The 56641-nt window shown below is 66.4% G+C and carries 54 protein-coding genes (1 of these 54 cut by a window edge); 14 read left to right on the plus strand and 40 right to left on the minus strand.

Features of this window, described 5'->3' with window-relative positions:
• Positions 1–116: 116 nt before the first annotated feature.
• From ACIPUB_RS10910 to ACIPUB_RS10920, 3 genes are all read right to left on the minus strand, one after another.
• The gene (locus ACIPUB_RS10910; RefSeq protein ID WP_407607395.1) at positions 117–1385 is read right to left on the minus strand and encodes an MFS transporter; all 1269 of its coding nucleotides are present in this window, start codon (positions 1383–1385) and stop codon (positions 117–119) included.
• Positions 1386–1492: 107 nt separating this feature from the next.
• Positions 1493–4633, minus strand: coding sequence for an AAA family ATPase (locus tag ACIPUB_RS10915; RefSeq protein WP_407607396.1), 3141 nt, complete (start codon positions 4631–4633; stop codon positions 1493–1495).
• Positions 4630–5796 carry an exonuclease SbcCD subunit D gene (locus ACIPUB_RS10920; protein ID WP_407607397.1) on the minus strand — a complete coding sequence of 389 codons (1167 nt, stop codon included), beginning with the start codon at positions 5794–5796 and terminating at the stop codon, positions 4630–4632. Before ACIPUB_RS10920 ends, ACIPUB_RS10915 begins: the two co-directional genes overlap by 4 nt.
• A gap of 77 nt (positions 5797–5873) precedes the next feature.
• Between ACIPUB_RS10920 and ACIPUB_RS10925 the strand changes: the two genes are divergently transcribed.
• Positions 5874–6815 carry an ADP-ribosylglycohydrolase family protein gene (locus tag ACIPUB_RS10925; protein WP_407607398.1) on the plus strand — a complete coding sequence of 314 codons (942 nt, stop codon included), beginning with the start codon at positions 5874–5876 and terminating at the stop codon, positions 6813–6815.
• A 75-nt stretch (positions 6816–6890) separates the two neighbouring features.
• Here ACIPUB_RS10925 and ACIPUB_RS10930 read toward each other — a convergent pair whose 3' ends face one another.
• From ACIPUB_RS10930 to ACIPUB_RS10970, 9 genes are all read right to left on the minus strand, one after another.
• Positions 6891–7889: an exonuclease domain-containing protein gene (locus ACIPUB_RS10930; protein ID WP_407607457.1), complete on the minus strand. Its 999-nt coding sequence runs from the start codon at positions 7887–7889 to the stop codon at positions 6891–6893.
• Positions 7890–8055: 166 nt separating this feature from the next.
• Entirely contained in the window at positions 8056–8751 is a 696-nt protein-coding gene (locus ACIPUB_RS10935; RefSeq protein WP_407607399.1) for a hypothetical protein, read from the minus strand.
• Positions 8748–9671: an ABC transporter ATP-binding protein gene (locus ACIPUB_RS10940; RefSeq protein ID WP_407607400.1), complete on the minus strand. Its 924-nt coding sequence runs from the start codon at positions 9669–9671 to the stop codon at positions 8748–8750. Before ACIPUB_RS10940 ends, ACIPUB_RS10935 begins: the two co-directional genes overlap by 4 nt.
• Positions 9668–10060 carry a GntR family transcriptional regulator gene (locus ACIPUB_RS10945; RefSeq protein ID WP_407607401.1) on the minus strand — a complete coding sequence of 131 codons (393 nt, stop codon included), beginning with the start codon at positions 10058–10060 and terminating at the stop codon, positions 9668–9670. Before ACIPUB_RS10945 ends, ACIPUB_RS10940 begins: the two co-directional genes overlap by 4 nt.
• Positions 10061–10307: 247 nt before the next feature.
• Positions 10308–11009, minus strand: coding sequence for a DedA family protein (locus tag ACIPUB_RS10950; RefSeq protein WP_407607402.1), 702 nt, complete (start codon positions 11007–11009; stop codon positions 10308–10310).
• A 66-nt stretch (positions 11010–11075) separates the two neighbouring features.
• Entirely contained in the window at positions 11076–12230 is a 1155-nt protein-coding gene (locus tag ACIPUB_RS10955; RefSeq protein WP_407607403.1) for a Gfo/Idh/MocA family protein, read from the minus strand.
• 56 nt (positions 12231–12286) lie between these two features.
• Positions 12287–13348: a substrate-binding domain-containing protein gene (locus tag ACIPUB_RS10960; protein ID WP_302265711.1), complete on the minus strand. Its 1062-nt coding sequence runs from the start codon at positions 13346–13348 to the stop codon at positions 12287–12289.
• A 46-nt stretch (positions 13349–13394) separates the two neighbouring features.
• Positions 13395–14423 (minus strand): ABC transporter permease, encoded by a 1029-nt coding sequence (locus tag ACIPUB_RS10965; protein WP_407607404.1) that lies wholly within the window; start codon positions 14421–14423, stop codon positions 13395–13397.
• Positions 14420–15958: a sugar ABC transporter ATP-binding protein gene (locus ACIPUB_RS10970; RefSeq protein WP_407607405.1), complete on the minus strand. Its 1539-nt coding sequence runs from the start codon at positions 15956–15958 to the stop codon at positions 14420–14422. The genes ACIPUB_RS10965 and ACIPUB_RS10970 overlap by 4 nt, the downstream gene beginning before the upstream one ends.
• A 111-nt stretch (positions 15959–16069) precedes the next feature.
• Here ACIPUB_RS10970 and ACIPUB_RS10975 point away from each other — a divergent pair, with 111 nt between their 5' ends.
• Entirely contained in the window at positions 16070–17296 is a 1227-nt protein-coding gene (locus ACIPUB_RS10975) for an ROK family protein (RefSeq protein ID WP_407607406.1), read from the plus strand.
• Positions 17297–17371: 75 nt separating this feature from the next.
• Positions 17372–18394 carry a sugar phosphate isomerase/epimerase family protein gene (locus ACIPUB_RS10980; protein WP_407607407.1) on the plus strand — a complete coding sequence of 341 codons (1023 nt, stop codon included), beginning with the start codon at positions 17372–17374 and terminating at the stop codon, positions 18392–18394.
• Between the two features lie 8 nt (positions 18395–18402).
• On the opposite strand, the gene ACIPUB_RS10985 is transcribed toward ACIPUB_RS10980, so the two are convergent.
• On the minus strand, positions 18403–18738 hold the full coding sequence (locus ACIPUB_RS10985; protein WP_407607408.1) for a cupin domain-containing protein: 336 nt from the start codon (positions 18736–18738) through the stop codon (positions 18403–18405).
• A 420-nt stretch (positions 18739–19158) separates the two neighbouring features.
• On the opposite strand from ACIPUB_RS10985, the gene ACIPUB_RS10990 reads away from it, so the two are divergent.
• From ACIPUB_RS10990 to ACIPUB_RS11005, 4 genes are all read left to right on the plus strand, one after another.
• Entirely contained in the window at positions 19159–21963 is a 2805-nt protein-coding gene (locus ACIPUB_RS10990; RefSeq protein WP_407607409.1) for an aconitate hydratase, read from the plus strand.
• A gap of 163 nt (positions 21964–22126) precedes the next feature.
• The gene (locus ACIPUB_RS10995) at positions 22127–22384 is read left to right on the plus strand and encodes a DUF6458 family protein (protein WP_407607410.1); all 258 of its coding nucleotides are present in this window, start codon (positions 22127–22129) and stop codon (positions 22382–22384) included.
• A 61-nt stretch (positions 22385–22445) separates the two neighbouring features.
• Positions 22446–23204: a metallophosphoesterase family protein gene (locus ACIPUB_RS11000; RefSeq protein WP_407607411.1), complete on the plus strand. Its 759-nt coding sequence runs from the start codon at positions 22446–22448 to the stop codon at positions 23202–23204.
• A 136-nt stretch (positions 23205–23340) separates the two neighbouring features.
• Positions 23341–25206: an HNH endonuclease signature motif containing protein gene (locus tag ACIPUB_RS11005; protein WP_407607412.1), complete on the plus strand. Its 1866-nt coding sequence runs from the start codon at positions 23341–23343 to the stop codon at positions 25204–25206.
• A gap of 131 nt (positions 25207–25337) precedes the next feature.
• Here ACIPUB_RS11005 and rdgB read toward each other — a convergent pair whose 3' ends face one another.
• The 6 genes from rdgB to clpS form a co-directional block, all read right to left on the minus strand.
• The gene (gene rdgB, locus ACIPUB_RS11010) at positions 25338–25973 is read right to left on the minus strand and encodes an RdgB/HAM1 family non-canonical purine NTP pyrophosphatase (RefSeq protein WP_407607413.1); all 636 of its coding nucleotides are present in this window, start codon (positions 25971–25973) and stop codon (positions 25338–25340) included.
• Between the two features lie 2 nt (positions 25974–25975).
• Positions 25976–26725 (minus strand): ribonuclease PH, encoded by a 750-nt coding sequence (gene rph / locus ACIPUB_RS11015; protein ID WP_302265697.1) that lies wholly within the window; start codon positions 26723–26725, stop codon positions 25976–25978.
• Positions 26726–26846: 121 nt separating this feature from the next.
• Positions 26847–27746, minus strand: a complete 900-nt coding sequence (locus tag ACIPUB_RS11020) for an MBL fold metallo-hydrolase (protein WP_407607414.1) — start codon at positions 27744–27746, stop codon at positions 26847–26849.
• Positions 27743–28672, minus strand: coding sequence for a glutamate racemase (murI, locus tag ACIPUB_RS11025; protein ID WP_407607415.1), 930 nt, complete (start codon positions 28670–28672; stop codon positions 27743–27745). Before murI ends, ACIPUB_RS11020 begins: the two co-directional genes overlap by 4 nt.
• 65 nt (positions 28673–28737) lie before the next feature.
• A complete protein-coding gene (locus ACIPUB_RS11030; RefSeq protein WP_264269289.1) occupies positions 28738–29307 on the minus strand; it encodes a DUF2017 domain-containing protein in 570 nt (189 codons plus the stop codon).
• 2 nt (positions 29308–29309) lie between these two features.
• Positions 29310–29606 (minus strand): ATP-dependent Clp protease adapter ClpS, encoded by a 297-nt coding sequence (gene clpS, locus ACIPUB_RS11035; protein WP_264269433.1) that lies wholly within the window; start codon positions 29604–29606, stop codon positions 29310–29312.
• 285 nt (positions 29607–29891) lie between these two features.
• Between clpS and ACIPUB_RS11040 the strand changes: the two genes are divergently transcribed.
• Both ACIPUB_RS11040 and ACIPUB_RS11045 read left to right on the plus strand, forming a co-directional pair.
• Positions 29892–31205, plus strand: coding sequence for a nicotinate phosphoribosyltransferase (locus ACIPUB_RS11040; RefSeq protein WP_407607416.1), 1314 nt, complete (start codon positions 29892–29894; stop codon positions 31203–31205).
• A 21-nt stretch (positions 31206–31226) separates the two neighbouring features.
• Entirely contained in the window at positions 31227–31862 is a 636-nt protein-coding gene (locus ACIPUB_RS11045; protein ID WP_407607417.1) for an isochorismatase family protein, read from the plus strand.
• A 115-nt stretch (positions 31863–31977) separates the two neighbouring features.
• Here the strand turns inward: ACIPUB_RS11045 and ACIPUB_RS11050 are convergent, their stop codons facing one another.
• The 4 genes from ACIPUB_RS11050 to ACIPUB_RS11065 form a co-directional block, all read right to left on the minus strand.
• On the minus strand, positions 31978–33774 hold the full coding sequence (locus ACIPUB_RS11050) for a DEAD/DEAH box helicase (protein WP_407607418.1): 1797 nt from the start codon (positions 33772–33774) through the stop codon (positions 31978–31980).
• A gap of 96 nt (positions 33775–33870) precedes the next feature.
• A complete protein-coding gene (locus ACIPUB_RS11055) occupies positions 33871–34167 on the minus strand; it encodes a DUF3039 domain-containing protein (RefSeq protein ID WP_407607419.1) in 297 nt (98 codons plus the stop codon).
• A gap of 71 nt (positions 34168–34238) precedes the next feature.
• Positions 34239–35807 (minus strand): transporter, encoded by a 1569-nt coding sequence (locus ACIPUB_RS11060; protein ID WP_407607420.1) that lies wholly within the window; start codon positions 35805–35807, stop codon positions 34239–34241.
• Positions 35789–36568 (minus strand): ABC transporter ATP-binding protein, encoded by a 780-nt coding sequence (locus tag ACIPUB_RS11065; RefSeq protein WP_407607421.1) that lies wholly within the window; start codon positions 36566–36568, stop codon positions 35789–35791. Before ACIPUB_RS11065 ends, ACIPUB_RS11060 begins: the two co-directional genes overlap by 19 nt.
• Positions 36569–37441: 873 nt before the next feature.
• Here ACIPUB_RS11065 and ACIPUB_RS11070 point away from each other — a divergent pair.
• Positions 37442–37918, plus strand: a complete 477-nt coding sequence (locus tag ACIPUB_RS11070; RefSeq protein ID WP_407607422.1) for a hypothetical protein — start codon at positions 37442–37444, stop codon at positions 37916–37918.
• A gap of 122 nt (positions 37919–38040) precedes the next feature.
• Here the strand turns inward: ACIPUB_RS11070 and ACIPUB_RS11075 are convergent, their stop codons facing one another.
• Both ACIPUB_RS11075 and ACIPUB_RS11080 read right to left on the minus strand, forming a co-directional pair.
• Positions 38041–38958: a co-chaperone YbbN gene (locus tag ACIPUB_RS11075; RefSeq protein WP_407607423.1), complete on the minus strand. Its 918-nt coding sequence runs from the start codon at positions 38956–38958 to the stop codon at positions 38041–38043.
• A 206-nt stretch (positions 38959–39164) separates the two neighbouring features.
• Entirely contained in the window at positions 39165–40871 is a 1707-nt protein-coding gene (locus tag ACIPUB_RS11080) for a hypothetical protein (protein ID WP_407607424.1), read from the minus strand.
• Between the two features lie 225 nt (positions 40872–41096).
• Here ACIPUB_RS11080 and ACIPUB_RS11085 point away from each other — a divergent pair, with 225 nt between their 5' ends.
• Entirely contained in the window at positions 41097–42398 is a 1302-nt protein-coding gene (locus ACIPUB_RS11085; RefSeq protein WP_407607425.1) for an AI-2E family transporter, read from the plus strand.
• A gap of 54 nt (positions 42399–42452) precedes the next feature.
• On the opposite strand, the gene ACIPUB_RS11090 is transcribed toward ACIPUB_RS11085, so the two are convergent.
• A complete protein-coding gene (locus ACIPUB_RS11090; RefSeq protein ID WP_407607426.1) occupies positions 42453–42803 on the minus strand; it encodes a hypothetical protein in 351 nt (116 codons plus the stop codon).
• Positions 42804–42908: 105 nt separating this feature from the next.
• Here ACIPUB_RS11090 and nucS point away from each other — a divergent pair, with 105 nt between their 5' ends.
• The 3 genes from nucS (at position 42909) to ACIPUB_RS11105 (ending at position 45360) form a co-directional block, all read left to right on the plus strand.
• Positions 42909–43604 carry an endonuclease NucS gene (gene nucS / locus ACIPUB_RS11095; RefSeq protein WP_407607427.1) on the plus strand — a complete coding sequence of 232 codons (696 nt, stop codon included), beginning with the start codon at positions 42909–42911 and terminating at the stop codon, positions 43602–43604.
• Positions 43605–43705: 101 nt separating this feature from the next.
• Complete coding sequence (nagA, locus tag ACIPUB_RS11100; protein ID WP_407607428.1) at positions 43706–44929, plus strand: N-acetylglucosamine-6-phosphate deacetylase; 1224 nt, start codon at positions 43706–43708, stop codon at positions 44927–44929.
• Positions 44930–45156: 227 nt separating this feature from the next.
• Positions 45157–45360: a cold-shock protein gene (locus ACIPUB_RS11105; RefSeq protein ID WP_068735141.1), complete on the plus strand. Its 204-nt coding sequence runs from the start codon at positions 45157–45159 to the stop codon at positions 45358–45360.
• A gap of 148 nt (positions 45361–45508) precedes the next feature.
• On the opposite strand, the gene ACIPUB_RS11110 is transcribed toward ACIPUB_RS11105, so the two are convergent.
• The 14 genes from ACIPUB_RS11110 to prmC form a co-directional block, all read right to left on the minus strand.
• On the minus strand, positions 45509–45946 hold the full coding sequence (locus ACIPUB_RS11110) for a DUF2550 domain-containing protein (RefSeq protein WP_264269274.1): 438 nt from the start codon (positions 45944–45946) through the stop codon (positions 45509–45511).
• Between the two features lie 7 nt (positions 45947–45953).
• Complete coding sequence (locus ACIPUB_RS11115) at positions 45954–46238, minus strand: F0F1 ATP synthase subunit epsilon (protein ID WP_264269273.1); 285 nt, start codon at positions 46236–46238, stop codon at positions 45954–45956.
• 2 nt (positions 46239–46240) lie between these two features.
• A complete protein-coding gene (atpD, locus tag ACIPUB_RS11120) occupies positions 46241–47698 on the minus strand; it encodes a F0F1 ATP synthase subunit beta (protein WP_407607429.1) in 1458 nt (485 codons plus the stop codon).
• Between the two features lie 59 nt (positions 47699–47757).
• Positions 47758–48651, minus strand: coding sequence for a F0F1 ATP synthase subunit gamma (locus tag ACIPUB_RS11125; RefSeq protein WP_407607430.1), 894 nt, complete (start codon positions 48649–48651; stop codon positions 47758–47760).
• Positions 48652–48729: 78 nt separating this feature from the next.
• Positions 48730–50367 carry a F0F1 ATP synthase subunit alpha gene (gene atpA, locus ACIPUB_RS11130; RefSeq protein ID WP_264269271.1) on the minus strand — a complete coding sequence of 546 codons (1638 nt, stop codon included), beginning with the start codon at positions 50365–50367 and terminating at the stop codon, positions 48730–48732.
• 122 nt (positions 50368–50489) lie between these two features.
• Positions 50490–51302, minus strand: coding sequence for a F0F1 ATP synthase subunit delta (locus ACIPUB_RS11135; protein ID WP_407607431.1), 813 nt, complete (start codon positions 51300–51302; stop codon positions 50490–50492).
• Positions 51302–51856, minus strand: coding sequence for a F0F1 ATP synthase subunit B (locus ACIPUB_RS11140; protein WP_407607432.1), 555 nt, complete (start codon positions 51854–51856; stop codon positions 51302–51304). Before ACIPUB_RS11140 ends, ACIPUB_RS11135 begins: the two co-directional genes overlap by 1 nt.
• A gap of 74 nt (positions 51857–51930) precedes the next feature.
• On the minus strand, positions 51931–52146 hold the full coding sequence (locus ACIPUB_RS11145) for a F0F1 ATP synthase subunit C (protein WP_071213157.1): 216 nt from the start codon (positions 52144–52146) through the stop codon (positions 51931–51933).
• Positions 52147–52240: 94 nt separating this feature from the next.
• Positions 52241–53047 (minus strand): F0F1 ATP synthase subunit A, encoded by an 807-nt coding sequence (gene atpB / locus ACIPUB_RS11150; protein ID WP_217389141.1) that lies wholly within the window; start codon positions 53045–53047, stop codon positions 52241–52243.
• A gap of 78 nt (positions 53048–53125) precedes the next feature.
• Positions 53126–53374, minus strand: coding sequence for a hypothetical protein (locus ACIPUB_RS11155; RefSeq protein WP_407607433.1), 249 nt, complete (start codon positions 53372–53374; stop codon positions 53126–53128).
• Positions 53361–53906: a hypothetical protein gene (locus tag ACIPUB_RS11160; RefSeq protein ID WP_407607434.1), complete on the minus strand. Its 546-nt coding sequence runs from the start codon at positions 53904–53906 to the stop codon at positions 53361–53363. The genes ACIPUB_RS11155 and ACIPUB_RS11160 overlap by 14 nt, the downstream gene beginning before the upstream one ends.
• 116 nt (positions 53907–54022) lie before the next feature.
• On the minus strand, positions 54023–55141 hold the full coding sequence (locus tag ACIPUB_RS11165; RefSeq protein WP_407607435.1) for an MraY family glycosyltransferase: 1119 nt from the start codon (positions 55139–55141) through the stop codon (positions 54023–54025).
• Positions 55138–56142, minus strand: a complete 1005-nt coding sequence (locus ACIPUB_RS11170; RefSeq protein WP_407607436.1) for an L-threonylcarbamoyladenylate synthase — start codon at positions 56140–56142, stop codon at positions 55138–55140. Before ACIPUB_RS11170 ends, ACIPUB_RS11165 begins: the two co-directional genes overlap by 4 nt.
• 30 nt (positions 56143–56172) lie before the next feature.
• Positions 56173–56641: the 3' portion of a peptide chain release factor N(5)-glutamine methyltransferase gene (prmC, locus tag ACIPUB_RS11175; protein ID WP_407607437.1), read on the minus strand. 401 nt of this gene lie beyond the right edge of the window; the window shows 469 of its 870 coding nt (coding positions 402–870); its start codon lies beyond the right edge, outside the window — the gene reads right to left on this strand; it ends in the stop codon at positions 56173–56175.

A 56641-nucleotide genomic window follows, 5' to 3' on the forward strand; every position in this document is an offset into this window, starting at 1 on the left:
CCCCCCCCGCCCCCCCCCCCCCCCCCCCCCCCCCCCCCCCCCCCCGGGGGGGGGGGGGGCCCCCCCCCCCCCCCCCCCCCCCCCCACCGCCCTCTTTTTCGTTTTCCGCTCCGGTCCTAGGAACGCGGGCCGGTGCCGCGCATCATCGACCGGCGTTGGGCCGCGCGCAGGATCGCCATGGCGACGCCGGCGAACAGGAGCAGTCCGGCCGCGCCGGCAGCCACTGCATAGGCGCCTGCATAGCCGTGCGAATCGGCCAGCAGTCCGGCCAGGGAGTTGCCGATCGCGGTGCCCACCACGATGCCGGAGGACAGCAGGGTCATGACCGTGGAGAGGCGTGCCCGCGGCGCGATTTCCCCACCGAGGGTGAAGATGGTGACCAGGACCGGGCCAACCGGGATGCCCACCACCAGCAGTGCGGCGATCATCGGGCCCAGTTCCCCGGGCAGTTGCAGCGCCAGGGCTGCCGGGACCATGAAGATCGACGCCGCAAGCCAGCGGCTGGCCTGCGGCCACCCGCTGGGCCAGAACGCCACCGAAAGCGCGGCAATGGCGGAGGTGAACCCGACCGCCGCGTACAGCAGTCCGCCGATGTTCGCGTTGCCCAACGCCCCGGCGAACGCCAGGGTGCCGGCGGCGCTGGAACCGAAGAAGGTGCCCATACCGATCATCCCGATGACCGCGAACGAGATTCCGGTCACCTGGTGCGCGGTGAGCCTGACTTTCACGGCGTTCTTCACCGCCGGCACGACGGCCTTTTCGGTGCGGTGCACCGCAAAGAGCGGCACCAGCACCAGGGTGAGCACCGCGGCGATGGCCAGCGGGAGCCAGGGGGCGACCAGTGCAGCGAAGAGTCCCACGGCTGCCGGGCCGAGCACGAAGCCCAGCTCGTCGACCATCGACTCGTAGCTCAGCGCTGCCGAGAGTTCGCGTCCACCGGTGTCACGCTTCCGGGTCAGCGCCATCCAGCGCACGCGGGCCAGCGGGCCGATCTGCGGGCCGGTGGCCCCGGCGAGGACCGCCAGGAGCACGATGACGCCCAACGGCGCCAGATCTCCGGCACCGCCGAACCACATCAGTGCGGTGATGAGGATTGTCTGGAGCACGGCTACGGGCAGCAGCACGCGGCGCTGGCCCAGGCGGTCGGAGAGATAGCCGACGGTGGGGCCGCCCACTGCCGAGCCGAGACCGACCATGGCGGCGGCCATGCCGCCGGCGGCATAGGAGCCGGTCGAATCGATCAGCAGGGTCATCGAGCCGATGGTCAACATGGCCAGGGGCAGGCGGGCAAAGAAGCCCAGCGGGAAAAAGGCCCAGCCGACGAGTGGCGGAAGGGCCGCATATGGCGAAGGGGCAGTGGACTTGTTGGGAACAGTGTTGGTCATGGCGATGCCGGGTACTCCACTTACATGCGTGTAGCGTCCCTGCCTCCCGCTACACAGAACCCTTTGCAAACCTCGATCAGTCTATCCGAGCACCGCAAGGGCGGTGCTCACACCCCGATCTGCAGCGAGACGGTCGAGCCGTTGCGTCCCTTGTGGACGTTCAACCGGGTGGCAATGCGCTGCTTCATCTCGGCCACGTGCGAAACCACCCCAATGACCCGCCCGCCGCTGCGCAACATCTCGAGTGCGTCCATGACCTGTTCCAGGGTTTCGCCGTCCAGCGAGCCGAAGCCCTCGTCTACGAAGAGGGTCTCGATGTCGATGCCTCCGCTTTGCTGCTGGATCACATCCGCCAGGCCGAGTGCGAGCGAGAGCGAGGCCATGAAGGACTCCCCGCCCGAGAGGGTCTGGGTGTCGCGCTTGACCCCGGTCCAGGAATCCAGGATCTGCAGGCCCAGGCCCGACTTGTTGTTCCCCCTCGGGGTGTCGTCGTGGACCAGCGAGTAACGCTGGCCCGTCATCACCAGCAGGCGCGCCGTGGCCGCAAGGGCGACGGATTCCAGCCGGGCGGCGAGCACGTAGGTGCTCAGCGTCATCTTCAGCCGGTTCTCCCCCGCACCGCGGGCCAGCTCGGCGATGGACTTCAGCGTGGCGTAGCGCTCGAGCACCGGACCGGCCTCCGTCGCAAGAGTGGCGAGCTTCCCGAGCGCCGCCTCCAGCCGCGCGGCGTAGCTGGTGAGCACGGCGTCGCGGGCCAGCAACCGGTCGCGGGCCGCGGCGGAGTCGGCCACGGCCTGGTGCGCGGCGGCATGTTCGTGCTCGCCGGGCGTCTCGATGCCGTTGGCTGCCTCGGTGCGGGCAAGCTCGATGCCCGGAGCCTCGGCGAGCGTCTTGATGCGCACGGCCTCGTCGTTGTGCGAACGCACGGTTTGCTGTTCGGCCGCGCGCCGGGCATCGTCCAGCAGCAGTTCCTTCCAGGCGGCAGTGTCCGCGACGCCGATGCCTCCAAGTTTTTCCGCCCACTGCCCGGTGGAGGCCTCCAGGTTGGCGGCCGCGTTCATACTCGCCTGGAGCGCGGCGGACAAGGTTTCCAGCGCGGTGGCGGCCGAGCCCAGGACCACGTGGCGTTCTGCCAGGCTCTGGCCGTCCCTGCCCAGCTTGGCCAGGCGCGCCTCCAGTTTCAGTGCCCTGGCTTCCTCGGCTTGCTGCCGCGCTGCGGCGACCTCCAACTCCGTGGCGGTCTTCGCTTGGGCTTCCTTCAGGGTTTCCAGCTCGGTTTCGGCTTGCTGCAGCGTCCGCTGCGCGGCGGCGGCCTCGGCGCCGGAGGCCGTTGCCTTGGCATGCGCCTCGGTTGCCGCTGCGAGTTCGGCCGCTGCATCTTCCGCGCCCAGCTCGCCAATCCTGCCGCGCGAAAGGTCCAGGACCTGGTTGGCCTTCTCGAGCGCGGTCTTGTGCTTGTCCTCGGCCTTCTCGGCCTGGGCCAGCAAGCCCTGGGCCGCCTCGATGTCTTGGGCGGAAACGAACTCCCCCTCTGGCAGGGAGGCGGGTGCCGGATGGGCGGTGGACCCGCAGACCAGGCACGCTTCCCCGTCGATGAGCTCCTGGGCCAGTGCCGCGGCCGACTGTTCCAGGCGCAGTGCGACCAGCTGAGCGACACGCTCGCGGGCTTCCAGTGTTTGCGTGCGGGAAGCGTTCCAGGTGGTGTGTGCGGTTGCCTGCGCCTTTTCCGCCCGGGTTCGGGCGAGCACTGCGTCGCGGCGTTCGGTGGCGCTCCGGACCGCGGCCTCAAGCGTGCCAGCGGATTCGGCCAGGGCCGCGAGTTCCCCGTGCCGGGTGCGCAGTTCCGGAAGTTCTTCCCCGATTTCCCCGATGCGCCCGGCGCGCCCTGACTGTTTGGCGGTACCGGTGTCGATGTCGGCCTTCACCGTCAGGATGCCGCGCCGGACCTCTTCGAGTTCGGCTTCCTCCGGCAGCGCCGCCTCGATGAGGGCGGCGGCGGCACGGGAGGCCTTTGCTGCCTCGGCCGCATGGCCGCCGAGCACCGCCAGCACCTGCGGATCGGGATCGGTGGCGCGCGAGAGCTCCAGCAGGGCGTCGATTCCCGCGTCCTGGGCCATCAGGGACTCATGGGCCTCGCCGGTGTCCACCGCGGAAGCCGCGGCGGCGAGCCGGTGGTGCGCCGCGTCCGCCTTGGCCCGGGCGTCGGAAAGTTGTTGGTGGTAGGGCAGCAGTCCGACGGCGCGGGCATCGGCTTCCAACAACGCCCCGAGGTCGGCGATGTGCTCGGCGCGGGCTTCGTGGGCGGTGCGCAGGGTCCCCAGTTCCGCCAGCTGCCGGTGCCTGGTGGCCCGGTCTTCCAAGGCCGTCCGGGTTTTCTGCGCGGTGGCGAGTTCGGCATCGGCACCCGTTCGGGCCAGCTCGAGCCCGGTACGCAGCTGCGCCACGCGCCGGCGCAGCAATTCACCGAGTTCATTGCTTTCCCCCGCATCCAGATGGTCGCGGGCCTCCTGCGGCAGTCCGGTGCTGCCCTCGCCGGATTCACCGTCTGCCTCAGGGTCTTCGTCCCCGTAGAGCGTGGAAGTTGCGTCGTTGAGGAGGGTTTCGAGGGTATTGGCACGGGCGCGTTCGGCGTCCTCTGCCTCCGCGCGGGCGGCGTTGAGGCGCTCGCCCAGGATCCGCTCGGTCATGGCGTATTCGCTGGTGTCGAAGAGCGAACGCAGCAGGTCCTCGCGGTCCTTGTCCTTGGCGCGCAGGAATGCGGCGAAGGCGCCCTGGGGCAGCATCGCGACCTTGGTGAATTGTTCCTTGTCCAGGCCCAGGATCTCGGCCAGGACGTGTCCGACCTCGTCGTTGCGGGTGGATTTCTCGATCCACGCCCCGTCGATGCGCTCGCGCAGCCGGGATTGGGCCTGCGCGGTGGTGAAGCCGTTCTTGCTTCGCGTCGAGGGCCGCTCCCATGCCGGGGAGCGGGTGACCTCGAAGCGCCGGCCTCCGGTGGAGAACTCGCAGATGACTTCCGGGACGGCAGCGGGGTCCGCGTGGTCGCTGCGCAGCGACTTGCTGCCCTGGCGCACCCCGGGCAGGGAGCCGTAGAGCGCGTAGCAGATCCCGTCGAGCACGCTGGTCTTCCCCGCTCCGGTCTCCCCGTTGAGCAGGAAGATCCCCGCCTCGGAGAGCGCGTCGAAGTCGATGGACGCGCGCTTGGCGAACGGGCCGAAGGCCTCGATCTGCAGGGCATGGACCCTCATGCCTGCACCTTCTCGCTGCGCATCTGGACCAGCACGGAAGCCACCAGGTCTTTCTCTGCATCATTGAGCGGCCGCAACCTCACGTGGTCGACGAATCCGGCGCAGACCTCCACGGGGGAAGCGGCTGCCGCCAGCCGGTCGGCGTAGGAATCGTGCTCGTCCACCGGCCGGTCCACGGGTTCGAAGTTCAGCACCAGGGTGTCGGGGAAGCGCCCGCGCAGGCGTTCCATGGCGCCGGCGGGGCGGTGCGTGTCGGTCAGGGTGACCTGGCACCAGGCATCCTGCGCCGAAGCGTATTGGTCGGCGGTGAGCAGGTCGTCGATCTTGCCCTTGAGGATGCGCAGCTCCTTGGCCGCGGGCCAGTCGATGCCGCGCACCTCCCCCAGCCCCTCGGGGCCGATGTCCAGCAGCCAGGCGCCCTTGCGGTGCCCGGCTTCGGAGAAGGAATACGGGATCGGGGATCCGGAATAGCGGATGTGTTCGGCCAGTTGCTGCCGCCCGTGCAAGTGGCCCAGAGCCGCGTAGGTGAAGTCTGCGAAGAGGGAGGTGGGCACGATGTCCAGCCCGCCGATGCTCAGCTCGCGCTCCGAGTCCGAGGAGGCGCCACCGGCGGCAAAGACGTGCGCCAGCACGATGGGGTGCACCGGATGGCTTGCCGCTTCCTGCCGTGCGGCCAGGTCCGTGCGCACCTTGTCCAGTGCCGCGCGGATGACCGGAGGGTGTCCGGGTTCGGTGACGCCCAGGGGCTCGGCGACCATGCGCGGTTCCAGGTAGGGCAGGCCGTAGACTGCGACCTCGAAGCCCTCACCGTCGAAGATCGCCGGCCGGTCGATGTCGGCCAGGGAGGTGCGCAGGTGCAGCCCGGCGTGTTCGAGCAGCGCGGAGCCGAAGCCCAGGCGCAGGGCCGAGTCGTGGTTGCCGCTGGTGATGACCATCTGCACCCCGGTGGCGCGCAGCCGGACCAGGGAATCGTCGAACAATTTCACCGCGTCCACCCCAGGCAGCGCCCTGTCGTACACGTCCCCGGAGACCAGCAGCACGTCCACCTTCTCGGTCTCGATGGTGGCGATGAGCCGGTCCACGAATTCACGTTGGGCCTCAAGCAGCGAGGCCCCGTGGAAGGAGCGGCCAAGGTGCCAATCGGAGGTGTGAAGGATACGCATGGAAACCACACTAGCGATTGGGTGCCACGGGTTGGTATTCGCCTCTGGCGCCGGTGGAAAACCACTAGACTGGCACGGTGAGTGAATCAACTGATCAGTACGCGCTTCCCGCCGAATTTTCCGACCGAGTCCTGGGTGTGCTGCTGGCCGTGGCCGACGGGGCCGCCCATGCCCGCGACGGCGCCGACCCCGGTGAAACCGAGACCCTTTCCCTCTACCTGCTCGACGGGCTGATGGAAGCCCTGGAGTGGGCGCACGAGGGCGTTGCCTCCGACGAGGCCGCCTGCATGTGGCTCGCGGCCCTGCGCTGGTACAAGCTGGTCAACAACACCTTCCCCGAGGGTGCCCCGGAGCCGCAGCCGCGCTGGATCGACGAGGCCTTCGACGGCGCTCCGTCCTTCGCCCCTGGCGACAGCCAGAACCTGTTGGCGCTGGACAACCGCGACATGGCCTCGGTGGGCCGCCCCCTGTTTCCCCAGGCCGACACCACCGGGGTGCTCACCCGCGCAGCGTTCATGGCCCTGTTGCCGAGGGTCGACGAGGCCACCACCGCAAAGATCGCCACCGACGCCGCCGCGCTGACCCACGGCTCGCCCGCTGCGCACCGCGCCGCAGGAGCCGCCGCCCTGGTGCTACGTGCCGCCCTGGAATCCGGAACCGACGCCCTGGGCCGTTGGGCCGCGCTGGTTAAGGAATTCGCGGTCGAAGAACCCGCTGGCGAGGAGCTCGAGGACGGAGAGCCCGAAGGCAGTGAACGGGACGTCACGGCCGGAGCGGGACTGTTCCGCGCGGTGACCCACGTGACGAACGCGCTGGCGCACACCGAGCCGAAGGCCGCCTACGACGCGCTCTTCGAGGCGCTGGGCGAGGAGCCCGATGCCGAGACCGCCGCCTACGCCACGGCCCTGCTGGCCGCGGTGCAGGGCACCGACGCCGTGGCCCACCGTCCGGCCTCGGAGATCGACCCGATCCTGGACGCCACGCACGATCGCTGGGTCAAGCTCACCGTCGGCGAGTAGTTGCGCGGCGCCCTGGCAACGGGGCGCCGCCACTCAGCCGCGCTCAATGCGCGGCCGCCGGCGTGCGCGGGGACCTTACGCGGCGTCGAAGCCGTCGATCAGCTGCAGGAACTCGCCCTCCGCCAGGATCGCGACCGGCTGCCCGGCCTCCTGGAGGCGCAGCACCCGCTTGGCCTTGCCGGTGAGGCGTCCGGTGGACAGGTCCTCGGGCACAAAGCCGTCACCGACCACCAGCACCGTGGTGGCGCGGGTGACGCGGCTGGCGGTGTTCGCGCCGCGCTCGGCGGCCCGGTCCTTGGCGATCTGGCGGGAGATGCGCAGGTTGCCGGTGAAGACCACCATTTCGCCGTAGAGCGGGTGCGCCGGGTCCGCCTGCGGATCCCCGGTGCGGTCATCGCCCTCCTGCGGCCACGCGGCCCACTCGGGTTGCACGGGCACCGGGTTGCCGCTGGCTGCCCAGCCCTGGGCGTCCCGGGTGGCCTTGGACAGTGCATCGCCCGGCAGGTAGGCGGGCGCGAAGCCCATCTTCACCTTCAGCACCTGCGCGGCGGCCGCCACGTCGTCCGCCTCCTGGCGGCGGGCAATGTCAATCATGATGTTCGCGCAGGCCCGGGCGTCGGCCAGCGCATCGTGGTGGTTTTCCATGGGCGATCCCGCTTCCTCGGCCACGAATGGCAGCGAGTAGGAGGAGAGCTCGTAGGTGCGCCGGGACATCTTCACGGTGCAGGCGTAGTCGAATGCGGGACCGGAAAGTTCGGAGACCTCCAGGGCGGAGCGGATCACGCCGAGGTCGAAGGCGGCGTTGTGCGCCACGAGGGTGTCGGTGCCGATGAAGTTGGCCATCGGGGTGAACAGTTCGCCGAAGCGCGGTGCATCCTTGACCATGTCGGCGGTGATGCGGTGGATCATCACGTTGCGCGCATCGAAGTGGTCAAACCCCTTCGGCGGGCGCATCAGCCAAGAGGCTTCCTCCACGATCTTGCCGTTGCGGACCCGGCTGAGTCCGACGCTGCAGGCGGAGCCACGGAATCCGTTGGCGGTTTCAAAGTCGATCGATGTAAAGTCCAGGGCCACGAACCAAAGAATACCGTTGATCGCCCACGGCTTGCGCACCGAGACTCCCGCATGTGGCGTGAATGACATCGAAGAGGCGCACAAAACCCCCGGCGGACCCGCCCTGCCACGGAGGTGGCCTGGCCGACCCGCCGGGGGTCGCTTTGTTGCAATTTCGTGGTTGCGGCTAGGCCGTGGCCCGGCGCAGGGTCAGGTACGATCCCCCGGCCAGCACCACGCACACCAGTCCCAGCACGATCGACAGGCCCAGCACCTGCATCGAGGCGAACCAGTTTCCCACCTGGGGCCAGGCATCGTTGATGGCGACGAGCGCGAGCATCCCCAGCAGCAACACTGCGAAGCCGATGCCAGCGGCCAGCAGGCCGGTGGCCTTCCAGCGCAGGTACACCGTGGCGCACCAGAAGCCGATCATGAACAGCAGCACCATGGCCACGAAGTAGAACAGGATCTGGACCAGGGCGTTGTTGCCTGCAATCCAGTCCAGGGCGAAGAGCTGGCCGTTGAATCCCCACCCCCCGGTGGCGGTTTCCACCAGGCCCAGGATGTAGTAGAGGATCGAGAATCCCAGGGCAATCAGGGCGAAGAGCCCGAGCGTGCCCAGGTAGAACGTCCTGCGTGAGACGCTCATGGCCTGCGAAAACGGGAACGTGAGCGTGAGCGACTGGATGCCCAGGGCCAGGAAATACCACATGACGGCCTGGCCCGACCCGGAATACAGAGTCCCTTCCCTGGCGCTGGCGGGAAGCAGCGCCCAGATGGCGAACGTCAGAAGGGTCGAAACGACCAGGATCACCAGCGGGATCCCGAGGAAGGTCCACTTGTTGATCAGCTGCATGCGGGCAACCTTGATGACGCGGTTCATTTGAGGGCCTCCTGGTATTCCTCGCCGTTCACGTGTTTCTGTGCAGCCATGGTTGTACGCACGACCAATTGCTGAAGCGGCACCGGGGACAGCTCGAGTCCGAGTTCCGCAGCCATGGCGCGCTGGGTCTGTCCGAGCCGCCCCTTGATGGTGACCGACGCCAGGGAACCGAGGGAATCGCGGTGCAGCACCTCGTAGCCGTCGATGAAGTCGGCGACCGCTTCCTGGTTCCCCGTCACGGCGACTGCCGAACCACGCAGGGACTCGGCATCCTCGTCGAGCAGGATCCTGCCCTTGTCGATCACCACGACGTGCTCCAGCAGGTTGGCGATCTCGTCGATGAGGTGGGAGGAGAGCACAATGGTGCGCGGATGGTGCGCGTAGTCCTCGACGAGCCGGTCGTAGAAGATCTGCCGGGCCACGGCGTCAAGGCCGAGGTACGGTTCGTCGAAGACGGTGATTTCCGCCCTCGAGGCCATGCCGATGATCACGCCCACCGCCGAGAGCTGGCCGCGTGAGAGCTTCTTGATCCTCCGTTTCAGCGGCAGGGCAAAGTCAGCCACGAGACCTTCGGCCAGGTCCTGGTCCCAGTTCGCGAAGAACAGGGCGGCCGCCTTGAATGCCTGGGCGGGCGTGAAGTCGTCGGGGTACTTCTGGGATTCGCGGATGAAGCAGATTCGCGCCAAGGTCTGGTCGTTCTCGTAAGGATTGTGCCCGTGGATCAACACCTCCCCGCTACTCGGGAACCCCTGGCCGGTGAGGATCGACATCAGGGTCGTCTTGCCGGCTCCGTTGCGCCCAAGCAAGCCGTAGATGCGGTCCGCTTCCAGGCGCAAGGTCACGCCGTCCAGCGCCCTGAGTTCGCGAAATGTCTTGGACAGGTTCCTGACCTCGATGGCTGACGATGATGGCTGGTTCATCGGTTGACGCTCCCTTCGGATGTATCCGTTGTGAGAGATTGGCGGATCATGGCGCTGAGCTCGTCACCGTCGATGCCCAGTTTCCTCGCCTCGCGCGCCAGCGGCTGGATGAATTGGGCTTGGAAGGCGTTGCGCCGGACTTGAAGCAGTTTCTCGCGGGCGCCGCTGCTGACGAACATGCCGATGCCTCTCTTCTTGTACAGGATTCCACTTTCAACCAAGAGGTTCACGCCCTTGGCCGCGGTGGCCGGATTGATGCGGTAGTAGGCGGCGAACTCGTTGGTCGAGGGCACTTGGGCCTCTTCAGCCATGGTGCCGGCGACGATCTCGGACTCGATCAGCTCCGCAATCTGGATGAAGATCGGCCGTGAATCATCAATGGCGCTCACGACGGCCAACCTTTCTTGACGCGCAACGAACCCGAATGCTTGATTGGTTCAGCGGTTCATTACTCATGTAACTAACCTACGGTCGCATGAACCGGATGTCAACGGGAAAACGGGAGATTCCCGCAGGAACATCGCCGACGCGGCATACGGGCAGCAAAAAGCCCGGTCGCCCGCCACTGGTTTCGCGTATACGCGAAATCCCCTCGTGACGTGCGACCGGGCCCGGAGACTCGGTACGGCGGTACTGCTACTTGGCGGCGTCCGCGTCCTGCATGGCCGCGTTCTTCTTCGCCCTGGACTTGCGGACCTTCAGCACCACCCACAACACCAGCAGCAGGACCACGACAACGATGACGATCTTCTGGAAGACGTCGGCATAGGCCTCGACGATGTGCCAGTTCTCCCCGAGGTAGTAACCGGAGAGCACGAAGATGGAGTTCCAGATCAGCGAGCCGGCCGCGGTGAGCCCCAGGAACTTGCCCTGGTTCATCTTCGTGATGCCCGCGGGAATGGAAATCAGGGAGCGGAAAATCGGGATCATGCGGCCGAAGAACACCGCTTTGGCGCCGTTGCGTTCAAACCAGGACTCGACCTTGTCAACATCCTCGAGGTCCACCAACGGAAGCCAGCCGACAATCGCGCGGGTGCGTGTCCGCCCCAGCGCCCGGCCAACCCAGTACAGGGCGTAGGCACCGAAGATCGAGCCGATCGTGGTCCACAGCAGCGCCTCCACGAGGGAAAAGGAGCCGCGGCTGGCGGTGAAGCCGGCCAGCGGCAGGATAACCTCGGAGGGCAGCGGCGGGAAGAGGTTTTCCAGCGCGATGGCCAGCGCGGCACCGGGTGCCCCGATGACCTCCATCAGGTGCACCGCCCAGTCGGCAAATCTCGTGATCAGGCTTCCGCCGGAAGGATCGGCGGTCGCGGCCTGTAGCGCAGTCAAGGTAGTCATTGTCTTTTAGTGTCTCTTAAGCCACGCGGAATTCGCAGGGGCTGGGTCCACTATGTGTTCAATGCCTCACGTGACGGGCACCGGATCCGGCGCCACCCTGGCGCAGTTGTTCGCGGCGCTGTGCTCGATCGCCGCCAGCACCCGTTGGACCTCGAGTCCCTCGGCAAAGGAAGGCGAGGCCTGCGTATTGCCCTCGATGGCCAGCAGCAGGTCGCGGATCTCGTGGGTGAAGGTGTCCGCCCAGCCCAGCACGTGGCCGGTGGGCCACCAGCCATCCAAGTACGGGTGCTCCGGCTCGGTGACCAGGATGGTCTTGGAGCCTTGTTCCCCGGCCGGCGCCCCGGAATCGCACAACTGCAGGTGGTTGAGCGATTCCAGGTCGAAGGCCAGGGAACCGCGCGATCCGTAGGCCTCGATCCTGAAGGAGTTCTTGCGGCCCGTGGCCATGCGCGTGGCCTCCACGGTGGCCACCGCGCCGTTGTCCAGCTCCAGGGTGGACCATATCGCGTCGTCCACAGTGACTTCCTCGTTCCCCGCGGCACCGGGACGCCGGGAGACGAAGGTTTTGCTGGTGGCCGACACGGAACTCACCTTCGCCCCGGTCAGGTAGTGGACCTGGTCCACCGCGTGGGAGCCCAGATCCCCCAGGGCGCCGGACCCCGCTTCTTCCCGCCGCAGCCGCCAGCTCATCGGCGAGCGTTCGTCGACCAGCCAGTCCTGGTAATAGCGGATGTTCAGCTGGCGCAACTCCCCCAGTCGGCCGGCTGCCACCAGGTCCCTGGCCAGCGCGAGGGCCGGCACGCGGCGGTAGTTGAACCCGAGCATCGACACCACCCCGGCATCCGCCGCGGCGGCTGCCGCCTCGGCCATCGCCTGCGCCTGCGCCACGGTGTTGGCCAGCGGCTTTTCCACCAGCACGTGTTTTCCGTGCTCCAGGGCGAAGATGGCGATTTCCGCGTGCAGCGCGCCGGGGGTGCAGATGTCCACGATGTCCACGTCCTCGCGCAGGATGCTCGCGCGCCAGTCGGTGCTCGATGCCTCCCACCCGTAGCGCCGCGCGGACGCCTCGACGGTACCGGCATCCCGCCCCACGAGCACGCGCATGGCAACCTTCGGGGTGTCAAAGGTGGCGTTGACATTGCGCCAGGCCTGCGAATGGGCCTTGCCCATGAACGAGTGGCCGATCACTGCTACGCCAAGGGCCGAGCTGGTTCGGGACATCTATTGCTCCTTGCGGTGGTGCTGCCGGTGGGCGGATCGGTGTGGTGGCGCGGGGTTTAGGACTCGAAGGCCGTCGGCAGGTAGCGCTCGACGTTCTCCTTGGTCACCACGGCGGCGTACAGCACGATCTGGCGCGGGATCTCGATGTCCAGCAGGTCGCCCAGGGCCTTGTCCTGTGCCACGAGTCGGGCCACGCGCACGCCGTCGGCTGCCTGGTAGGCCGGGTAGACGGTGGTGGCCTTCACGACCGAGTCACCTGACTGGATCTCGCGCATCATGTTGGCCGAGCCGCCGTTGCCGACCATGAAGAACTCATCGCGGTCTGCGGCCTTGATGGCCGCCAGCACGCCCACGCCCTGGTCGTCGTCGTGGTTCCAGATGGCGTCGAGCTGCGGGGCAGCCTGGAGCAGGTTGGAGGCCGCCTTTTCGCCGGACTCCACGGTGAACTCCGCAGGCACCCGGTTGGAGACCTCGAGCCCGCACTTTTCCAGCGCGTCCTTGAAGCCGCGGCTGCGGTCCTGGGTCAGCGGCAGGGAGTCGATGCCGGGGATCTCGCCGATCTTCGCATCCTTCTTGCCGTCGAGCTCGTTGCAGATGAAGTCGCCGGCGGATACGCCCACGCCGTAGTTGTCGCCCAGCACGGTGACACGCGAGGACTGGGCGGTGCTGAATTCGCGGTCAACGTTGATGACCGGGATGCCGGCGTCCATCGCCTTCTGCGCCACCTGGGTCAGCGCCGCACCGTCGAAGGGCAGCAGCACGATGGCGTCGACCTTGTCGTTGATCATGGTCTCGACCTGGCTGATCTGGACGCTGACGTCGTTGGTGCCCTCGGCGACCTTCAGCTCGACGTCCGGGTACTCCTTGGCGGTTTCCACGGCCAGGTCGGTCATGGCGGCCATGAAGCCGTGGTCGGCGGCAGGCACCGAGAAGCCGATGGTGACCTTCTCGCCGGCCTCGGCGTTGGAGCCGGCGGCGGCGGGTGCGGCGGCCGCGCCGGTGGTGGGTGCGGATTCGGCCGGGGCGTTGGAGACGCAGGCGGTGAGCATGAACGCCGAGGTGGCCAGCAGGGCAGCGGCGCCGAGCATCTTCTTGGAGCGAGTGGTGGGCATGGACATTACTTCTCCTTTGAAACAGTATTTGGTGCGGTGTGGGTGGTGCGGGTCAGGTCCGGGATTGCCGGGCGGCCAGCTGGCGCTGGATCAGCACGGCGATCACGATGATGGCGCCCTTGGCGACGAGCTGCACCGAGAGCGAGAGGTTGTTCAGGGTGAAGATGTTGGTCAGCGTGGAGAAGATCAGCACGCCGAGCACGGTGCCGAAGATCGAGCCTCGGCCGCCCGTGAGCAGGGTTCCGCCGATGACCACCGCGGCGATCACGTCCAGTTCCAGCCCGGTGCCGTGGGTGGCGCTGCCGGTGGTGGTGCGGGCCATGAGCATGAACGCGCCAATGCCGGCGCAGAGCCCGGCGAGCGCGTAGATGGCCATGGTGTGGCGTTCGACCTTGATGCCCGCCAGGCGGGCGGCCTCCGGGTTCCCGCCGATGGCGAAGGTGCGCCGGCCGAAGGTGGTGCGGTTCAGCAGCACCCAGCCGCCGATGGCGACCAGGATGAAGATCAGCACGATCACCGGGAGCCCCAAGAGGTTCCCGCCCACTGCCTCAAGGAACGGATCGACGGTGATGATCTGGGTCTTCTTGTCGGAGATGATCTCCGCCAGCCCGCGCGCGGCGGCCAGCATGGCCAGGGTGGTGATGAAGGAGACGACCTTGCCGTAGGCAATCAGGATCCCGTTGACCAGACCCGCGGCAGCACCGACCCCCATGGCGGTGAGCGCCATGAAGATCCAGGAGGTCGAATCGGCAAATGCCTGCCCGGAGAGGGTTGTCGCCCAGACGGCCGAGAGCGCAAGCACCGCGCCGACCGACAGGTCGATGCCGGCGATGGTGATCACGAACGTGGCCCCGATGCTGACCACCCCGGTCACGGCGGCCAGGCGGACGATGGTCATCACGTTGTTCGAGTCGGCGAAGCGCTCCCCCGCGGTGACTGTGCCCAGCACGAAGAGCAGCGCCAGGGCCAGGATCAGCCCCATGTTCCGGCGCAGCCCGGCATCCAACAGCCATTTCATGGCGCTGCGCCGGGGAGGCAGGCTCGGTGCCTGCTTGAGCTCGGTTGCGGCCGAGGTGCTCATAGTGTGGTCCCTTCCATCACGAGGTCAAGAATCTGGTGTTCGCTTAGTTCGGCTGCGGGCGCCCGGTGCACGATCCGGTTTTCGGACACGACAAGCACCTCGTGGCAGAGCCCGAGGACCTCCTCGAGTTCGCTGGAGACCACGACGATGGCGATGCCCGCCCGGGACAACCCGGCGATGAGGTTGTAGATCTCGCTGCGCGCCCCGACGTCGACGCCGCGGGATGGCTCGTCGAGCAGCAGCACGCGGCAGCCGTGTGAGAGCCAGCGGCCCAGCACGACCTTTTGCTGGTTTCCGCCAGAGAGCGTGCGGGCCTCGCGGGCGGGGTCGGCCGGGCGCAGCTCCAGGTTCCGGATCTGCTCCATGCTCACCCGGTACTCGGCCTTCTGGCTGGTGAACCCGGCGGTGGCGTAGCGCCCGATGCTTGCCAGGGTGAAGTTGGCGGCGAGGGTGTCATCGAGCAACAGCGCCTGGCTCTTGCGCTCCTCCGGGCACAGCCCCATGCCCGCGTTCACGGCCGAGACCGTCGAACCGGGGCGCAGCCTCGTGCCGTCGATGTCGACGGTTCCGGAGACCGGCTTGGTGCTGCCGTAGATGGCACCCAGGATTTCCGAGCGGCCCGAGCCGACCAGTCCCGCCAGCCCCAGCACCTCCCCTGCCCGCACGGAGAAGGAGATCGGGTCGTGTCCGGGGGCCACGACCAGGTCGTTGACCGAGAGGATCTCGGTTGCCTCCGCTGCGAGGGCGGCAACCGGCGGGAAGACGTTGGTGATGGAGCGGCCGGTCATGAGCCGGATGAGTTCGACGTTGGGGGTTTCGGAGACCCGCAGGTTCGAGGCAACCGCCCGCCCATCCTTCAGGACGGTGATGCGGTCGCCGATGACCCGGATTTCCTCGAGCCGGTGCGAGATGTAGATGACCGCGACGCCGGCTGCCGTGAGGGTACGGACGGTGTCGAAGAGGTTGCGCACCTCCTCGGAGTCCAGGACGGCCGAGGGCTCGTCCATGATGATCAGCCGCACGTCACGGGACAGCGCCCGTGCCATGGAGACGATCTGCTGGCCCGCGGCGGAGAGTTCGCCGACTTCCATAAGCGGGGAGATCTCCGAGTGGCCGAGGCTGGCCAACAGCCGCGCGGCCTCGAGCTGCTCGGCCCGGCGGGAACTGAATCCGCCCCGGGATTTCTCGTGGCCCAGGAAGATGTTCTCGGCGACGGTGAGCGTCTCGACGAGGTCAAGCTCCTGGTACACGGTGCCGATGCCCGCCTTGATCGCGTCGTCCGGGCTGGAGAAGCCGGTTTCCTTGCCATCGAGCAGGATCTGTCCTTCGTTGGGCCGGTGGGCACCTGCCAGCACCTTGATCAGGGTGGACTTGCCGGCGCCGTTTTGGCCCAGCAGGCAGTGCACCTCGCCGGCGGAGACCTCGAACGAGACATCCTGCAGGGCGATGATGCCGGGGAACCGCTTTTCGATCCCCCGCATTTCCAGCAGATGCGCCCCGCCCGGGGTGGCGCCTGTGGCTTCGTCGTCACTCATAGTGATGGACGTTACACTGACTTATGATTATTGTCGAGCAAAAGTCGAGCGATCACTGTCATTACTTGTGATCACCACTACATCTTCTGCCCAATATGCTTCACTTGATTCATGGCCATCTCGATGATTACCCCCAAGCCACCCACCCCGGGGACGGGTGCCGGAGAGCTATTCCAGCTCCTGCGCGATGGGCGTCCCCGCACCCGTTCCGAGCTGGCTACCCACACCGGCCTCTCCCGTTCCACGATTGCCGCACGCATCGATGCGCTGCAGGACATCGGGCTCATCGGTGCCGTCGGGCCCGCGCTCTCCTCCGGGGGCCGCCCTCCCTCGACCTTCGCCTTCGCCCCCGAGTCCCGCACGGTGCTTGCCGCCGACCTCGGAGCTGCCCACGGGATCCTGGCGCTGACCGACCTGGCCGGAAACGTCATCGACCACCTGCGTGCCGATGTCGACATCGCCACCGGCCCGGTGCCGGTGCTCGACTGGGTGGTGCACGGCTTTACCGAACTGCTGGGGCGCAACGGCCGCGACGCCGCGACGCTCTCGGGCATCGCCATCGGCGTCCCGGGACCCGTCGAGCATTCCACCGGACGGCCCACCAAGCCCCCGATCATGCCCGGATGGAACGACTTCGACATCCCCGGCACCGTCCAGCGGACCTTCGACGTGCCGGTGCTGGTGGACAACGACGTGAACATCATGGCCCTGGGCGAGCAGTCCTTCAGCTGGCCCGACACCGAGAACCTGATGTTCGTGAAGGTGGCCACGGGCATCGGGGTGGGCATCATCAGCGGAGGCGAGCTGCAGCGCGGCGCCCAGGGATCGGCGGGCGACCTCGGCCACGTCCAGGTCCCGGGAGGCGCGAACACGCCGTGCTCCTGCGGGAACACCGGCTGCCTCGAGGCGCTGGCCGGCGGACCGGCCGTCGCCAGGAACCTGGCGGCCCACGGCATCGAGGTGGCCACCGCCTCCGAGGTCGGGAAGCTGGCCGAGGCAAACAACACCGCCGCGATCCAGGTGCTGCGCCAGGCCGGGCGCGACATCGGCTCGGTCCTGGCGATGTGCGTGAACCTGCTCAACCCCTCGGTGATCGTGCTGGGCGGGCGGCTGGCCAACGCCGGCGAACACGTGATCGCCGGGGTGCGCGAACTGGTCTATTTCCGCTCCACCCCGCTGGCCACCCAGCACCTGGTGATCGTCGGATCGGCCTCGCGGGAAATGGCCGGGGTGCGCGGCGCCAGCATGCTGGTGATCCAGCACGTCCTTTCCGCGGCAGCCGTCGACGGGCTGGTCCAGGAGCGGGCGGCCCCGCAGCCCGCTGCGGCGTCCCGGTAACGGGCGCCCCCCACCCAACACGATTCCCCCCGGCACACCACGGCCACGGACGGCCAGGCACAGGAGAACGACACCATGAGCACCCCCGCTTCGACCCACCCGGTCACCCTCTTCACCGGCCAATGGGCGGACATGCCTTTCGAGCAGGTCGCGGCGCACGCCGCCGAGTGGGGCTACGACGGCCTGGAAATCGCCGCCTCGGGCGACCACCTGGACCTGCGCAGGGCGGACGAGGACGACGACTACGCCCAGTCGCGCCTGGACATCCTTGAACGCCACGGATTGAAGGTCTACGCGATCTCCAACCACCTCACCGGCCAGGCGGTGTGCGACGATCCCATCGACTTCCGCCACGAGGCGCTGGTGCGCCCGTACACCTGGGGCGACGGGGAACCGGAGGGCGTGCGCCAACGCGCCTCCGAGGACATGAAGCGCGCCGCACGGGTCGCCCGCAAGCTCGGCGTGGATACCGTGGTGGGGTTCACCGGATCGAAGATCTGGCCCTATGTGGCCCAGTTCCCGCCGGTGCCCGCCTCGGTCATCGACGCAGGCTACCAGGACTTTGCCGACCGCTGGAACCCGATCCTCGATGTCTTCGACGAACAGGGCGTGCGCTTCGCCCACGAGGTGCACCCATCGGAAATCGCCTACGACTACTGGTCATCGGTGCGCGCCCTGGAGGCCATCGGGCACCGGGAGGCCTTCGGGTTCAACTGGGACCCCTCGCACATGATGTGGCAAAACATCGACCCCGTCGGTTTCATCTGGGACTTCAAGGACCGGATCTACCACGTCGACTGCAAGGACACCCGGATTCGCACCCCCAACGGCCGTGCCGGGGTGCTGGGTTCGCACCTGCCGTGGGGAGACCCGCGGCGCGGCTGGGACTTCGTCTCCACCGGACACGGGGACGTTCCGTGGGAGGACGCGTTCAGGGCATTGAAGTCCATCGGCTACTCAGGTCCGATCTCCATTGAATGGGAGGACGCCGGCATGGACCGGTTGCACGGGGCCGGCCAAGCGGTGGAGTATGTCCGCTCCTTGCTGTGGAAGCTGCCGGAGGCTTCCTTCGACGCCGCATTCAGCAACCAGGACTGACGGGCTGCCTACCTGTCGGTCTTGGCTACGCTGAGCAGCAGGCTGGATTCCTCCAGCGCGGTGATCTGCGAATATCCCGGGGGCATCACCAGCAGGTCCCCGGTCCGTGCCTCCCAGGACTCGCCGTCCGAGTCCAGGCGGATCCGGCCGCCGAGCACCATGACCGTCGCCTCGCCGGGATTGATGTGTTCCTTCAGCTCGGTGCCGGAGGCCAGGCCGATGACCGTCTGGCGCAGGGTCTGTTCGTGCCCGCCGAACACGGTGCTGGCCGCGCGCCCGCTCGACTGCGCCGCGGCGGCCTGCACCTGGGCCCGTGCAATGGCCGTCAGTGAAAACTTCTTCATGTTCTCCTCTTTCCCCGGCAAACCCTCTTGCCCAAGGATGTCCCGGGGACACCGCGCGGGTCAAGGAAGCCCCCCGGCCACGCCCGCTGGCGCCCGATGCGCGCGCAGGACGGTGAAGCATGGCCAATTCCCTTCCCCGGCGGTAGGTTGAAAGCAGTCGCCGGGCCCGAGTGCCACGGCGCAACCAGCCGCAGACCACGACGCGATGCCCGGCACCGGCACCCAGCCCGGGGTCCCCCAAGCGGTGCAGTTATCCCCCCGTGCCGCCAGCCTGGCGCAGCCCCGATCGCTGATCAGGGCACGCACCTGGAATTGGAGGTGGCGATGTAAGGACCCACATCGCCGTCAACTTCACATAGACACGCAACAACCGGCCACCGGCGCGGCGGTCGGCAGCATTCCCGAGAGGACGACGCTTCCATGTCCAGCAACTCCTTCAACGCCCGGGCCCGGCTTTCCGTCGACGGGCACGACTACCAAATCCACCGGATCGACGCCATCGAAAACTCCTCCCGCCTGCCATACAGCCTCAAGGTGCTGCTGGAAAACCTGTTGCGCAACGAGGACGGCCGGCTGGTCACCGCCGAACAGGTCAATGCGCTGGCCGCCTGGGACCCTGCCGCCGAGGCCTCCAGCGAAATCCAGTACACCCCGGCCCGCGTGCTGATGCAGGACTTCACGGGCGTGCCCTGCGTGGTGGACCTGGTGGCCATGCGCGACGCCATGACGGCGCTGGGCGGGGATGCGCGGAAGGTCAACCCGCTGATCCCCGCCGAGCTGGTCATCGACCACTCGGTGATCGCCGACGTCTTCGCCCGGAACGATGCCTTTTCCGTCAACGCCGACTACGAGTTCAAGCGCAACCAGGAGCGCTACCAGCTGCTGCGCTGGGCCCAACACTCCTTCGACGACTTCCTGGTGGTTCCGCCCGACACCGGCATCTGCCACCAGGTCAACCTGGAATACCTGTCCCGCGTGGTGTTCACCCGTGAGGGGCCCGACGGCCCCGAAGCGTACCCGGACACCCTGGTCGGCACCGACTCGCACACCCCGATGGTCAACGGCCTGGGCGTGCTGGGCTGGGGCGTGGGCGGCATCGAGGCCGAGGCGGCGATGCTCGGCCAGCCCATGAGCCTGCTGATCCCGCAGGTCGTGGGGCTCAAACTCACCGGCGAGCTGTCCGAGGGCACCACCGCCACGGACCTGGTCCTCACCGTCGCCGAGCTTTTGCGCCAGGTGCGCGTGGTGGGCAAGTTCGTCGACTTCTTCGGCCCCGGCGTGTCCAACGTCCCGTTGGCCACCCGCGCCACGCTGGGGAACATGTCCCCCGAATATGGCTCCACCGGCGCGCTGTTCCCCATCGACCAAGAGACCCTGGACTACCTGCGGCTCACCGGCCGCGACGAGCACCAGGTCAAGCTGGTCGAGGCCTACGCCAAGGCACAGGGCCTCTGGCACGATCCGGACCACGTCCCGGACTTCAGCCAGGTCATCGAGTTGGACCTGGGCACCGTTGTCCCCTCGCTGGCCGGGCCCAAGCGGCCGCAGGACCGCATCCCGTTGGCCGCGGCCCAGGGCGCGGTGCGCCGGCTGTTGGCCGGGGACACCCAGGAGGAAGCGATCGCCGGCGGCCTCGATGACGCCGAGGCCGATTCCTTCCCCGCGTCCGACCCGATCGCCGTCAGCTCCCGAATCGAACGTGACACCCCGCCGCACGACTACGCCGGCGACGAGGCCGCGATCAGCTGGCCGTCCAAGCCCGCCACGGTCCATCTCGGGGACGGCGCCGAGGTGATCGACCACGGCTCGGTCGTCATCGCCGCCATCACCTCCTGCACCAACACCTCCAACCCCACCGTGATGCTGGGCGCTGCGCTGCTGGCGAAGAAGGCCGTGGAGCGCGGGCTGCGTTCCAAGCCGTGGGTCAAGACCACCCTGGCCCCGGGCTCCCGCGTGGTCACCGACTACTACAACCGCTCCGGGCTGACCCCGTATCTGGAGACGCTGGGCTTCAACCTGGTCGGCTACGGCTGCACCACCTGCATCGGCAACTCCGGCCCGCTGATCCCGGAAATCAGCGAGGCGGTGAACTCCCACGACCTCACGGTCGCCTCGGTGCTCTCGGGCAACCGCAACTTCGAGGGCCGCATCCACGGTGAGGTGAAGATGAACTTCCTGGCCTCCCCGCCGTTGGTCATCGCCTACGCGTTGGCCGGCTCGATGCACGTGGATCTGCTCAACGACTCCCTCGGCGAGGACACCGAGGGCAACCAGGTCTACCTGCGCGACATCTGGCCCACGGGAGAGGAAGTCAAGGCAGTGGTCGACGCCAACCTCGAGGCTTCGATGTTCACCAAGGGGTATGCGGACGTCTACCACGGGGATGAGAACTGGCGCTCCATGCACATCCCCGAGGGCGACCGGTTCGCCTGGGACGAGACCTCCACCTACGTCCAGTCCCCGCCGTACTTCGAGGGCGTGGGACCGGTGCCCGATCCCATCGGGGACATCACCGGCGCCCGCGTGCTGGCGTACCTGGGCGACTCGGTCACCACCGACCACATCTCCCCGGCCGGCGCGATCCGCAAGGACTCCCCCGCCGGCGCCTACCTGCTGGAAAAGGGCGTGGAACCGGCGGATTTCAACTCCTACGGCTCGCGGCGCGGCAACCACCACGTGATGATCCGCGGCACCTTCGCCAACGTCCGGCTGCGCAACAAGCTGGTCCCCGGCACCGAGGGCGGCTTCACCCGGCACCTGCCGGGCACCGACGCCACGACCATCTTCGACGCCTCGCTGGCCTACGCGAAGGACAACACGCCGCTGGTGGTGCTGGCCGGCTCCGACTACGGGTCCGGGTCCTCCCGCGACTGGGCTGCCAAGGGCACCCTGCTGCTGGGCGTCAAGGCCGTGCTGGCCACCTCGTTCGAGCGCATCCACCGCTCCAACCTGATCGGCATGGGCGTGCTGCCACTGCAGTTCCGCGATCGTGAAACCGCAGAGTCCCTGGGCCTCACCGGCGAGGAGGTCTTCTCCATCACCGGGCTGGCCGGGACCGATGAATTGCCCGACGAAGTCACCGTGGCCGTGGAACACGCCGATTCATCGGGCGGTCAATCCCGCGAAATCACGATGCGGGTACGCATCGACACCCCGGCCGAGGAGGCGTACTACCGCCACGGCGGCATCCTGCAATACGTGCTGCGCCAGCTGCTCGACGCCTGAGGCACACCCGGGGGCGGGCCCTCTTCGCCGGGAGGGGCCCGCCCGCGTGCCGCCGGTCGCCAACCGCACGGCCAATGGGTGGCGTCAGTGGCGGCAATCAGTAAGCTGGAACCACTGATCAAACGTTCGTTAATGCAAAATCGCCCGGAAAGGCGGAGACATTATGAGTATCGGTGCCGGAATTTTCCTGTTCGTTGTCGGCGCGGTGATCCGCTTCGCACTGAATGTCGAAGTGAGCTGGCTGGACCTTCCACTGGTCGGGAACCTCCTCATGGGAGCCGGCGTCCTGATCTTTGTGCTGGGGCTGGTTTTCGCCTTCCGCCGCCGCCGTAGCGTCTCGACCCGCCGGACCGTCAATGGCCACGGCGAGGTCGACGGAGTCACGCGGACCACCCGCGAAGTGGACGACCCCGACCTCTAACCGCTGCCTCCCCGTCCCCCGCGCCCTTGTTCCCGCCCCGCGGGACCGGCATACTCGGGGCATGATCCGAAGCGTCGCCGTCCTGTCCGACATCCACGGGGTGCTGCCGGTGCTCGAGGCGGTCCTGGCCGAGCCCACCGTGGTCGCCGCGGAGCTCATCGTCGTCACCGGGGACCACGCCGCGGGGCCGCAACCCACCGAGGTGCTGGACCGGCTGACGGTCCTGGGCGAGCGGGCCGTGCTGGTGCGTGGCAACGCGGACCGCGAACTGGCGGCCGTGGCCCGGGGCGCTTCGATCGAGGTTCCCGACGAGGTCGTGCCCTGGGCGGCCGCGCAGCTAAGGCCGGAACACATCTCGCTGCTGGAGCAGCTGCCGCATCCTGTCACCCTGGAGGTCCAGGGCTTCGGCCCCGTTCTCTTCTGCCACGGGACCCCGCGGGACGACGAAGAGGTCGTGCTGGTGGACAGCCGGCTGGAGCGCTGGACGGAGGTCTTCGCCGGGTTGCCCGACGAAGTCCAGACCGTGGTCTGCGGTCACACCCACATGCCGTTTGTGAGGCTGGTGGATCGACGCCTGGTCGTCAACCCCGGCAGCGTGGGCATGCCCTACGGCCGTCCGGGCGGCAACTGGGCCCTGCTGCACGACGGCGCCGTATCCCTTCACCGCAGCATCATCGACGTCGAGAAAACCATCGAACGGGTGGTGGCCGAATCAAGCTACCCGAACCGCCGGCAATGGGCCGAGTACTTCATCCGCTCCACCGCGAGCGACGCCGAGGCCCTGGCCGTGTTCGGCCCCCGGGACGGCCGCGGGAAGTAGCCGCGCCGGGGGTATCATCCGCCGCAGCCAGCCGGGGCGCAACAACCGTGCACCTGGTTTGTGGATCAGCCGGGCCCCATCCACAGATCTTGCCACCCCGAACCATTCCTCTTCTCGTCGGCGCATGCTGGTGGACATGGAAACCACCCGGTTCATCGAACTCACCGCGGGCACCCGCGGCACCCCGGGACACCCCGTGTCTCCGGACGATGAACTGCGCGCCCTGCTCGAGGCCCAGCGGCTCGCCCGCGACCTGGCCCGGCGCGTCGCCCGCACCACCTCCCCCACCGCCGCCGCCCTGTTCGCCCAAGCCGCAGAGGACGCACACCGCACCGCCGCCCACGCCCAGCTCCTCGCCGCTGACACCGCCCGGCGCACCCTGGCCCACGAACTGCCCGAGGCCACCTTCGACGCCCTCGCCGCGCTCCACGCGGACCCGGCCCCCTACCTCGCCGGCACCACGGTCCTGCCCGAGGATCCCCGGACCGTCCTCGCCGGGCGGCCCGTCTTCAAGGACACCACCGAGTTCCTCACCGGCTTCCTGCACATCTCCTTCTTTGAGGCCCGCGAACGCGTCCGCTCCATCGACCGGCTGCTGCCCGGCACCGACATCCACGGCCAACCCGTCCCGGCAAAGTTCCCGACGCTGGCCGACGACCTGGTCAATGGCACCGGCGACCCGAAGGAAATCGGTGCCGCGGCCCGCAGGCTCGAAAAACTCGCACCACACATCAACCAGCACCCCGACCCCGCCGCGCTGGCCGGGCAGCTGGAGGACCAGGTCGCCGAATCCGTGCGTCGCGAGGACCCCCGCACCACAGCCAAGCTGTTCGCCGGCATCCAAAGCACCCTCGAGCAGGGCACCAAGGACGTCCCGGAGGACGTGCTGCGCGCCAGGACCGGCCTCTTCAACCGCGGCACCGTCGGCGGGCTGGGCGAATTCCTGCTCCGCACCCTGCCCGCCGACACCGAGGCCCTGCTGGCCCTCTGCGCCAGCACCGACAACCCCCGGACCAAGGCCGGAGACCGCGACGGACTGCTCGCCCAGTCGCTGGCCACCGGTGCCACCACGGGCCCGGGTGCAGGTTCCGCCGCCGGCAGCGACGGCACCGGGCACGCCAACGCCTCCAACGCCTCCGGTTCCAACGGCGCCAACGCCTCCAACGCCTCCAACGCCTCCAACGGCCGATCGAACAACGGCAACGGTGCCGGAGCCGGGTTCCCCGATTTCCTCGTCGACCCCACCACCGGCCGCCCGCTGAACGATGCGGAGGCCGTCAGGAACCTATCCCTGGACCCCAACGGCCTCAACCTGGACAGCCTGTTCACCGGGAACGGCGCCAACAACACCGGCAACGGGACCGGCGACCCGGCCACCATGAACTCCGCCGCATACGGCCCCGACGGACTCACCCCTCCCCAACGCCATCTCCAGGGGCTGATGAACCTCATCAGGTCCGCCGGGAACCCCGCCACCGGGAAGAAGACCACCGGCCTTCCCTCCCCCAAGACCCTGGTCATCGCCACCCTCGACGAACTCCGCGGCCTGGCCGACACCCACGGCATCACCAGCCGCGGCCAACAACTCACCCCCGCCGAACTCCGCCAGGGCTTGTGCAACGGCGGGGTCATCCCCGCAGTCATGGGCGGGGACTCCCGGATCCTTGACCTCGGCCAGGAGGAACGCCTCTTCCCCGACTACATGCGCGAAATCATTCTCGGCCTCTACGGCGGCTGCATCATGCCCGGCTGCACCGTTCCGCCCGAACACTGCGAAATCCACCACTTCAACTTCTTCGCCAACGGCGGCAAGACCGAGATCAACGAAGGCGCACCCGGATGCACCTCGGCCCACCACGCCTTCCACACCGGACTGGTGCGCGTCGTCCGTGACACCGACGGGCTCTTCAGCGTCATCCTGCCCAAGTTCATGGACCCCGAACAAAAACCCCGACGCAACAATTACTGGCGGAACCGCACCCTGAACCCACCCCTGTTCTGAGAGCCACGGCCCACGGCCGTGGGTCTGCCGGTGATTTCCCACGCCCAAACGGGCATGCAAAAAGGGCGGTCCGCCCCGGCCGAAACCGGAGGAGGACCGCCCTTGGTGTCTCACCAGACGCGCAAGAACAACTACTTGGCAGATTGGTCCTGCAACGCCTTCACGATCTGCGGCAGCAAGCCGCGGAACGCACGTCCGCGGTGGCTGATGGCATTCTTTTCCTCGCTGGAAAGTTCGGCCACGGAGATCTCGTAGCCATCGGGCTGCAGGATCGGGTCGTAGCCGAAGCCGCCGTTGCCCCGCCGTTCGTGCAGCAGCGTCCCGGCCAGGTGGCCCGTCTCCACGGCAACAAAGCCGCCCGGGGTGGCCAGCGCCGCGGCACACACGAAGGACGCCCCGCGGTGTTCCTCGGAAATGTCTCCCAGCTGGGCCAGCAGCAGGTCGATGTTCGCCTCGTCATCGCCGTGCTTCCCTGACCAACGGGCCGAGAAGATCCCCGGCGCCCCGCCAAGCACATCGACCGAAAGACCCGAATCGTCGGCGATGGCAACCAGGCCGGTGGCTTCGCACACCGCGCGTGCCTTCAGCAGCGCGTTGCCCTCGAAGCTCACCTGGTCCTCGACGACGTCCGGAGCACCCACGGCACCGGCGTCGACGACCTGCGTGTCCACGTCGAGCCCCGGAACCTGCCCGCGCAGCAGTTCGCGCAGTTCGCGCAGCTTGCCCTGGTTGTGCGTGGCCAGCACCAAACGCGGGGTGGCGCCCATGCTCAGAGCCCCAGGGTGGCGCGCTGGATCAGCGCCAGCTCCGTGGTGCCAACCAGCGCCAGGTCCAGCAGGGAGTCAAGTTCTGCGCGCTTGAACGGGACGCCCTCGGCGGTGCCTTGCACCTCGACGAAGTCGCCAGTCCCGGTGACCACGACGTTCATGTCGGTCTCGGCGCGCACGTCCTCCTCGTAGGGCAGATCCAGCATCGGGACCCCGTCGATGATTCCCACGGAAATCGCGGCAACCGAGTCGGTGAGCACGGTGGCGTTCTTCTTCACCAGCTTGTTCTCCTTGGCCCACTCGATGGCCTCGGCCAGTGCGACGTAGGCACCGGTGATCGCCGCGGTGCGGGTGCCGCCGTCGGCCTGAAGCACGTCGCAGTCCAGCACGATGGTGTTCTCGCCCAGTGCCTTGGTGTCGATGACCGCGCGCAGCGAGCGGCCGATCAGGCGGGAGATCTCGTGGGTGCGTCCGCCGATCTTGCCCTTGACGGACTCCCGGCCGTTGCGGGTGTTGGTGGCCCGCGGCAGCATGGCGTACTCGGCGGTGACCCAGCCGGTGCCCTGCCCCTTGAGCCAGCGCGGCACGCCCTCGGTGAAGGAGGCGGTGCACAGCACCTTGGTGTTGCCGAATTCGATCAGGGCCGAACCCTCGGCCTGCTTGGACCAGCCACGGGTAATGGTGATCTCACGGAGTTGGTCGACGCCGCGCCCGTCGGCGCGCACTGCTGCTGTGGTTGATGCTGAAGTCATGGCTTCAAGTCTAGTCGTCACGCCGAGCTGTTCCGTCGAGACAAACAGGTGTGGCGATGCGGTTCCGCAGATCCCCGGACACGCACCGCCACACCTGGAAACCGGCAGCCTGGCGAACGCGCTAGTTCTTCCTGGTGCCAGGCCACTCGCGGGCCGGCGCCGAACGCACGATCGAAACCGGCGCGGTCGGCAGCGATTTGGGGGTGCCCAGCTGCGAGCCGGAGAACACCCCGTATGTCACCCCGGAGACCGCCACGGCGATGCCGCCGTCGTAGACTTCCTTGGCCTCGTTGACCACGGTGTTGATGTCCGTCCACACCGGGATGTGGGTCAGCAGCAGGCGTTCGACCCCGGCCTCGGCCGCCGCCTCGCCGGCGCGCCGCCCGGTCAGGTGCACACCGTGGATCGCGTCGTCGCGGCCCTCCTCGAAGGCCGCCTCACAAAGGAACATGTCGGCACCCCGGGCTGCCTCGACGAGTTCGGGGCAGGCATCGGTGTCACCCGAATAGGTCAGCACGCTGGTCTGCAGCGACCCGTCGGCCACCGGCTCGGTCGCCTCGACACGGAATGCGTAGGACTCCTCGATGGGGTGCAGCACCGGGTAGGGGGTGATCGAGAATGGGCCGATCTTCACCGGCTGGCGGGATTTCCAGTGCTGGAAGTCGTAGTCGGGGTGCATGCCCTCATCCAGCGGCAGGCCGTAGGCCGTGGCCATCCGGTCCGCGGTGGCCGCCGGGCCGTGAACCAGCATCCTCTCGCGGTTCCAACCGTTGGGGTCCCAGCGGATGGCCACGTGCATGCCGCACAAATCCATGCAGTGGTCGGGGTGCAGGTGGGAGATGAAGATGCCGTCCAGGTCCTTGATGTCCGCATAGCGTTGCAACACGCCCAGCGCACCGGAGCCAAGGTCCAGCAGGATCTTCCAGTCGCGTTCGCCGTCGAACGCGGTGACCAGGTAGCAGGAGGCGGGTGACCCCGGGCCGGGGAACGAGCCGGTACAGCCGATGATCGTCAGCTTCATGAGGCACTCGCTTTCGAAAGAGCCACCATCTGCGGGGTAATCATCGCGATGGAGCCGGTCGGGTAATGGGCGGCCACGTGGTCGACTTGTTCGACAGCGAGCACTTCCGGGCCCAGGAAGCGCCGGGCCAGGATCTCAAAGCTTTCGGCGTCGCCGGTGGCGATGAACTGGTGGGTGGGAGCCTGCGTCTCGTTGCGCGCCAGGTCGTGGCGCATCAGCTCACGGTAGACGTCCTTGGCGGTTTCCTCGGCGCTGGAGACCAGGGTGACGTCCTCGCCCATGACATAGGAGATCACGCCGGTCAGCAGCGGGTAATGGGTGCACCCCAATACCAGCGTGTCCACGCCGGCCGCCTTGAGCGGGGCCAGGTAGGCCTCGGCGGTCTCCATGAGTTCGGCACCGGTGGTGATCCCGTTTTCCACGAACTCGACGAAGCGCGGGCAGGCGACGGAGGTGATGGAGTACTGCGGGGCGGCGGCGAAGGCATCCTCGTAGGCGCGGGACCCGACGGTGGCCTGGGTGCCGATGACCCCGATCTTCCCGTTGCGGGTGGCGGCGACGGCGCGGCGCACCGCGGGCTGGATCACTTCGACCACGGGAATCCCGTAGCGGGCGGTGTAGCGTTCGCGGGCATCGCGCAGCACCGCGGCGGAGGCGGAGTTGCAGGCAATCACCAGCAGCTTGACGCCGGCGTCGACGAGTTCGTCCATCACCCCCAGCGCATTCGCCCGCACCTCGGCGATGGGAAGCGGCCCATAGGGCGAATTCGCGGTGTCCCCGACGTACATCGTGGATTCACCGGGAAGCTGGTCAATGATGGCGCGGGAAACGGTCAGGCCGCCGACCCCCGAGTCGAAGATACCCAACGGGGCATTCGGATGGGGTCGCTCTGATGTTCGATTCTCGCTAGAGGACACACTTGTCATGGTCTACGAAGCCTACGTGGTTTTCAACGCCAACAGCTAGCACGTGCGACACACTGTAGCCCAGCTCACAAGGACTTGAGCATGGCCTGCATCAGGGATTCCTGCAACCAGGTGACGAAGTTGTAGACCAGCGCAAGGTATTCGTCGACGGTTTCGGCCTTCGACCAATCGTCCTGCGCATGGATGCGCTCGGCGTCTTCCTCGCTTTCCAGGCCAAGCCGTTCGGCCAGCACCAGGCGCACGTCGTTGACCGCTGCGGCGAAGCGCGGCGCCGTCTGCTCGTTAAGCAGGATGCTTCCGGACTCCATCAGCAGGGCGGCCTCGCGCAGCGCCCCGATCTTGCGTTCACGGATCCCGCGCTCCGAGAGCCTGCGGAATTCCAGCGATGCGGCGGCATCGTCGGGGTCGGCGTCCGGCAACAGGCGCTTGGTGGCCCGGTCACTCGGTGCGGCGAAGTCTTCCTTGTGGGAGTTCGGATCCAGGCCGACCAGCGCATAGAGCGGATCCTCGTCGTCGGCCCGCTGCGGCTCCAGCAACGTGATGACGTCCTCAAAGAGGCCGCGCAGCAGCTGGCGTTCGGCGGCTTCGAGGGACGCGGAGAACCCGCGCATGGTGTTCTTGAATGCCCGTGCCATATCTAGGCTGCGTCCGCCTTGGACAAGGTGGCCCACAGCCCGAACCCGTGCATGGCTGCAACGTCGGCCTCGATCTTCTCGCGGTTGCCGGTGGCTACCACGCTGCGGCCCTCCTGGTGGACCTGCATCATCAGCTTCTCGGCCTTGGCCTCGTTGTATCCGAAGTAGGAGCGGAAGACAAAGCTGACGTAGCTCATCAGGTTGACCGGGTCATTCCAGACGATCAGGATGTAGGGCTGGTCGAGTTCGTGTGCTTGTGCCTGCTCTACGTGCTCAAGCACATCGGGCATCGCAGTCATGGTTGGCATACTCACCATTCTACGACCGGCCGCCGTGGATGCGAACCGGGCGCCAACCGGGCCGTGGACACAACTGCTCCAAAAGCACAAGGCGACGACTCACGTGAACCAACGCGGCATGGAACCGGTGCCGGGTCTAGAGTATCTACTAGCGTTTATGCCGCAGATCCGGTTTCGCCCCGCCACCTGCGGCGGCCCGGATCCGGCACCCGACGCCCGATAACGGTGCAAACCAGTCCGGCATTCCATTGCCCCAGTCCCCCCGTCGCGAGGAGCCCCCCGGCCATGTGGCAGCAGCCCACCTCCCTGTTTACCGACCACTACGAACTGACGATGCTGCAGGCTTCCCTGCACTCGGGAGCGGCGCACCGCCCCAGCGTCTTCGAGGCCTTTGCCCGCCGCCTGCCCGATGGCCGGCGCTACGGCGTGCTGGCCGGGACCGGCAGGCTCCTTGAGGGCATCAAGGAGTTCCGCTTCGGCGACGAGCAACTGCGCTTCCTCTCCGACACCAAGGTCGTGGACGCCACCACCATCAAGTACCTCGAGGACTTCATGTTCAGCGGCAACATCCATGGTTACGCCGAAGGGGAAATCTACTTCCCGTACTCCCCCGTGATGATTGTCGAATCGACCTTCGCCGAGGCCTGCGTGCTGGAGACCTTCATCCTTTCGGCGCTGAACCACGATTCGGCCATCGCCTCCGCGGCCTCGCGCATGATCGCCTCCGCCGGAACCCGCCCCTGCATCGAGATGGGTTCGCGCCGCACCCACGAGGAATCCGCTGTCGCCGCCGCCCGCGCCGCGATCATCGCCGGGTTCGACTCGACATCGAACCTCGAGGCCGGGCACCGCTACGGCCTCAAGACCGTGGGCACCGCCGCTCATTCCTTCACGCTGCTGCACGATTCCGAACGCGCTGCGTTCGAGGCTCAGGTCGCCTCGATGGGCGTGGGCACCGCCCTGCTGGTTGACACCTACGACGTGGAGCAAGGCGTGCGCACCGCAGTGGAGGTGGCCGGCCCCGAGCTGGGCGCCGTGCGCCTTGATTCGGGGGACCTGGTGGAACAGGCCCGTTGGGTGCGCACCCTGCTCGATGACCTGGGCAACGAGAACACCCGCATCATGGTCACCTCAGACCTCGACGAATACGCCATCGCGGCCCTCCAATCCGCACCTGTGGATGCCTACGGCGTGGGCACCTCGCTGGTCACCGGCTCCGGGCACCCGACGGCATCGATGGTCTACAAGCTGGTGTCCCGCAAGAACGACGCGGGCGACTACGTGGACGTTGCCAAGGCCGCCAAGAACAAGGTTTCGGTGGGCGGACGCAAGTTCGCCGTGCGTCTGCTCAACGAGCGCGGCCGAGCCACCGAGGAACTGATCGGCGTGGGCGAGGTGCCCGCCTCCGACGGCAACGACCGTGCCTTGCTGACACAATTTGTTGAAAACGGGGTCATCGACGAGGCATTCACCGGTGCCGCGGGCGTTCACCGCGCCACCAAGCGCCACCACGACTCCATCCAGGAAATGCCCGGCAGCTCCCGCCGCCTGCAGCGCGGCGAACCGGTGATCGGCACCCGATTCATTGACGAGAACTGAGAACAGCGAGAGGAAGCCATCATGACCCAGGAACCAACCAGCGTGCCGGAACAACCTGCGGCACGGGCATTGATCATCGTGGATGTCCAGAACGACTTCTGCGAGGGCGGAAGCCTCGGCGTGGAGGGCGGGGCCGCCGTGGCCGCGTCCATTGCCACCGTACTGCGCGAGCGCGCCGACAGCTACGCGGCGGTGGTGGCAACCCAGGATTGGCACATCGATCCGGGGTCCCATTTCTCCGATTCCCCTGACTTCATCGACTCCTGGCCGGTGCACTGCGTTGCCGAAACGGAAGGTGCCGCGCTGCACCCGGAGCTGTCCGAGGCCGCCGGCTACATCCGGCACCATTTCCGCAAGGGCCGTTACGCGGCAGCGTACTCCGGCTTCGAGGGCCGCTTGTCCGCGGACGAGGACGACGTGGCCGATGAGAGCGGTGAGCTGCTGGGAGACTGGCTGCGCGGACAGGACATCGCCGCGGTGGACATCGTGGGCATCGCCACCGACTACTGCGTGCGAGCCACGGCACTGGATGCCAAGTCTCAGGGCTTCGCCACCACCGTCATCGCCCCGCTGACCGCCGCGGTGCATCCGGCGAACGCCCCCGAGGTACTGCAGGAGCTGCGCGACGCCGAGGTCACTGTCCTGTCCCTGGGCTAGGCCCGCGCCGATCCATGCTCCATTTCGGACGCCGAGTCAGGCGATACACGAAAAGCCGGCGGCCCGGTGCGTTGGAGAGCATCCAACACACCGGACCGCCGGCTACCTTAATCGATCATTTCTTACCGATGAACCAGCCCTGCAGCTTGTTCAGCCGCTTCTGCAGCTGCTCGGCATTGGCTTGGGCGACGGCGGGGCCGCCGCACACCTCGCGCAGCTTGGTGTGGATGACGCCGTGCGGGGTGCCGGTGCGCGCGCTCCAGGCCGAGACGTTCTTGGAAAGCGTCGAGCGCATCTCCATCAGCGCCCGGTGGTCGACCACGGGCGCGGCCGCGGCCTCTTCGGTGCTCTTGCGGACCTTGCGCCGGGACACCTGTTCTGCCTGACGCTGGCGCAGCAGCACTCCCACCTGGTCTGCGTCCAGCAGCCCGGGGATGCCCAGGAAGTCTTCCTCTTCCTCGGAGCCCACGGCGCCTCCGGTCCCGAATTCGCCGCCGTCGAAGAGCACCCGGTCGAAGGAGGCGTTGGAGTTCAGCGCCTCGAACTTCTGCTTGTTAAGCTCGTCGCTGGCCTTTTCCTCGCGGTTGGCCTCCGCGACCAGGTCGTCCTCGGGATTGTAGTCCGGGTCCTGGAAGTGCTTTTCGGGGCGGTCCAGCGCGTGGTCCCGCTCGGTCTCCATCTCGTTGGCCAGCGCCATAAGCACCGGCACCGAGGGCAGGAAGATGGATGCGACCTCGCCGCGCTTCCGGCTTCGCACGTAGCGGCCGATGGCCTGGGCGAAGAAGAGCGGGGTGGAGGTGGAGGTGGCGTAGACGCCCACGCACAGCCGGGGCACGTCGACGCCCTCCGACACCATGCGCACGGCAACCATCCAGCGCGAATCCCCGGCGGAGAACTCGTCGATCTTCTTCGAGGCGCCGGCGTCGTCGGAAAGGATCACGGTGACCTTTTCGCCGCAGATCTTCTCCAGCTGCTCTGCGTAGCCGCGCGCGTCCTCGTGGTCGGTGGCGATCACCAGGGCACCGGCGTCCGGCACGGTGCGGCGGACCCGGGTCAGGCGCTTGTCGGCGGCCGCGAGCACCGAGGGAATCCAGTCCCCCGCCGGGTCCAGGGCGGTGCGCCAGGCGTGCGCAGTGATGTCCTTGGTGAAGCCCTCGCCAAGCTGGGCCTCCATTTCCTCGCCGGAGCTGGTCTTCCAGCGCATCGACCCGGAATAGGCCATGAACAGCACCGGGCGCACGACGTGGTCGCGCAGGGCCTGGCCGTAGCCGTAGGTGTAGTCGGCCTTGGAACGGCGGATGCCGTCGGGCCCCTCGGCGTACTCGACGAAGGGGATGGCCGCGGTGTCCGAGCGGAAGGGGGTGCCGGTCAGGGCCAGGCGGCGGGTCGCCGGCTCGAAGGCCTCGCGGATGCCGTCGCCCCAGGAAAGCGCGTCGCCGCCGTGGTGGATCTCATCGAGGATCACCAGGGTGCGGGCGGCCTCGGTCTTGGCGCGGTGCAGCATCGGCTTGGAGGCGACCTGCGCGTAGGTGACGACGACGCCGATGTAGCCGTCTCCGTGGCGGCCGTCGGAGTTCTTGAAGTTGGGGTCAATCGCCAGGCCCACGCGGCCGGCGGCATCTGCCCACTGCTTCTTGAGGTGGTCGGTGGGGGCCACCACGATGATGCGGTTGACGGTCTTGGCGTCGACCAGCACCTTGGCCAGGCGCAGCGCGAAGGTGGTCTTGCCGGCGCCGGGGGTCGCCACGGCCATGAAGTCGCGGGGATTGGCGGTGAAGTACTTGTCCAGCGCCTCTGCCTGCCAGGCACGGAGCTTGGGGCCGGTGCCCCAGGCCGCCCGTTCGGGGTAGGCGGGAGGAAGACGGTCCTCCATGGGCAGCTTGTCTGCAAGTGAGAACAAGGTATCGGTCATGCATACACCTCCACGGCAATAAAAAAGCTTCCCCCTGGGGCGCGGGCCGACGCGCCCCAGGGGGTTCTGTGTGAACCTACGCTGCGTGGAAGATGATTACTTCTTGCCCTTGTCCCCGCCGCCGGTGAGGCCCTCGTAGATTTCCTTGCACTCGGGGCACACGGGGAACTTCTGCGGGTCGCGGCCCGGGATCCACACCTTGCCGCACAGGGCGATGACCGGGTCGCCGGAAAGCGCCGACTCCATGATCTTTTCCTTGCGCACGTAGTGCGCGAAGCGTTCGTGGTCCCCGGCCTCGACTTCCTGGGCCTGCTCGGTGCGCTCGATGGTGGTGGCACCGCCGCCGGAGGTAGTGCGCGGGTCATCTCGGAACGGATCTAGGGGCATGCTCATGTCCACCAGTCTAACAACGGATTGATCGACATTCGGCAGATTCGCCGCGTGCGGTGCATCGCACCGTTGCCTCAGCGGTTGACCATGACGGCCTGCATCAGCTCCGGCAGCCGGGCCTCGAGCCATCGCCCGCCGATGCGGATTCCTGCCACCAGCAGCACCGCGCCCTCCACCACGCCCACGAGCAGTGCCAACCAGCCTAAGAGCGCATTCCCCGTCAGCAGCTGGGCCACCAGCAGTCCGAGGGCCGGCAACAGGAGCAGGAACATGATCGTGAACGTGGCCAGTTGCACGATGGCCATCCGCGCGCCGGCGCCCGGAGGCGTCTTGAACGGGCTCTCCCCCGGTAGCGGCACCGCGTAGGTGAAGCGCGCCGAGGCCACCGATGCCACGCCGAGGCCGGCCAGCAGCCCGCACAGCGAAATCCCGAGGATCGCCGGCAGCAGCTCGGTCCGGTCCAGGAACACCGGTGGCAGGATGGCCGCCAGTAGCGTCACCGGCAGTGCCAACACGGCACAGGCCACCACGCGCCCTGCCCGGTCGGCGACACCGCGCACCCCGGTGAGCAGGTGCAGCGAGAAGGCGGTGGAATCGTAAGAGACGTCGGCGGAAATCGAGAACGCCATCAGGATCCCCAGCAGCGGGCCCAGAACCAGCATGGCCTGGGGGTAGCCGGAATTGGAGGCCGTGAACCAGATCAGCACCGGCATCAGCGGGACCACCACGATGGACGCGGCGTAGCGCGGGTCCTTGAGCCAATACGTCAGCGACCGGGCCGCCACGGCGCCGACCGGGGTCGCGGGGAAAATGCCGAACGCGCCCATGCCCACGGACTTGGAGCTGGTGCGCGGTGCCATCGGGTTCTCCATCGACTGGTGCAGTCCGCGCTCCCACGCCCAGATCACCGCGCCAAGATAGGCCAGCCCCAGCGCCAGGCGCAGCACGCCCAGCCCCCAGGCCCCGGCGGCCAGGTCCGCGGGCAGCGCCGCGAAGACGCCCAGCGGGGTGAAGCCCAGCACCGACACGACCCGCGGCAGCCAGTCCAGCACCGATTCGATGCCCTCGGCCGCCGAGCCGATGATGGGCCCCAGCAGGATCAGCGGGACGATCGCGATGATCCCTGCGACGTCGCGGAAGCGCCGCGAACCGGTCAGGCGCGCCATCGAGGTGGTGGTCAGCCGCGCAAGCGCCAGGCACATCAACGCACCCAGCACTCCTCCCACGACGGCGGCCGCCAACGTGGCGGGGTGGTGGCGCCAGGCCAGGAACTGCCCGCCGAACAGCAGCAACGTCAGCAGCCCCGGTATCCCGATGAAGCCCGAGAGCAGCAGTCCGGCCGCCAGCCGGGGCCGCGAGAGCGTGAAGGTGGTGAAGCGCGCCGGGTCAAGGGTCAGGTCGACCCCGAAGGCGATCAACGGGATGAGCGCCCAGCCCAGGGTGATGAGCGAGACCGCGGAGACCAGGATGGTGTTGGCCAGCGCCGGGTCGACATCCGCCAGATACGCCGTGCCCGATACGAGCATCACGACCATGCCCAGCCCGTAGACCGCCCCGATGGCGACGCCGACCAATTGCCAGGGACTGCGCCGGAAGGAGTTCTTCAGCAGCAGCAGCTTGAGCCCTAGGAGGTGTGCAACCATGAGAGCCCCTCGTTGGTTCCGCGTCCACCGACCAGCTCGACGAAGCGTTCCTCCAGGGAGGTTGCCCCGCGCACCTCGTCCACGGTTCCGGCCGCCAGCAGGTTGCCGTTCGCGATGACCGCGACGTGGCTGCACATGCGCTGGACCAGGTCCATGACGTGGGAGGAGACGATGACGGTGCCGCCGTGGGCCACGTAGTCGGCGAGGATCTCGCGGATGTTGGCGGCGGAGACCGGGTCGACGGCCTCGAAGGGCTCATCGAGCACCAGCACGCGCGGGGAATGGATTAGCGCGGTGGCCAGGGCGATCTTCTTGGTCATGCCGGCGGAGTAGTCGACGACCAGCTTGGATCCGGCGTCTTCGAGGTCCAGCACGCGCAGCAGGTCTTCGGTGCGCTCGGCGACCGTGGCGCGGTCCATGCCGCGCAGCAGGCCGGAATAGGTGACCAGCTGGCGTCCGGAGAGCCGGTCGAAGAGCCGGACCCCGTCGGCCAGCACGCCCATGGCTGCCTTGGCCTTCAGTGGCTCGGCCCAGACGTCGATGCCGTTCAGCCATGCCTGGCCGGCGTCGGGGCGCAGCAGTCCGGTTGCCATCGACAGCGTCGTGGTCTTGCCGGCGCCGTTGGGCCCCACCAGGCCGAAGAACGACCCGGCTGGGACATCGAGGGATATGCCGTTGACCGCGACTCTTTCGCCGAATCGCTTGCCCAGCGATCGAATCGACAGGGCCGCCGTACCGGGGTCGGGGTAAGAGTTGCTCATGACATCGAAAATAGCAGTCGATGGATGGTTTTGCCGTCATCCCTGCGGACTAATCCCGTGGTCGACGCACACCTCAGAACCGGATCTGGCTGCCCACTCCGGTGCCCTGAAAACGATGAGAGGATTGTCCTGGGTGAGTGGCCGCCGCCTTCGCCGCCACGCATATGGGCCGGCTCCTCCTCCCCGGCACGACCATCGCATTCACGGGTATGGTCCCCCAGCAGCCATGCCCGCTTCCAGCTGGCCGGACCAACAGCGAGCCGCTGCAGCGGCAGCTTCGATCCGTGGCGGACGGTGGGGCAAAGTTCGCGCCCATTGCTCTCGCCTTCACGGTGACCGAAGCCTAAACTGAAAAAAACGTGTTTCCGTTCAGCATGTTCTTCGGCCCCTAGCCATGGACCGAATAATTGCATATTTCGTACTTGGGGTGCGTATGTATCATCTGCTTTTGCTCGGTAAGGCACCAGCGATTTCCGCCGTTGACGGTGTGGTGCACAGCAGGGCGTGCGCATGCCCCAAAGCCCCGGCCGCGACTTCGCCGCACATCCGTTTCAAGCGCAGGAAGGTCCATCCGCTCGTCGACCATGCGGGACAGGCGGTGACCGGCCGGTGGGCCGCCAACATCGCGTTCGACTCGACGGCGGCCCTTGCAATGGAACCCACCGAACGCTTTCTTGCCCTTCGGTTGCCGGACACGGCCCGACGACCCCGAGTGCAACCGGACGTTGCCGACCGTCGGCAGGTGAAGTCATGACTGCTTATCCCGGTCCTGCGGTGGCTGCACGTTCCCCGCGACATATAAGGGCCCAGAGACACTCACGAGCCAGGCTCGCCGGCCTCGGACTGCTGTGCATAGCAGGTTGGGTCGCGTCGGTGACCGTCGGAGGCTCCCTCGAGGCCGGGCTCGGAGTGCAGCAGATCGCGTTGGCCGTGCACATCATGGCCATGGTCGTTTCGCTGGGGGCCATCCTGCTCATCGACTGGGTCGGCCTGCTTTGGCTGCTGGGCCGGCGGCAAATACACGAACCCGGGCGCGTGGAATCGGCGGCCGTACTGTTGATCTGGGGCGGGCTGGGCATGCTGCTGCTCTCCGGCGCGTTCATCAGCCCCGACCTGAGCGACATCCCCACCCGCGTGAAGCTGGCGTGCGTACTCGTGCTGATGCTCAACGGTGTGGCCATCGCACCGGTGATGAAGCGCCTGCACGAGATGCCGGCAAGCACCAAGTTCTCGCAGCTCAGCCTGGGCCTGCGGGCGCGGATGCTGATGGCACTGTCGATCTCTCAGGCCTGCTGGTGGTCGGCGGTGGTCATCGGCCTGCTCAACTCCGCGATCAGGCGCGGGTCCTGAAACCGGGCGAACCGGGCGTTCGGTAGGCGCAGTCCCGCACAGCCAAAAACGGGGAGGCAAGTCGCTTGGTGCGACTTGCCTCCCCGTCATTGTGGCTCGGCGCGTTGCCCTGCCGGAAATTCCTAGAAGAGCACGCGTGCCAGTTTCTGGCGCGAGGCCACGACGCGCGCATCGCCCACACCGACCACCGAATACAGTTCGACGAGACGGGCCCGGGCGGCCTCCTTCTCTTCGCCTGCGTTTCGGCCGATGAATGCCACCAGGCGGGCAAAGGCGTCCTCGACGTGGCCCCCGACCAGGTCCATGTCCGCAACGTCCAGCTGTGCCTGCAGGTCATCGGGGGCAGCGGCACCGGCCGCACGCACGGCGGCCAGGTCCTTCCCCTCCGTGCGCATCAACAGGCGCACTTGGTTCAGCCCGATGGCAGCCTCGTTGTCGTTGGGCTTTTCGTTCAGAGCCTGCTTGTAGGCGCTTTCGGCCGCGGGCAGGTCTCCGGATTCGATGGCGTCCAGGGCCGCCTGGTGCAGTGGCGGCAGCGGGGCCGGGCCGGCTGCCGGTGCGGTGGTGCCCAGCGGCGGGATGGTCCCGGCCACGCCGTGCTGCACGCCCAGGGCCAGCAGCTCGTCCATCAGCGACTGGATCTGCGAGGTCTCGGCGCCGCCCTGGAAGAGCGGCACCGGCTGGCCATTGATCAGGGCGATGACGGAGGGCACCTGCGTGACCTGGAAGGCCTGGGCGATGGCCGGCTGTTGCTCGGCGTCCACGGTGGCCAGCGCGAGGGTCCCGCGCTTCGCATCCACCAGGGAGGCGATCACACCGTCGAGCTGCACGGAGGCCGGGGAGCGCGGGCTGCCCAGTGAAACGATCACCGGCACCTGCTGGGAAAGGGCAACGACTTCCGGGAAGCTCTCCTGGTTGACGGAGCGGACCCAGGTGGGCGCGGCCTCGCCCGAAGCGGTGACCGGCTCCGGTTGGGGCTGCTGTTTGAAGGCTGCCAGATCAATGGCGCCGCGTGAGGAGGGTGCAGTGGGTTCAGGCATGCTGGTGGTCATTCCTCTACTTTAGGCCGCATCGTGCCCGGGTGGAAAACCCGTTGCCGCGATCCGGGCCTGCGCACCGGCGGGCGCCAACGACGGAAGGCGCGGTGCCTCGGTGCACGGGAACCGATTCCCGTGGCCTGAGGCACCACGCCTTCCAGTGCGGGAACCGCTCGGTTCCCGGTTCCCCTTTGGGGGCAGGGATGCTACTAGAGCAGCTTCGCTCCCTTGGTGATGACCTCTGCGGCAACCACGGAGACCTTGTCCTTGGAGCCGGCAGCAGGGATGTAGATGAGGGTCGGTTCGCCGTAGGTGATCTCGATGCCCTTCTTGGTGTCCTTGGCGCCGACGATCTTGGACGTCGTGGCATCCATGCCGATCGTTCCGCCGTCTTCCTTGGGCTTGGCAGTGGTCGTGGCGGTGAAGTTGCCCGAGACCAGGGCCCCGCCGTCCGGGGTGGCCAGCACAACGGTGTCCTTGGTGTTCACGTTGCGCTTGAAGGTGATCGTCGCGTCCTTGTTGGCCTTGACCAAGGCGTTCTGGTCCTTGGCGTTCAGGGTCAGGAACGCGTTCTTGGCGAACTTGTCGGCGTCCTTGGACTTCTCGTTGTCCATGAGTCCGGCCAGGCGCTCAAGAGCTACCTTCGGGGTCATGGCCAGGTCCTTGGCATCGTCCTTGAGCATCTTCACCGACTGGTCGCCCACTGCGATTCCGGGGAACGTTGAACCGGGCAGCATCGGGGTGGCGAACGCGATCTTGTAGTTCTCGCGCGGCCCCGACTGGGTCAGCGTGAGGGCGGTGGGAATCGTGGAGGCCTCGGAGTCCTTCGCGGTGACAACCATGATGGAGCGCGGGAAGTGCGCACCGTCGTCGGTGGGCACGGCGGCCGAGCGGATCACGCTGGTGTCGATGGCCTGCGGGGCATCCAGCTTGACGTCGTCGTTGCGCAGCTCGTAGTTCTGGCCGCGCAGGGTCTTCAGGGCACCGGTGGTGCGGTCATCCAGGTCCTTGGCGTTCTTGGACTTGTCGGCCTTGGCCACTGAGGAGGATGCCTCGCCGAGGATGCGCTCGAGCTGCTTCTGCAGCACGACCGGGTAGACCTTCTCCGCATCTTCGGTCGAGCTTTCGGCGGGGCTCGGCGAGGTGCCTGCCGCCAGGGCAGGAGCGGAGGGAACCAGCACCAATGCCAGCACGGAGGCGGTCGCCACGATCTTGGCCACGGTGTTCTGGTCGCCCTTGGGAGCGGGAGTCGCGGTCAGGGTGTCGGTCTTCGGGGCGTCGGGGTGGCCGGCCGCACGGCGTCCGCCACCGGATCCTCCGCGCGGGGCGGTGCGGACAGCAGCCAGGGCGATGCCGGCAATCACGAGCAGCGAGCCGGCAATGATCAGCGGCATCGAGAACGGGGTGGCGGTGTCGCCGGGCCAGGTCGCGGTGATGTCGGTGGGTGCCGCGGCCTTGCCATCGGCGGCCAAAAGCAGCGTCCAGGATCCCTCGTCGGGGTTGGTCCAGCGGTACGTCATGGTCTTGTCGGCATTTTCGGTTGCCTGGAAGAGGTCGGCGTCAGCCGGATTGGGCACTTCCGCCTCGCCGGTTTCCGAGGTCGACTCGAGGACCGTCTCTTCGGCGTTGATGCCGGTGATGGTGGTGTGGGCGGCCTTGCCGACCCACGCCTGCGCATCAGCGGAACGCACCAGCGAAGCGGTGAACTTGCCCTCGGCATTGATGGTGATCTCCGTGGGATGACCGCCCACGGTTCCGGCCCCGGCTTCGATGAGTGTGACTGGGGCGGCTGCGGGGGCCTGGGCAAGGGAAGCGGTCAGCGTCTCGGGCGGAGCCCATATGGTTCGCTGGCCAATCCCCACCACCAGGGCTGCCAGCCCAAGAATGATAGCGATCGCTGAAAAGATCTTTCGCACAATTACACCTAACGGATGAGGGGGTCGAGATTCGGCCTCGGGTGCCACCCACATCATTTATCCGGATGACACGCTCACAAGTCTAACGAGTTCTAGCGCATCAGGGTTCCGGAATGTGGGTAGCACCACGCCGTTGACGGCTGAGGTCTTGCCCACTATTTACCACGTGCGACTCCTGTCCCCCAATGCCGCCAAGCGGGTCCCGGGGGCATTAAGCTCGGGGTTGTGACTACTCAAGACGGAGACGAAGCAGCTACGCCGGAAAGCACCGGGAGCCATGAAGACGCGCCCCGGGCCGATGCCGAGGGACAGGAAGCCGCGACGCCGAAATACCTCGGGGAACGGCCCACGCAGCCGCGAAAGTGGTGGCGCCGGGTGTTGGGCACCGCCCAGCAGACGCTCGATGCGCGGATCAAGCCGCCGGCGAACTTCGGGTTCCCGCCGGAGCCGCACCGGGAGCCCGGCGACGGGTTCCCGGATGCCGACATCTCACCACAGTCCAACCCGATTGCCTTCGGCTTCCTCTTCACCGTGGGCGTGGGCCTGGCGTTGCTGGGCTTCTTCCTGCTGACCAACGTGGGATCGCTGGTCATCTGGATCGCCATCGCCCTGTTCATCGCGCTGGGCCTGGACCCGATGGTGCGCTTCCTGGTCGCCCACGGGCTCTCGCGCGCCATCGGCGTCTTGATCACGATGCTGGCCCTGCTTGGCGGTGTGGCGGGATTCGTCGGCGCCATCATCCCGACGCTCACCGAGCAGACGGCCCAGTTCATCGAACGTGCACCGCGGATCGTCGACGACTTCCTCAAATCCGAATTCTTCGTCACCCTCGATGCGCAGTACCAGCTCTCGGACCGGATCAGCCAGGAAATCGGGAAGTTCTTCTCCGACACCGGGGCGGTGGGCGGGATCTTCGGCGGCGTGCTGGGGGTGGGCAGCGTGATTGCCCAGGGCATGTTCGGCGTGCTGATAGTGCTGGTGCTGGCCATCTACTTCCTGGCCTCGCTGCCGGCAATGAAGTCCTTTGCCTACCGGCTGGCCCCGCATTCGCGCAGGGTGCGCGTGGAGGAACTGGGCAACACCATTACCCACTCGGTCGGCAACTACGTCATGGGCCAGGCGTTCGTCGCACTGCTCAATGCGACAGTCGCGCTGGTGCTCATGAGCATCCTGGGCGTCCCGTTCGCCGCGCTGCTGACACTGCTGGTGGCCATGCTGGCCTTCATCCCCCTGGTGGGCGCCGTCATCGCCGGCATCCTGGTCTCGCTGGTTGCGCTGACCCTGGGATGGCAGACCGCCGCCATCTACGCTGTCTGCTACTTCGGGTACCTGCAGATCGAGGCCTACTTCGTCTCGCCAAGGGTGATGCAGAAAGCTGTCTCGGTCCCTGGCGCGGTTGCAGTGATTTCGGTGATCGCCGGCGGCTCCCTGCTCGGCGTCATCGGCGCGCTCATGGCCATTCCCGTCGCAGCGGCAGTCATGTTGATCCTGCGCGAGGTCTTTATCGTGCGGCAGGACAACCGCTAACCGGCCCGACGTCCCAGGGTGCAGGCGGCATTGATTCCGTCGCGGCCCACCCGATCAGTACCGGTAGGAGCGTGATTCCCAGCACTTCGGGTGCCAGTGCCTCCGTGCCGCGGCCGAGGCGTCATCGCCCGACCAATGGTCCGCACGCCACGCAACCAGGTGCTCGGTCCCGGGCTTGATGAACTGCCCGCATCCAGGGCATTTGTAGGTCTTGGCCGCGCCGACCGAGGAAATCCGGCGCACGTGCCACTGGCCATCCGGCGCGTCCTGCAGGCGCTGTACGCCGTAGCGGGCCTTCTCCAGCCACTGCTCGTCCGATCCGCCGTCGGCTCGCGTCCACTTGTTGACCCGGCCGGAGCGGGGCTTGGGGGCGGATGATCGGGAGGGGCGGTTCGAGCGGGCCATGATCCAATTCTGCCCCAGATGCTCCGCCCATCCGGCCCGGGACGCACCCCCGGGTGGTGTCGCTCCGGCCACGGGACCTGCCCGAAACCCGGTAGAGTGCCTGTTGTGCGTTTAGTGATTGCCAAGTGTTCAGTTGATTACGAGGGCCGTTTGCGTGCCCATCTCCCCCTGGCGACCCGCCTGCTGATGGTCAAGGCCGACGGCTCGGTGCTGGTGCATTCCGACGGCGGCAGCTACAAGCCGCTGAACTGGATGAGCCCGCCCGCGGTGATGCGGATTGTGGCCCCCGACGAGGAGCAGGCAGCCGAGGGCGACGTCGAGCTCTGGCACGTTGCCCACCAGAAGTCCGACGACCGGCTGGTGGTGCACATCAAGGAGATCATCCACGACACCGAGCACAACCTCGGCATCGACCCCGGGCTGATCAAGGACGGCGTCGAGTCGGACCTGCAGCGCCTGCTCGCCGACCAGATCGAGACCCTTGGTGCCGGCTTCACGCTGATCCGCCGCGAATACATGACGGCCATCGGCCCGGTCGACATCCTGGCCCGCGACGCCGACGGCGCCACCGTGGCCATCGAACTCAAGCGCCGCGGCGACATCGACGGCGTCGAGCAACTCACCCGCTACCTGGATCTGCTGAACCGCGACCCGCTGCTCAAGCCAGTGCGCGGGGTCTATGCCGCCCAGCAGATCAAGCCACAGGCCCGCACCCTGGCGAACGATCGCGGCATTGACTGCCTGATCCTTGACTACGACGCGATGCGCGGCGTTGACGACGTGGCCGCGCGCCTCTTCTAGGCCCCCCGCTTTCCCCGCTCTGCGATACCGCGCCGGGGAGGATGGAACTTTTGCGGCGCGGATACGTGATTCGCCGCCGCGCCCGGCCCTAGACTGGGTCCATGACTGCCACCGACTCACCTGAACGCTATGCGCTGACCGGACGACTCATCACCCCCGGGAGGGATATCCCCCGGGGCGTGGTCGCGGTGGAGGGCGACCGCATCGCCTTCGCCGGCGATGAGCACGAGTTTACGTTTTTCGACGAATCGGACACCTTCGAGCTGCGCGAGAGCCCGGAAGGCACCATCATCATCCCGGGCCTGATCGACCTTCACTGCCACGGCGCCGCTGGCGGGGACTTCCCCTCGGGTGATCCCGAGTCGATCGCCACCGCCATCGAGCACCTCCACCGCTCCGGCACCACCACGTTCCTGGCCTCGCTGGTCACTGCCCCGCGCGCGGACATGTTGGCGGCTGCCGCCGTGCTCGCGGAGTTCGCCCAACGCGGCGACATCGCCGGGATCCATGCCGAGGGCCCGTTCCTTTCCGCGGCGCGCTGCGGGGCACAGGACCCGGAGCACCTCATCGACCCGGATCCCGAGTTCGTCGACGAGCTGATCGACGCGGCGTCCGGCCAGCTGCGCACCATGACCTATGCCCCGGAACGCCCGGGATCCGATGCCCTGCTCGAGCAACTGGTGTCCCAGGGCGTAGTGCCGTCCTTGGGGCACACCGACGCCGATGCCGACACGACCGCTGCCTCCCTTGCGGTAGCCCGCGAGGAACTGTCCAGTGCCGGTGTCGACGGCTTCACCGAGCGACCCACCGTCACCCACATGTTCAACGGCATGGCACCGATGCACCACCGCGCACCCGGCGCCGTCGCCACCTGCCTGGAGCTCGCCGCCCGCGGAAAGATCATCGTCGAACTGGTGGCCGACGGCGTCCACCTGGATCCGGTGATGGTGCGGACCATGTTCAAGCTGGTCGGTGCCGAATCCATCGCACTGGTCACCGACTCGATGGCAGCGACCGGCCTGGAAGACGGCAACTATACGCTGGGCCCGTCCAAGGTCACCGTTGCCAACGGCGAGGCCCGATTGGCCTCGGACGGCTCGCTGGCGGGAGGCACAGCCAGCATGCTCGAGGTGGTGCGCTCAGCGGTAGCGGCAGGCGTGGACCTGTCAGACGCCGTCATCTCCGCCACCAGGGTTCCGGCGAGCATCCTGGGCCTGATCGACGAAGCCGGCCGGCTGCACCAGGGATTCGTGGCTGACATGCTGCTTTTGGATGCCGGCCTTGAGCTGCAGCAGGTCGTGCGGAACGGCAAAAACCTATTGTGAAGTTTCCGTTGAGCAAGCGGACCCAGGGGTGTTGACCCAAGTCACACGTTTGTGTGATGCTTGACTCAGTCTTTGTGTTGGTTAGTCATACCCGCCAAAGCAGTGCTGCGGGTGTGAAGTGACTGCGGCGGGGTCAAACCCACGCCAGTGATCTTCTCACTTGAGTACCACCAATGGTCGTTGCACAGTGCAACGGCCAGATTTTCGCACTAAATGAGGAGAAATACATGGCTCAGGGAACCGTGAAGTGGTTTAACGCCGAAAAGGGATTCGGCTTCATCACTCCTGATGGCGCCGAGGCCGACGTGTTCGTGCACTACTCGGAAATCCAGACCAACGGCTTCCGTACGCTGGAAGAAAACCAGCGCGTGGAATTCGAAGTTGGCCAGGGCGCCAAGGGTCCGCAGGCCACCGGCGTTGTCGGTCTCTAAGGACTTCACAAATTCTTTGAACTTTTCACCAGTCAGGCAATCGACCGCAACGCGGCACGGATCCGGACGGGCGTAAACCTAAGAAGATGCAAAAAGCATGGGGCGGGATGATTCAATCATCCCGCCCCATGCTTTTTGTCTTGCTCGATCAGTCTTGCCGCCAGGTGCCGACGCCCGCAACGGGGCCGGCTTCCAACCAGGCCGAAAGGCCGTTGTAGGTCTGGTAATCCATGGCGATCAGGACTTCTCGGCCTTCATAGCTCATCATCACGATGACGCTTCCGGGCTGCACCAGGTGCTTTTCCTCTTCCGCGGGACGCCGCCAGCCCTTGAGCCGGATGGACGTCCGCAGGAATCGATGCACAGGGATCGGGGAGACCGAAAAGAGCTTGAGGAACTCAAGCTCACCAGGGCCATAACGCGCAATCGCCATCATCCACTTCCCGGAGGACGTGGAGATGGAAGCGTCGAATGTGCCAAGAGTGCGCCGCAACTGAATGCGGCGCACTCCCATGGCACCCAAGAACATCACCACAAGCAGCAGGGCTGCCAACACGATGAGCACAGGAATGCCGAGTTCGTTCAAGGCAGGACTATCGAGTTCCCGCCGGGACGGAGTCGGCCATGACGGCGTTGTCCGCTACGATCACCACACGGTCGGTATCAACGGAGAAGAACCCGCCATCAACCTGGACCGAGAACCGTGAACCGGAAACCGGAACGATTTCCAGATCACCGGCAGCGAGGACGGCCAGCATCGGCACGTGGCCGGGAAGGATCCCGATCTCGCCATTGCTGGTGCGTCCCTTGACCAGTTTCGCCGCACCGGACCACACGAAGTGGTCGGCAGCAACGATTTCGACTTGGAGTTCGGCCATGATTAGCGAGTCGACTTCTGGATGTCGGCCCACTGACGCTCAACGTCGTCCATGCCGCCGATGTTGAAGAATGCCTGCTCAGCGATGTGGTCGACGTCGCCGTTGCAGATCGCGTTGAAGCCCTCGATGGTGTCCTTGATGGCAACCGTCGAACCCTCGACACCGGTGAACTGCTTGGCAGTGTAGGTGTTCTGGGAGAGGAACTGCTGGATGCGACGAGCACGCGACACAACAATCTTGTCTTCTTCACCGAGTTCGTCGATGCCGAGGATGGCGATGATGTCCTGCAGTTCCTTGTTCTTCTGGAGGATCTGCTTGACGCGAACCGCGGTGTTGTAGTGGTCGTGACCAACGTACTGCGGGTCAAGGATTCGCGACGTGGAGGTCAGCGGATCAATGGCCGGGTACAGACCACGGGAAGCGATTTCACGGGAAAGTTCCGTGGTCGCGTCCAAGTGGGCGAAGGTCGCGGCCGGGGCCGGGTCCGTGTAGTCATCGGCAGGCACGTAAACGGCCTGCATCGAGGTGATCGAGTGACCCTTGGTCGAGGTGATGCGCTCCTGAAGGAGACCCATCTCGTCGGCGAGGTTCGGCTGGTAACCCACTGCCGAAGGCATGCGGCCCAACAGGGTCGACACCTCGGAACCGGCCTGGGTGAAGCGGAAGATGTTGTCAATAAAGAGCAACACGTCCTGCTTCTGCACATCGCGGAAGTACTCCGCCATGGTCAGTGCCGAAAGCGCCACGCGAAGACGCGTTCCTGGCGGCTCATCCATCTGGCCGAACACCAAGGCGGTGTCCTTCAAGACGTTGGCTTCTTCCATTTCGACCCAGAGGTCGTTGCCTTCACGGGTGCGCTCGCCAACACCGGCGAATACCGAGGTACCACCGAAGTTACGTGCAACACGGGTGATCATTTCCTGGATCAGCACGGTCTTGCCAACGCCGGCGCCGCCGAAGAGGCCGATCTTTCCACCCTTGATGTACGGGGTGAGAAGGTCGATCGACTTGATGCCGGTCTCCAGCATTTCGGTCGAGCCTTCGAGGCTCGCGAAGGACGGGGCCTTGCGGTGGATCGGCCAGCGCTCGGTGATCTCGAGTTCCGAAGCCGCAACGTCGAGGGGCTCGCCCAGCACGTTGAAGATGTGTCCCTTGACAACGTCGCCAACAGGCACGGAGATCGGGGCGCCGGAGTCAACCACCGAGGTACCACGGACGAGTCCGTCGGTGGCCTGCAGGGCGATAGCACGAACCATGGAGTCACCGAGGTGCTGGCTGGTTTCGAAGGTGATGGTGGTGGTCTTGCCGTTGAGGGTAATCTCAGCGGAAAGAGCATTGTAAATAGCAGGCAGGGAGTCGGCGGGGAATTCAACGTCGACAACCGGGCCGATAACGCGTGCGATACGACCGATTGCACCGGTCGAGGCAGCGTTACCCTGCTCGTTGAGTTGGGCAGTCATCTCTCTCTCACTTCACTTGTGTAGATGGCGTGGATGTAAGTGTGGGTAGGAAGTTCCCGTTAGCCGTTCAGCGCGTCAGCGCCGGCAACGATTTCGGAGAGTTCCTGGGTAACCTCGGCCTGGCGGGCGTTGTTACGAAGACGCGTGTACTTCTTGATGAGTTCCTTGGCGTTGTCGCCTGCGGACTTCATCGCACGCTGGCGGGCTGCGAGCTCGGAAGCCGCCGCCTGCAACATGGCATTGAAGATGCGTGATTCGATGTACCGCGGAAGCAGTGCGTCAAGCACCTGCTCCGGCTCCGGCTCGTATTCGTAGAGCGGCAGCAGCTCGTCGGCGGGAGTCTCTGACTCCTCCTCGACGACCTCAAGCGGCAGCAAACGAATGACCGTCGGTTCCTGAACGACCATCGACTTGAACTGGGTGAAGACAACGTGGATTTCGTCCACGCCTCCCATTTCAAAATCTTCGGCGAAGTCCTTGAGCAGGGCTTCGCGCAGTTCGCGTGCGGTCGTAAACTCCGGGGCGTCGGTACCACCGGTCCACACCTTCGCGTATTCGCGTCCACGGAAATCGAAGTACGCCTGAGCCTTGCGGCCGACCAGGTAGGTCTTGACGTCCTTGCCTTCTTCATGGAGCAGTTCAACGAGGTGCTCTGCCTGCTTCAAGACGCTGGCGGAGTAGGACCCGGCGAGTCCGCGGTCAGAGGTCATGACCAAGACTGCCGCGCGACGGATTGACTCCGGCTCGGTGGTCAGTGGGTGATCAACCTCGGACTGTGACGCGACGGCAGTAACAGCACGGGTAATCGCATTGGCATATGGCAGCGATGCCGAGACACGCGCGCGTGCCTTGCCAATACGGGAAGAGGCGATCAGTTCCATCGCCTTGAAGATCTTGCCCATCGACGTCGTCGATGCAATCTTCTGGCGGTAGACCCGAATCTGGGCTCCCATGTTTGTCCTTTCCTTATCCCTTTGCAGGGGTTGCCGCACCGCACCTTCTGGTGCGGCAACCCCTAATCAAAGGTGATGTCAGCGCTTTTGCTTGACGATCTTTTCCTGGTCGACGGATCCCTCGGCCAAGGCGTCGAATTCTTCGTTGCCGGCGGCGACAAGCTTGTCGTCGCCTTCACCGAAGAAGCCGGCCTTGAAGTCGGCGATGTTCGACTTGAGCGATTCCACAGTCTCGTCCTCGAGCTTGCCGGTTTCGGCAATCACGGTGAGAACGTTGGTGCGGTGGCGCAGGTGGGCAAGGAACTCGGTCTCGAAACGACGAACGTCTTCAACCGGGACGTCATCAAGGTAGCCCTTGGTGCCGGCCCACACGGAGACAACCTGGTCCTCAACCGGGAACGGTGCGTACTGTCCCTGCTTGAGCAGTTCCATCAGGCGCGCGCCACGGGTCAGCTGCTGCTTCGAAGCGGCATCGAGGTCCGAGGCGAACATGGCGAATGCCTGCATGTCGCGGAACTGTGCCAGCTCGAGCTTCAACGTACCGGCAACCTTCTTCATGGCCTTGATCTGCGCCGAGCCACCAACGCGGGACACCGAGATGCCCACGTCGACTGCCGGACGCTGGTTGGCGTTGAAGAGGTCCGACTGCAGGAAGATCTGGCCGTCGGTGATGGAAATGACGTTGGTCGGAATGAAGGCCGAGACGTCGTTTGCCTTGGTTTCGATGATCGGCAGACCGGTCATCGAGCCTGCTCCGAGCTCGTCGGAGAGCTTTGCACAACGCTCAAGCAAGCGGGAGTGCAGGTAGAACACGTCGCCCGGGTAGGCTTCGCGTCCCGGCGGGCGACGCAGCAACAGCGATACGGCGCGGTAGGCTTCGGCCTGCTTGGACAGATCATCAAAGACGATCAGAACGTGCTTGCCGTCGTACATCCACTGCTGGCCAATGGCCGAGCCGGCGTACGGTGCCAGGTACTTGAAGCCGGCCGGGTCGGAGGCCGGGGAGGCAACAATGGTGGTGTATTCCAGCGCACCATTGGTTTCAAGGGTCTGGCGCACTGCGGCAATGGTCGAAGCCTTCTGACCAATTGCCACGTAGATGCAGCGGACCTGCTTGTTGGTGTCCCCCGAAGCCCAGTTGGCCTTCTGGTTGATGATCGCGTCAACGGCCAGGGCAGTCTTGCCGGTCTGGCGGTCGCCAATGATCAGCTGACGCTGGCCACGGCCGATCGGGATCATCGCGTCGATGGCCTTCATGCCGGTCTGCAGCGGTTCGTGAACCGACTTGCGCTGCGTCACGCCCGGAGCCTGAAGCTCCAGTGCGCGGCGACCGGAGGACGCGATCGGTCCCAGGTCATCGATCGGCTCGCCCAGCGGGTCAACCACTCGGCCGAGGAAGGCGTCGCCAACCGGAACCGAAAGGATCTCGCCGGTGCGCTCTACTCGCTGGCCTTCGGCGATGCCGGTGAAGTCGCCCAAGACGACGACACCGATCTCGCGGGTGTCAAGGTTCTGGGCCAGGCCCAGGGTGCCGTCTTCGAAGCGAAGCAGCTCATTTGCCATGACGGAGGGAAGACCCTCCACCTTGGCGATGCCGTCACTTGCCGTGGTTACGCGGCCGACCTCGGTGCGCTCTGCTTTGCCCGGTTCGTAGGACGCTGCGAACTCATTCAAGGCATTGCGGACGTCGTCGGCGTTGATGGTCAATTCGGCCATCTGCAGTCCCTGCTCTCCTAAGTTGTGATTACCGCGGTCAATCGTTGCGGTAACCGAAATTTGATTCAGTCTATGGTGACTGGCCTGCAAGGCAGGCCCCCCGTGTTGAAGTGGGGGGCTGCCTAGCTTGCCAACTGGCGGCGAAGCTCCGCGACGCGGGTGGCGACGGTTGCGTCAACAACCTCGTCGCCCACCTTGATGCGGATGCCGCCTACTAGTGCCGGGTCGATCTCGACATTGATCTTCAAGTCCCGGCCGTAAAGGTTGTTCAGGCCTGCCTGCAGGCGCGCTGTTTGCACGGCAGTGAGGTCACGGGTGACGCTCACCTGGGCAATCCAGCGGTCCTGGCGTTTAGCCACCAATTCCACGAAGCGCTCCAGAAGTGCGACGGGCTTGAGCCCGCGCGGCGAAGCGACGGCCTGGCGGATCAGCAGTGCAGATGCGTCCGAGGCGTTCGGCACCAGCTTGAGCGCCAGGGCGCCCTTGGCTTCGGCCGTTGCCTTGGAATCATCAAGTGCACGCTGCAGATCATGACTGGACCCAACCACACGGATGAACGCGAAGAGGTCTTCTTCGAGCCTCTCCAGTCCTGCGGAACCGCCCTGACGCTCGGCTACCGCGATGGCGACAGTTGCCGCCACGGTCTCCAGTGCATCGCCAATGTCTCGTGCCGAGCTCCAACGCGAGGTTGCCAGAGACGCGACGGTGGATTCGGCTTCCGCCGAGACCTTACCGTGCAACAGCTGGGCAACAAGCCCTGCCTTGTCCGAGGCCCCGCGGGCCGGATCAGTCAGTGCGCGACGCAGGCCTGCATTGCCATCCAGAACGTCAACCGTCCCAAATAGCTCGGCGGACAATTCCAAGGACGCGTGTGCAAGCTTGGTTTCCAACGACGCCAGCGCCGCGGACAGTGACTCGCTCGATACACCTGCCATTAGTTCGATGCACCTGCGTTCTGCTGGTTTTCCAGGTCTGCCAGGAACTTATCGACCACGCGTGATGCGCGCTCGTCGTTCTCAAGAGCGTCGTCGACGATCTTGCTGGCCAATGAAGTAGCCAGGGTTCCGACCTCGGCACGCAGCGAGGTAACTGCTGCGGTGCGCTCGGCTTCGATCTGGCGGTGGGCCTGCTCGGTAATGCGAGTCGACTCTTCTGCTGCCTTGGTCTTCAGTTCCGCAAGAATCAGGGCACCTTCTTCGCGCGCTTCCTCACGGATGCGGTTGGCTTCGGTGCGTGCTTCCAGCAGCTGTGCCTTGTACTGCTCAAGGGTGGCGTTGGCTTCGGCCTGTGCGGCTTCAGCCTTCTCAAGTCCACCCTCGATGGCCGTGACACGGTCCTGGTAGGACTTCTCGAATGCCGGGGCAATGTACTTGACCACCATGAACAGCAGGACAGCGAAGCCTGCAGCAGTGACAAGAATTTCCCACGGGTTCGGAAGCAGAGGGTTTGCACCCTCACCTGCAGCGAGGATCAATTCGTTGCTGATCATTCTCACTCTTCCTTATCTCTAAAGTTCCAATTGCAATCGCGCCTGCGACAGTGGCAGGGCCACTACGAGGGGAACTAGGCGCCGACGACGAAGGCGAAGACCAAGCCCAGGATGGCGAGAGCTTCTGCAAGGGCGAAGCCCAGCATGGCGATGGGCTGCAGGATGCGCTGAGCTTCCGGCTGGCGAGCTACACCGTTGATGTAGGCAGCGAAGATCATGCCCACGCCGATGGCCGAACCGATTGCAGCCAGGCCGTAGCCGATCATGTTGAGGGAGCCGTGGAGTTCCATTTCGTTCCTTTCAAGATACCGACACTTTGTCGGCAGGTTGTGAGGTCATTCCCTGATGAAGGGGAAAACTTTGTTTGTTTGGTGCGAGCCCGAATTAGTGGGCGTCTGCATCCAGGGCACCCTGGATGTAGATGGCGGTCAGCAGGGTGAAGACAAATGCCTGCAGGACCATGATCAGGAGTTCGAGGAAGTACATCGCAACGGAGCCGACGATGACCAGGACGCCAACGGCGTTCAGGGCCAGCGACTCCTGGACCATGATCAGGTGGCGAGCGCCGGTGGCGGCAAGCATCACGATCATGTGGCCTGCGAGCATGGTTGCCATCAAACGCAAGGAGTGGGTCAGCGGACGGACGATGAAGTTGGAAATGATTTCCAACGGCACCATCAGCGGCATGATCCAGCCCGGGACCCCCGAGGGAACGACGGCCAGCTTGAAGTAGCGGATGCCGTGGTTCTTCACGCCGACGGCAATCCAGGTGCCGTAGATGATGATGGCCATGGCGTAAGCCGCGCCGGCGTGGGAGAACGAGGGAAGCTGAAGGAACGGGATTGCTCCGAAGAGGTTGTTCAGCAGGATGAAGAAGAAGGTCGCAAAGAGCAGCGGCACCCACTGGGCGAAGTTCTTCTCGCCAATGATGTCGCGGCCCACGCTGTTACGGACGAAGCCGTAGGCGCTTTCGGCCAGGAACTGTGCCTTGCCTGGTACCAGCTTCGGATTCTTGATGGCCGACTTGAAGAACCACACGATCAAGATGATCGAGAGGATGATCATGACCATCTGCTTGCCGAAACCGGTCCCGTACTCGGCTAACCATGGCAGCACCTCGGGAAGGTGGGTGTCGGAAATCGACGGCGGGACATAGGGTTCAGTGGCCGTCGGAAGCGCAAACGCGGTCAACGCGCTGTCCTCTCTGCAGTTTCGGTCGTGGGGCAAAATCGGTGATTCGGCGCAAGGCACCGCACACCGTGTGAAGTTCTAGTGGTCGATCTCATCGCTGCGTGGAAACCCGCGGCGTCGATGCCGCAGATGGTGGCGAGCCAGAAACAATCCGGCGGTGGCGCCTAAGAGCGCCCCGAGGAAAACTATCCAGCGGGTGTCCAGCAAAAGATCCAGGCCCCAGCCTATCAAACCCCACGCGATCAGCCCGCCAACAATGTAGTTGACGTACTCGCGGACGGGGGCCTGACTTGGTGCTTGGCCGGGGTCCATCTCAGGGTTTTCCATGTTTGCCTCCATCGGATGGAAACTGCGATGGAGCGTCCTGGTTGAAAATGGGAAGCCTCGCCCGGGAAAAGGCGCGAATCTCTCCGACCTGCCACAGCACCAGGGAACCAATGGCCCCCCACATGAAGTAGGGCGCAAGCACCCATTCGGGCAGTCCGGAAAAAAGCACCAGGAAACCCATGCCAAGGATCTTGATGAAATACATGAACAGGAAGGCCGGCAGCGCCCAACTGGCGCGATGCCGCCCTGCCCATTCGGCAACGAGCAGGCTGATGCCGAAGAAAACAACGATCAGGGCGCATCCGAATGCCAGCGAACCGGCCGCTTGCGCGCCCAGGATCGGCCAAGCGACGATGGACGCAACGGCGCCGACACCAACGGTGTAGGAAACGCACGTCTTGAGGATGCCCAACCACGGGGAACGCGGAGCCGACGATGCAACCAGCGCACCGCTCGGTTTGGAACCGCGTCCCGACTTGATCATGTTTGTCCAGTTCCCTTGTTGCAGCAGCACCGCTGGTGGGCCCTGCATGACATGGAGGCTTGATGGGGGGTATGTTCCTCCGTGAAGAGGCAACTTGAATTCTACACGAGATAGAACGGGGCTCCGACCCGCCGATGGGCCCGGCGCTACAGGGAAAGCGGGGCCTACTTGGCGCCGGGCAAGCCGAGCTTGCCGTGCGCCCGCTTGAGCATCGGCATCCAGGTGACAAACGTCACGAAAATGAACGCCGCAACATAAAGGGGAATTGCGATTCGTCTGTCGCTCAGTGAAATCACCACGACGCCGGAGGCAACCAGCGCCGCCCATAGGTAGAGGATCAGGACCACGGCGCGGGGGCTGTGCCCCAGGTCCACCAGGCGGTGGTGGATGTGCCCGCGGTCGGCACTGAAGGGTGATCTGCGCTTGGCCGTCCGCCTGATGACGGATAGCAACAGGTCCAGGTACGGCAGCACGATCACGGCGACCGGCAGGATCACCGGCATGAAGGCGGGGACGTTGCGGAAGCGGAAGGCATCCTGCCCCAGCACGTCCCCGGTAACGGCAAGGGTGGCCACCGCAAAAAGCAGCCCGATGGCCAGCACTCCGGTCTCCCCCATGAAGATGGAAGCCGGTTGGAAGTTGTGCGGAAGGAAGCCCAGCGTCGCCCCCAGCAGCACCGCACACAGCAGCGCCGAGAGGTTGGCGTAGTCCTCCGCGCTGACGCGCGTGGCCAGCAAGTAGCTGTAGACAAAGAAGGTTGCCGCCCCGATGGCCGAGATCCCCGCGGCGAGGCCGTCCAACCCGTCGACGAAGTTGATCGCGTTCATCGTGCCCACGATGACCAGCACCGTGACGAAGACCTGAAGGGCGGGGGAATCGATGTGCAGCGACCCGACGGGCAGGGCCTTGAGCAGGATCCCGTGCTGGACGATCACCAGGCCCACGGCGACCTGTCCGATGAGCTTGGCCCACCAACGCAGGTCGATCAGGTCATCGAGCACCCCCATGACCAGGATGATGGCCAAGGCGATCAGCACTCCCTGGATGGGCTCGGGGGACCTGAAGATGCCGGAGAAGAACGACATCTGCTGGGCCACCGAGATTCCCAGGTACAGCGCCCCCACGATGGCAACCCCACCCAGCTTGGGGGTGGGCTTGTGGTGGAAGTCGCGGTCACGCACCGGGAGCTGGGGCATGAATCGCACACCCAGGACCCGGAGCACCGGAGTGAGGAGATACGAGGTCATGAACGTGATCCCGATCAGGAGCAAATAGCTTCTCATGGTGTCCGGGCGGACTCCCCTGCGGCGTCCCCGCTTTCGGTGCCGCCGCGATTCTGTGTTTCAACGGGAGTGGCCCCCGGCGCGGTGCCGGACTTGGCATCCGAGTCCGTGGTGGCAGGGCCTGACGCGATGTCGATGTCGGCGTCGGCGTCGGCATCGGCATCGGTGTCGGTGTCGGTGTCGGTGTCGGCATTGTCGCTGCTGGCGTCGGACAACAAGGAATCATCGTTTGCGGGCAGGGCATCCGCTGCAGCGTCGTTCACATCGGCTTCGGGTTGCTCGGACCCCGCACCGGATTCATCGGATGACGGCGCGGCGTCCCCTGTCAGGGCCGGGTCCGGTTGACCGTCGGTGTCCAGAAGGTCGGGAACCACCACGCGCAGCGCCTCAACGGAGATCGCACCGGCGCGCACCACGCGGGGCGGGGTGAGGGTGCAGTCGATGATGGTGGAGCTCAAGGCTTCACCGGCGATCGGGCGGTCCCCGGCCTCCAGGTACACCTCGACGGTCTCGCCGAGCTGACCGAAGGCGGCCTCGGCGGTGGCCGCGGCGGGGCGACCGGTGCGGTTCGCCGAGGAGACGGCCAGCGGGCCGGTGCTGCGCAGCAGCTGGCGGGCCACCTCGTCGTCGGGCATCCGAAGGGCCACGGTGCCCCGGGTCTCCCCCAGGTCCCAGGTCAGTGACGGCTGGGCGTGAAGTATCAGGGTCAGCGCGCCGGGCCAAAATTCCGCTGCCAAGTCCCGGGCGAAGGCCGGGATGTCGATGGCCAGGCCGTCCATCGTGGCTGCCTGGGGGATCAGCACCGGGGGCGGCATGTTCCGTCCCCGGCCCTTGGCGGCCAGCAGGGTCGCCACGGCCTGGGCGGAAAAGGCGTCGGCGGCAATGCCGTAGACGGTGTCTGTGGGCATCACGATGCATCGGTTTTGGGCCAATGCGTCGCGTGCGGCCTCGAGACCAGCCTCCAGTTGCTGGCTGTCGCGGGCATCAAAACGTGAAGTCACGTGATTCATTCTTCCATGTTTCGTGGGTTTTCAGCGGCGGATGCCGCTCGTGGCACGGTCTCGTCCGGTCAGGTCACGGTGGGTCGCCACCCGCTCCCAGTGCCCGGAGGCGGCAAACATCGCCGCCATGCCAGCGGCCTGGACCTCGGCGTGTTCCATGACGAAGAAGCCCCCGGGGTGCAACAACCGTGCGGCGGAGGCCTCGGCGGCGCGGGGCAGGACCATGCCGTCCTCCCCTCCCCCGTACAGCGCCATGTGCGGGTCGTGGTCCCGGGCCTCGGGTTCGCGCGGCAGCGCGTTGGCGGGGATGTAGGGCGGGTTGGAGACGACCACGTCGCAGCTCCCGTTGAGCTCGGCAAACGCGTGGGTCAGGTCCCCCTGCACCAGGTTGACGCCCAGCGGCGCCAGGTTGCGCTGCGCGTAGGGGAACGCGTCGTCGGAAAGCTCCACCGCGTGGACCCGTGCCCCTGGCACTTCGTGCGCCAGCGAGCCGGCGATC

It is taken from the genome of Paeniglutamicibacter sp. ORCA_105, assembly GCF_045798545.1.
GTDB classification, from domain to species: Bacteria; Actinomycetota; Actinomycetes; order Actinomycetales; family Micrococcaceae; genus Paeniglutamicibacter; species Paeniglutamicibacter sulfureus.

Bases quoted from the DNA above. Each gene is read 5' to 3' on its own strand.
- ACIPUB_RS10970 (WP_407607405.1), bottom strand. From the start codon at position 15,958: ATGAGTGACGACGAAGCCACAGGCGCCACCCCGGGCGGGGCGCATCTG.
- ACIPUB_RS11020 (WP_407607414.1), bottom strand. From the start codon at position 27,746: ATGAAGCTGACGATCATCGGCTGTACCGGCTCGTTCCCCGGCCCGGGG.
- ACIPUB_RS11160 (WP_407607434.1), bottom strand. From the start codon at position 53,906: ATGCAGGGCCCACCAGCGGTGCTGCTGCAACAAGGGAACTGGACAAAC.
- ACIPUB_RS11135 (WP_407607431.1), bottom strand. From the start codon at position 51,302: ATGGCAGGTGTATCGAGCGAGTCACTGTCCGCGGCGCTGGCGTCGTTG.
- rph (WP_302265697.1), bottom strand. From the start codon at position 26,725: ATGACTTCAGCATCAACCACAGCAGCAGTGCGCGCCGACGGGCGCGGC.
- ACIPUB_RS10980 (WP_407607407.1), top strand. From the start codon at position 17,372: ATGAGCACCCCCGCTTCGACCCACCCGGTCACCCTCTTCACCGGCCAA.
- ACIPUB_RS11060 (WP_407607420.1), bottom strand. From the start codon at position 35,807: ATGGTTGCACACCTCCTAGGGCTCAAGCTGCTGCTGCTGAAGAACTCC.
- ACIPUB_RS10910 (WP_407607395.1), bottom strand. From the start codon at position 1,385: ATGACCAACACTGTTCCCAACAAGTCCACTGCCCCTTCGCCATATGCG.
- atpD (WP_407607429.1), bottom strand. From the start codon at position 47,698: ATGACTGCCCAACTCAACGAGCAGGGTAACGCTGCCTCGACCGGTGCA.
- ACIPUB_RS11040 (WP_407607416.1), top strand. From the start codon at position 29,892: ATGTGGCAGCAGCCCACCTCCCTGTTTACCGACCACTACGAACTGACG.
- ACIPUB_RS10955 (WP_407607403.1), bottom strand. From the start codon at position 12,230: ATGTCCCGAACCAGCTCGGCCCTTGGCGTAGCAGTGATCGGCCACTCG.
- ACIPUB_RS10940 (WP_407607400.1), bottom strand. From the start codon at position 9,671: ATGAACCAGCCATCATCGTCAGCCATCGAGGTCAGGAACCTGTCCAAG.
- ACIPUB_RS11030 (WP_264269289.1), bottom strand. From the start codon at position 29,307: ATGGCACGGGCATTCAAGAACACCATGCGCGGGTTCTCCGCGTCCCTC.
- murI (WP_407607415.1), bottom strand. From the start codon at position 28,672: ATGACAAGTGTGTCCTCTAGCGAGAATCGAACATCAGAGCGACCCCAT.
- ACIPUB_RS11105 (WP_068735141.1), top strand. From the start codon at position 45,157: ATGGCTCAGGGAACCGTGAAGTGGTTTAACGCCGAAAAGGGATTCGGC.
- ACIPUB_RS10995 (WP_407607410.1), top strand. From the start codon at position 22,127: ATGAGTATCGGTGCCGGAATTTTCCTGTTCGTTGTCGGCGCGGTGATC.
- ACIPUB_RS11155 (WP_407607433.1), bottom strand. From the start codon at position 53,374: ATGGAAAACCCTGAGATGGACCCCGGCCAAGCACCAAGTCAGGCCCCC.
- ACIPUB_RS10920 (WP_407607397.1), bottom strand. From the start codon at position 5,796: ATGCGTATCCTTCACACCTCCGATTGGCACCTTGGCCGCTCCTTCCAC.
- rdgB (WP_407607413.1), bottom strand. From the start codon at position 25,973: ATGGGCGCCACCCCGCGTTTGGTGCTGGCCACGCACAACCAGGGCAAG.
- ACIPUB_RS11165 (WP_407607435.1), bottom strand. From the start codon at position 55,141: ATGAGAAGCTATTTGCTCCTGATCGGGATCACGTTCATGACCTCGTAT.
- ACIPUB_RS10935 (WP_407607399.1), bottom strand. From the start codon at position 8,751: ATGAACCGCGTCATCAAGGTTGCCCGCATGCAGCTGATCAACAAGTGG.
- atpA (WP_264269271.1), bottom strand. From the start codon at position 50,367: ATGGCCGAATTGACCATCAACGCCGACGACGTCCGCAATGCCTTGAAT.
- ACIPUB_RS10990 (WP_407607409.1), top strand. From the start codon at position 19,159: ATGTCCAGCAACTCCTTCAACGCCCGGGCCCGGCTTTCCGTCGACGGG.
- ACIPUB_RS11055 (WP_407607419.1), bottom strand. From the start codon at position 34,167: ATGAGCATGCCCCTAGATCCGTTCCGAGATGACCCGCGCACTACCTCC.
- clpS (WP_264269433.1), bottom strand. From the start codon at position 29,606: ATGACTGCGATGCCCGATGTGCTTGAGCACGTAGAGCAGGCACAAGCA.
- ACIPUB_RS10975 (WP_407607406.1), top strand. From the start codon at position 16,070: ATGGCCATCTCGATGATTACCCCCAAGCCACCCACCCCGGGGACGGGT.
- ACIPUB_RS11140 (WP_407607432.1), bottom strand. From the start codon at position 51,856: ATGATCAGCAACGAATTGATCCTCGCTGCAGGTGAGGGTGCAAACCCT.
- ACIPUB_RS10915 (WP_407607396.1), bottom strand. From the start codon at position 4,633: ATGAGGGTCCATGCCCTGCAGATCGAGGCCTTCGGCCCGTTCGCCAAG.
- ACIPUB_RS11000 (WP_407607411.1), top strand. From the start codon at position 22,446: ATGATCCGAAGCGTCGCCGTCCTGTCCGACATCCACGGGGTGCTGCCG.
- ACIPUB_RS10950 (WP_407607402.1), bottom strand. From the start codon at position 11,009: ATGACTACCTTGACTGCGCTACAGGCCGCGACCGCCGATCCTTCCGGC.
- ACIPUB_RS11145 (WP_071213157.1), bottom strand. From the start codon at position 52,146: ATGGAACTCCACGGCTCCCTCAACATGATCGGCTACGGCCTGGCTGCA.
- ACIPUB_RS11125 (WP_407607430.1), bottom strand. From the start codon at position 48,651: ATGGGAGCCCAGATTCGGGTCTACCGCCAGAAGATTGCATCGACGACG.
- ACIPUB_RS10960 (WP_302265711.1), bottom strand. From the start codon at position 13,348: ATGTCCATGCCCACCACTCGCTCCAAGAAGATGCTCGGCGCCGCTGCC.
- ACIPUB_RS11065 (WP_407607421.1), bottom strand. From the start codon at position 36,568: ATGAGCAACTCTTACCCCGACCCCGGTACGGCGGCCCTGTCGATTCGA.
- ACIPUB_RS11075 (WP_407607423.1), bottom strand. From the start codon at position 38,958: ATGCCTGAACCCACTGCACCCTCCTCACGCGGCGCCATTGATCTGGCA.
- ACIPUB_RS11050 (WP_407607418.1), bottom strand. From the start codon at position 33,774: ATGACCGATACCTTGTTCTCACTTGCAGACAAGCTGCCCATGGAGGAC.
- ACIPUB_RS11090 (WP_407607426.1), bottom strand. From the start codon at position 42,803: ATGGCCCGCTCGAACCGCCCCTCCCGATCATCCGCCCCCAAGCCCCGC.
- ACIPUB_RS10985 (WP_407607408.1), bottom strand. From the start codon at position 18,738: ATGAAGAAGTTTTCACTGACGGCCATTGCACGGGCCCAGGTGCAGGCC.
- ACIPUB_RS11045 (WP_407607417.1), top strand. From the start codon at position 31,227: ATGACCCAGGAACCAACCAGCGTGCCGGAACAACCTGCGGCACGGGCA.
- ACIPUB_RS10965 (WP_407607404.1), bottom strand. From the start codon at position 14,423: ATGAGCACCTCGGCCGCAACCGAGCTCAAGCAGGCACCGAGCCTGCCT.
- ACIPUB_RS11005 (WP_407607412.1), top strand. From the start codon at position 23,341: ATGGAAACCACCCGGTTCATCGAACTCACCGCGGGCACCCGCGGCACC.
- ACIPUB_RS11115 (WP_264269273.1), bottom strand. From the start codon at position 46,238: ATGGCCGAACTCCAAGTCGAAATCGTTGCTGCCGACCACTTCGTGTGG.
- nagA (WP_407607428.1), top strand. From the start codon at position 43,706: ATGACTGCCACCGACTCACCTGAACGCTATGCGCTGACCGGACGACTC.